Annotated in this window: 52 protein-coding genes (2 of these 52 running past the window's edge); 34 read left to right on the top strand and 18 right to left on the bottom strand. The window is 60.8% G+C overall.

Going from position 1 to position 57,671, the window contains the following annotated elements; all coding sequences use genetic code 11:
• The 3 genes from V8G57_RS05775 to V8G57_RS05765 all read left to right on the top strand — a co-directional run.
• Positions 1-927, top strand: the 3' portion of a protein-coding gene (locus V8G57_RS05775; RefSeq protein WP_342828539.1) for a phenylacetate--CoA ligase family protein. Its footprint begins 321 nt before the window's first position; 927 of the gene's 1,248 nt are visible here — the last part of the coding sequence; its start codon lies off the left edge, out of view; it ends in the stop codon at positions 925-927.
• A 7-nt stretch (positions 928-934) separates the two neighbouring features.
• The gene (locus V8G57_RS05770; protein ID WP_342828538.1) at positions 935-1,684 is read left to right on the top strand and encodes an SDR family oxidoreductase; all 750 of its coding nucleotides are present in this window, start codon (positions 935-937) and stop codon (positions 1,682-1,684) included.
• Between the two features lie 218 nt (positions 1,685-1,902).
• Entirely contained in the window at positions 1,903-2,355 is a 453-nt protein-coding gene (locus tag V8G57_RS05765; RefSeq protein WP_092394271.1) for an outer membrane lipoprotein, read from the top strand.
• 82 nt (positions 2,356-2,437) lie between these two features.
• Here V8G57_RS05765 and V8G57_RS05760 read toward each other — a convergent pair whose 3' ends face one another.
• A complete protein-coding gene (locus V8G57_RS05760; protein ID WP_342828537.1) occupies positions 2,438-3,055 on the bottom strand; it encodes a helix-turn-helix domain-containing protein in 618 nt (205 codons plus the stop codon).
• A gap of 65 nt (positions 3,056-3,120) precedes the next feature.
• On the opposite strand from V8G57_RS05760, the gene kbl reads away from it, so the two are divergent.
• The 4 genes from kbl to V8G57_RS05740 all read left to right on the top strand — a co-directional run bounded on the left by kbl (position 3,121) and on the right by V8G57_RS05740 (position 6,218).
• Positions 3,121-4,344, top strand: coding sequence for a glycine C-acetyltransferase (gene kbl, locus V8G57_RS05755; protein WP_342828536.1), 1,224 nt, complete (start codon positions 3,121-3,123; stop codon positions 4,342-4,344).
• A gap of 11 nt (positions 4,345-4,355) precedes the next feature.
• Positions 4,356-5,321 carry an NAD-dependent epimerase/dehydratase family protein gene (locus V8G57_RS05750; RefSeq protein WP_342828534.1) on the top strand — a complete coding sequence of 322 codons (966 nt, stop codon included), beginning with the start codon at positions 4,356-4,358 and terminating at the stop codon, positions 5,319-5,321.
• 252 nt (positions 5,322-5,573) lie between these two features.
• Entirely contained in the window at positions 5,574-5,792 is a 219-nt protein-coding gene (locus V8G57_RS05745; protein ID WP_144736926.1) for a FitA-like ribbon-helix-helix domain-containing protein, read from the top strand.
• 15 nt (positions 5,793-5,807) lie between these two features.
• Positions 5,808-6,218: a type II toxin-antitoxin system VapC family toxin gene (locus V8G57_RS05740; protein WP_342828533.1), complete on the top strand. Its 411-nt coding sequence runs from the start codon at positions 5,808-5,810 to the stop codon at positions 6,216-6,218.
• A 307-nt stretch (positions 6,219-6,525) separates the two neighbouring features.
• Here the strand turns inward: V8G57_RS05740 and htpG are convergent, their stop codons facing one another.
• Entirely contained in the window at positions 6,526-8,451 is a 1,926-nt protein-coding gene (htpG, locus tag V8G57_RS05735) for a molecular chaperone HtpG (protein ID WP_342828532.1), read from the bottom strand.
• A 192-nt stretch (positions 8,452-8,643) separates the two neighbouring features.
• Positions 8,644-10,122, bottom strand: coding sequence for an aminotransferase-like domain-containing protein (locus V8G57_RS05730; RefSeq protein WP_425458232.1), 1,479 nt, complete (start codon positions 10,120-10,122; stop codon positions 8,644-8,646).
• A 137-nt stretch (positions 10,123-10,259) separates the two neighbouring features.
• Between V8G57_RS05730 and V8G57_RS05725 the strand changes: the two genes are divergently transcribed.
• From V8G57_RS05725 to V8G57_RS05705, 5 genes are all read left to right on the top strand, one after another.
• A complete protein-coding gene (locus tag V8G57_RS05725) occupies positions 10,260-10,580 on the top strand; it encodes a DUF2917 domain-containing protein (RefSeq protein ID WP_342828531.1) in 321 nt (106 codons plus the stop codon).
• Positions 10,580-11,173, top strand: a complete 594-nt coding sequence (locus V8G57_RS05720) for a LysE family translocator (protein WP_092394356.1) — start codon at positions 10,580-10,582, stop codon at positions 11,171-11,173. Before V8G57_RS05725 ends, V8G57_RS05720 begins: the two co-directional genes overlap by 1 nt.
• A gap of 23 nt (positions 11,174-11,196) precedes the next feature.
• A complete protein-coding gene (locus V8G57_RS05715) occupies positions 11,197-12,075 on the top strand; it encodes a DMT family transporter (protein ID WP_342828530.1) in 879 nt (292 codons plus the stop codon).
• Positions 12,076-12,249: 174 nt separating this feature from the next.
• Entirely contained in the window at positions 12,250-12,708 is a 459-nt protein-coding gene (locus V8G57_RS05710; protein WP_092394353.1) for a RidA family protein, read from the top strand.
• A 145-nt stretch (positions 12,709-12,853) separates the two neighbouring features.
• A complete protein-coding gene (locus V8G57_RS05705; protein ID WP_342828529.1) occupies positions 12,854-14,047 on the top strand; it encodes an aminotransferase-like domain-containing protein in 1,194 nt (397 codons plus the stop codon).
• 84 nt (positions 14,048-14,131) lie between these two features.
• Here the strand turns inward: V8G57_RS05705 and parC are convergent, their stop codons facing one another.
• The 3 genes from parC to V8G57_RS05690 all read right to left on the bottom strand — a co-directional run bounded on the left by parC (position 14,132) and on the right by V8G57_RS05690 (position 19,599).
• Positions 14,132-16,450, bottom strand: a complete 2,319-nt coding sequence (gene parC, locus V8G57_RS05700) for a DNA topoisomerase IV subunit A (RefSeq protein ID WP_342828528.1) — start codon at positions 16,448-16,450, stop codon at positions 14,132-14,134.
• A gap of 14 nt (positions 16,451-16,464) precedes the next feature.
• The gene (locus V8G57_RS05695; RefSeq protein WP_092394235.1) at positions 16,465-17,331 is read right to left on the bottom strand and encodes a lytic transglycosylase domain-containing protein; all 867 of its coding nucleotides are present in this window, start codon (positions 17,329-17,331) and stop codon (positions 16,465-16,467) included.
• A 276-nt stretch (positions 17,332-17,607) separates the two neighbouring features.
• A complete protein-coding gene (locus V8G57_RS05690) occupies positions 17,608-19,599 on the bottom strand; it encodes a DNA topoisomerase IV subunit B (protein WP_092394231.1) in 1,992 nt (663 codons plus the stop codon).
• A 324-nt stretch (positions 19,600-19,923) separates the two neighbouring features.
• On the opposite strand from V8G57_RS05690, the gene V8G57_RS05685 reads away from it, so the two are divergent.
• Positions 19,924-20,763, top strand: coding sequence for a response regulator (locus tag V8G57_RS05685; protein WP_342828527.1), 840 nt, complete (start codon positions 19,924-19,926; stop codon positions 20,761-20,763).
• 8 nt (positions 20,764-20,771) lie between these two features.
• Here V8G57_RS05685 and V8G57_RS05680 read toward each other — a convergent pair whose 3' ends face one another.
• Positions 20,772-21,941, bottom strand: a complete 1,170-nt coding sequence (locus V8G57_RS05680) for a vWA domain-containing protein (protein WP_342828525.1) — start codon at positions 21,939-21,941, stop codon at positions 20,772-20,774.
• 5 nt (positions 21,942-21,946) lie between these two features.
• Entirely contained in the window at positions 21,947-22,801 is an 855-nt protein-coding gene (locus V8G57_RS05675) for an AAA family ATPase (protein ID WP_092394222.1), read from the bottom strand.
• 134 nt (positions 22,802-22,935) lie between these two features.
• Here V8G57_RS05675 and V8G57_RS05670 point away from each other — a divergent pair, with 134 nt between their 5' ends.
• From V8G57_RS05670 to V8G57_RS05660, 3 genes are all read left to right on the top strand, one after another.
• A complete protein-coding gene (locus V8G57_RS05670) occupies positions 22,936-25,134 on the top strand; it encodes a site-specific recombinase (RefSeq protein WP_342828524.1) in 2,199 nt (732 codons plus the stop codon).
• Between the two features lie 429 nt (positions 25,135-25,563).
• Positions 25,564-25,884, top strand: a complete 321-nt coding sequence (locus tag V8G57_RS05665; protein WP_092394216.1) for a c-type cytochrome — start codon at positions 25,564-25,566, stop codon at positions 25,882-25,884.
• Positions 25,885-25,896: 12 nt separating this feature from the next.
• Complete coding sequence (locus V8G57_RS05660; protein WP_342828523.1) at positions 25,897-26,247, top strand: c-type cytochrome; 351 nt, start codon at positions 25,897-25,899, stop codon at positions 26,245-26,247.
• Between the two features lie 55 nt (positions 26,248-26,302).
• Here V8G57_RS05660 and V8G57_RS05655 read toward each other — a convergent pair whose 3' ends face one another.
• Entirely contained in the window at positions 26,303-27,709 is a 1,407-nt protein-coding gene (locus V8G57_RS05655; protein ID WP_342828522.1) for a heavy metal sensor histidine kinase, read from the bottom strand.
• Positions 27,706-28,377 carry a heavy metal response regulator transcription factor gene (locus V8G57_RS05650; protein ID WP_092394207.1) on the bottom strand — a complete coding sequence of 224 codons (672 nt, stop codon included), beginning with the start codon at positions 28,375-28,377 and terminating at the stop codon, positions 27,706-27,708. The genes V8G57_RS05655 and V8G57_RS05650 overlap by 4 nt, the downstream gene beginning before the upstream one ends.
• 233 nt (positions 28,378-28,610) lie before the next feature.
• Here V8G57_RS05650 and V8G57_RS05645 point away from each other — a divergent pair, with 233 nt between their 5' ends.
• The 5 genes from V8G57_RS05645 (at position 28,611) to V8G57_RS05625 (ending at position 35,397) form a co-directional block, all read left to right on the top strand.
• Positions 28,611-28,820, top strand: coding sequence for a hypothetical protein (locus tag V8G57_RS05645; RefSeq protein WP_092394204.1), 210 nt, complete (start codon positions 28,611-28,613; stop codon positions 28,818-28,820).
• A 106-nt stretch (positions 28,821-28,926) separates the two neighbouring features.
• Positions 28,927-29,196 (top strand): DUF4148 domain-containing protein, encoded by a 270-nt coding sequence (locus V8G57_RS05640; RefSeq protein ID WP_342828521.1) that lies wholly within the window; start codon positions 28,927-28,929, stop codon positions 29,194-29,196.
• 81 nt (positions 29,197-29,277) lie between these two features.
• A complete protein-coding gene (locus V8G57_RS05635; protein ID WP_342828520.1) occupies positions 29,278-30,573 on the top strand; it encodes a TolC family protein in 1,296 nt (431 codons plus the stop codon).
• A gap of 45 nt (positions 30,574-30,618) precedes the next feature.
• Complete coding sequence (locus tag V8G57_RS05630; RefSeq protein WP_342828519.1) at positions 30,619-32,202, top strand: efflux RND transporter periplasmic adaptor subunit; 1,584 nt, start codon at positions 30,619-30,621, stop codon at positions 32,200-32,202.
• Between the two features lie 21 nt (positions 32,203-32,223).
• Positions 32,224-35,397 (top strand): CusA/CzcA family heavy metal efflux RND transporter, encoded by a 3,174-nt coding sequence (locus V8G57_RS05625; protein WP_342828518.1) that lies wholly within the window; start codon positions 32,224-32,226, stop codon positions 35,395-35,397.
• An 88-nt stretch (positions 35,398-35,485) separates the two neighbouring features.
• Here V8G57_RS05625 and V8G57_RS05620 read toward each other — a convergent pair whose 3' ends face one another.
• The 7 genes from V8G57_RS05620 to ppk1 form a co-directional block, all read right to left on the bottom strand.
• Positions 35,486-35,911 (bottom strand): DUF1841 family protein, encoded by a 426-nt coding sequence (locus V8G57_RS05620; protein ID WP_092394189.1) that lies wholly within the window; start codon positions 35,909-35,911, stop codon positions 35,486-35,488.
• A gap of 5 nt (positions 35,912-35,916) precedes the next feature.
• Positions 35,917-36,615, bottom strand: coding sequence for a VIT1/CCC1 transporter family protein (locus tag V8G57_RS05615; protein ID WP_342828516.1), 699 nt, complete (start codon positions 36,613-36,615; stop codon positions 35,917-35,919).
• Positions 36,616-36,619: 4 nt separating this feature from the next.
• Positions 36,620-37,270 (bottom strand): endonuclease III, encoded by a 651-nt coding sequence (nth, locus tag V8G57_RS05610; protein ID WP_342828514.1) that lies wholly within the window; start codon positions 37,268-37,270, stop codon positions 36,620-36,622.
• The gene (rsxB, locus tag V8G57_RS05605) at positions 37,267-37,992 is read right to left on the bottom strand and encodes an electron transport complex subunit RsxB (protein WP_342828513.1); all 726 of its coding nucleotides are present in this window, start codon (positions 37,990-37,992) and stop codon (positions 37,267-37,269) included. The genes nth and rsxB overlap by 4 nt, the downstream gene beginning before the upstream one ends.
• Positions 37,993-38,094: 102 nt before the next feature.
• Positions 38,095-39,330, bottom strand: a complete 1,236-nt coding sequence (locus V8G57_RS05600) for a polyhydroxyalkanoate depolymerase (RefSeq protein WP_342828511.1) — start codon at positions 39,328-39,330, stop codon at positions 38,095-38,097.
• A gap of 189 nt (positions 39,331-39,519) precedes the next feature.
• Positions 39,520-39,978, bottom strand: a complete 459-nt coding sequence (locus V8G57_RS05595) for a SixA phosphatase family protein (protein WP_092394174.1) — start codon at positions 39,976-39,978, stop codon at positions 39,520-39,522.
• Between the two features lie 13 nt (positions 39,979-39,991).
• The gene (gene ppk1 / locus V8G57_RS05590) at positions 39,992-42,136 is read right to left on the bottom strand and encodes a polyphosphate kinase 1 (protein ID WP_342828509.1); all 2,145 of its coding nucleotides are present in this window, start codon (positions 42,134-42,136) and stop codon (positions 39,992-39,994) included.
• Positions 42,137-42,504: 368 nt separating this feature from the next.
• On the opposite strand from ppk1, the gene pstS reads away from it, so the two are divergent.
• The 8 genes from pstS to V8G57_RS05550 all read left to right on the top strand — a co-directional run bounded on the left by pstS (position 42,505) and on the right by V8G57_RS05550 (position 50,479).
• On the top strand, positions 42,505-43,548 hold the full coding sequence (gene pstS, locus V8G57_RS05585; protein WP_342828507.1) for a phosphate ABC transporter substrate-binding protein PstS: 1,044 nt from the start codon (positions 42,505-42,507) through the stop codon (positions 43,546-43,548).
• A gap of 275 nt (positions 43,549-43,823) precedes the next feature.
• Positions 43,824-44,831: a phosphate ABC transporter permease subunit PstC gene (gene pstC, locus V8G57_RS05580; RefSeq protein WP_254784932.1), complete on the top strand. Its 1,008-nt coding sequence runs from the start codon at positions 43,824-43,826 to the stop codon at positions 44,829-44,831.
• Positions 44,828-45,721 (top strand): phosphate ABC transporter permease PstA, encoded by an 894-nt coding sequence (gene pstA, locus V8G57_RS05575; protein ID WP_092394162.1) that lies wholly within the window; start codon positions 44,828-44,830, stop codon positions 45,719-45,721. Before pstC ends, pstA begins: the two co-directional genes overlap by 4 nt.
• A gap of 38 nt (positions 45,722-45,759) precedes the next feature.
• The gene (pstB, locus tag V8G57_RS05570) at positions 45,760-46,548 is read left to right on the top strand and encodes a phosphate ABC transporter ATP-binding protein PstB (protein WP_092394159.1); all 789 of its coding nucleotides are present in this window, start codon (positions 45,760-45,762) and stop codon (positions 46,546-46,548) included.
• Positions 46,549-46,597: 49 nt separating this feature from the next.
• Positions 46,598-47,302, top strand: coding sequence for a phosphate signaling complex protein PhoU (gene phoU, locus V8G57_RS05565; RefSeq protein WP_092394156.1), 705 nt, complete (start codon positions 46,598-46,600; stop codon positions 47,300-47,302).
• 25 nt (positions 47,303-47,327) lie between these two features.
• Complete coding sequence (locus V8G57_RS05560) at positions 47,328-48,017, top strand: winged helix-turn-helix domain-containing protein (RefSeq protein WP_144736864.1); 690 nt, start codon at positions 47,328-47,330, stop codon at positions 48,015-48,017.
• Positions 48,018-48,105: 88 nt separating this feature from the next.
• Positions 48,106-49,416, top strand: a complete 1,311-nt coding sequence (gene phoR / locus V8G57_RS05555) for a phosphate regulon sensor histidine kinase PhoR (protein WP_092394150.1) — start codon at positions 48,106-48,108, stop codon at positions 49,414-49,416.
• Positions 49,417-49,642: 226 nt separating this feature from the next.
• Entirely contained in the window at positions 49,643-50,479 is an 837-nt protein-coding gene (locus V8G57_RS05550; protein WP_425458235.1) for a patatin-like phospholipase family protein, read from the top strand.
• A gap of 95 nt (positions 50,480-50,574) precedes the next feature.
• On the opposite strand, the gene V8G57_RS05545 is transcribed toward V8G57_RS05550, so the two are convergent.
• On the bottom strand, positions 50,575-51,027 hold the full coding sequence (locus V8G57_RS05545) for a C40 family peptidase (protein WP_425458234.1): 453 nt from the start codon (positions 51,025-51,027) through the stop codon (positions 50,575-50,577).
• A gap of 386 nt (positions 51,028-51,413) precedes the next feature.
• On the opposite strand from V8G57_RS05545, the gene V8G57_RS05540 reads away from it, so the two are divergent.
• From V8G57_RS05540 to V8G57_RS05520, 5 genes are all read left to right on the top strand, one after another.
• Positions 51,414-51,821: a GlcG/HbpS family heme-binding protein gene (locus V8G57_RS05540; protein ID WP_092394141.1), complete on the top strand. Its 408-nt coding sequence runs from the start codon at positions 51,414-51,416 to the stop codon at positions 51,819-51,821.
• A 373-nt stretch (positions 51,822-52,194) separates the two neighbouring features.
• The gene (gene carA / locus V8G57_RS05535) at positions 52,195-53,373 is read left to right on the top strand and encodes a glutamine-hydrolyzing carbamoyl-phosphate synthase small subunit (RefSeq protein WP_092394350.1); all 1,179 of its coding nucleotides are present in this window, start codon (positions 52,195-52,197) and stop codon (positions 53,371-53,373) included.
• Positions 53,366-56,587, top strand: coding sequence for a carbamoyl-phosphate synthase large subunit (gene carB, locus V8G57_RS05530; RefSeq protein WP_092394137.1), 3,222 nt, complete (start codon positions 53,366-53,368; stop codon positions 56,585-56,587). The genes carA and carB overlap by 8 nt, the downstream gene beginning before the upstream one ends.
• A gap of 217 nt (positions 56,588-56,804) precedes the next feature.
• Positions 56,805-57,281, top strand: coding sequence for a transcription elongation factor GreA (gene greA, locus V8G57_RS05525; RefSeq protein WP_092394134.1), 477 nt, complete (start codon positions 56,805-56,807; stop codon positions 57,279-57,281).
• A gap of 65 nt (positions 57,282-57,346) precedes the next feature.
• Positions 57,347-57,671, top strand: partial view of a DUF4149 domain-containing protein gene (locus V8G57_RS05520; protein WP_092394131.1) — the 5' portion only. 131 nt of this gene lie beyond the right edge of the window; the window shows 325 of its 456 coding nt (coding positions 1-325); it begins with the start codon at positions 57,347-57,349; its stop codon lies off the right edge, out of view.

Below are 57,671 nucleotides of genomic sequence, written 5' to 3'. Positions count from 1 at the left end.
TGGCGTTTTGCGCGGCCGATGCGCGCCCTCGGGCTGCGCGCCGGCGACCTGATACAGAATTGTTTCGCCTACCATTTCACGCCAGCCGCCTTCATGGTCGAAGGAGCGGCCAGCAAGCTGGGCTGCGCGGTGATCCCGGCCGGCATAGGCCAGACCGAACTGCAGGTGCAAGCGATGTCGGCCCTGCGGCCGGATGCCTACGTCGGTACGCCGTCCTTCCTCAAGATCATCATCGAAAAGGCGCGCGAGATGGGCGCCGACATCGGCACCGTGCAACGGGCGCTGCTCAGCGCCGAAGCCTTGCCGCCGTCGCTGCGCCAGTGGTTCCACGACAACGGCGTGCCGCATGTGCTGCAATTGTATGCATCGGCCGACGTCGGTAATATCGCCTACGAGTCGCTCAGCGACGGCCGCCTCAATCCGGGTATGATTCTGGATGAGGATTTGATCCTGGAAATCGTGCGGCCCGGCAGCGGCGACCCGGTTGCCGCCGGCGAGGTGGGCGAGGTAGTGCTGACGTCCTTCAATCCAGACTATCCTCTGATACGTTTCGCCACCGGAGACTTGTCTGCGGTGCTGGAGGGCGTCTCGCCATGCGGCCGCACCAATACCCGCATCAAGGGCTGGATGGGGCGCGCCGACCAGGTAACCAAGGTGCGCGGCATGTTCGTCCACCCGTCGCAGCTGGCTGAAGTGCTGAAGCGTCATCCGCAGGTCCTGAAAGCGCGGCTGGTGGTCAGCGGCGCCATGGCGAGCGATGTGATGACGCTGCATTGCGAAACGCAAGGCGCGCCGGCGTCCGTCGCCGAGCAGGTTGCGGACAGCCTGCGCGATGTGACCAAACTGCGCGGCGAGGTTTTGCTTGTCGCACCGGGCAGCTTGCCGAATGACGGTAAAGTCATCGAGGATGCCCGCAAATACGAATGAGGGCAGCATGTCGAAACAAGTGATCGTGATTACCGGCGGCAGCCGCGGCATCGGCGCCGCCACCGCGCGCCTGGCGGCCGCCCGCGGCTACGCCGTATGTGTCAATTATGTACATAACCGCAGCGCCGCCGAACAGGTGGTCGACGCTATCCGCCAGGCCGGCGGCGAAGCCTTGGCGGTCGCCGGGGATGTCGCGGTGGAGGCCGATGTGCTGAACCTGTTCCAGACCGTGGATGCGCAACTCGGCAGGCTGACCGCCCTGGTCAACAACGCCGGTATCCTGGAGCGGCAGATGCGGGTAGAAGAGATGGACGTAGCCCGTCTGCAGCGTGTGTTCGCCACCAACATCGTCGGCAGTTTCCTGTGCGCCCGCGAAGCCGTGCGGCGCATGTCGACCCGCGTCGGCGGCGAGGGCGGTGCCATCGTCAACCTGTCGTCGATGGCGGCCAAGCTCGGCGGTCCGGGTGAATATGTCGATTACGCCGCCTCCAAGGGGGCGATCGACGCCATGACGGTCGGCCTGGCGAAGGAAGTCGCCGACCAGGGCATCCGCGTCAATGCGGTCCGGCCCGGCGTCATCTATACCGATATCCATGCCAGCGGCGGCGAACCGGGGCGGGTCGACCGGGTCAAGGATACGGTGCCGATGCGGCGCGGCGGCAGCGCCGAGGAAGTGGCGCGCGCGATCATGTGGCTGGTGTCCGACGAGGCATCGTATTCAACCGGCACATTCATCGATGTCGCCGGCGGCCGCTGATGCCGGCGCGCGGGTGAAAAGCGATGCGTTTCTTGCAAAATGCCAGTTGCCTGTAAAAAATTGATAAAATGAGCAGAGTTGGCCAAAACCTGATCCATTGATTCACTGTCCAATGCTGCAAGCAACGGCGCCGTGCCCGGGCAACCCTTCTGTCGGTGCGCTTCGCGGGTTATGCGGCAATTTTTGTGTAAGAGCAATTTATGATGGAGTTATCAAGAATGAAGAACCTGATCGTAGTCGCAGCCATGGTGGCCTTGAGCGGTTGCGCCGTGACGCCGAATTCGGCAAACGTATATACCAGCCGCCAGGCCCAGGGTGAGCAATCGGTGCGCATGGCGGTGGTTGATTCGGTGCGTCCGGTCACTATCGACAAGAACACCGGCGGCGGCGCCGGCACCTTGGCTGGCGGCGCGCTTGGCGCGGTAGGCGCCGGTTCGCTGATCGGCAAAGGCAACGGCTCGATTGCAGCCGGCGTGGTCGGCGCGGTGCTCGGCGGGATTGCCGGCAACCAGGTCGAAAACAACCTGAACCAGCGCCCAGGCCTGGAAATCACCGTACGCCTGAGCAACGGCGAATTGCGCGCCATCACCCAGGATGCCGACGAGCGTTTCAATGTCGGCGACCGCGTGCGTCTGCTGTCGTCGGGCGGCGTTACCCGGGTAACCCACTAAGCGCCGGAGCAAGCGGCGGCAAAGTCAAAAAGGCTGGAAGACATGATTGTCTTCCAGCCTTTTTTATTGATGCCCGGCGTTGTTACTGGCCGTTATGAATCACCACCAGCAGGGCGGTAGCGGCATTCTTGCCGACATTCTTGATGTAGTGGGGGCGGTCTGCCGCATAGCGCGCCGTTTCCCCCACCTTGATCTTGGTGATGTTGCTGCCGCTCTGGACTTCCAGCATGCCGGACAAGACCGTCAGGTGTTCGCGCGAAGCCGGTTCGTGCGCCTCCGAGTCGAGGCAGCCGCCGGGCTCCACCGACAGTTCATACCATTCAAACTGGCCGGCAAGTTCGATCGGCCCCAGGATGCGCAGCACGCAATGGCCGTCGCGCGAGCGCAGCGATGGCGTGGCGTGGCTGGGCAAGGTTTCGATCGAAGCAGGTACAGGCTGGTTGCCGTCGACCAGCAGCGAGATCGGCACGCCGAGGGCGTTGGCCAGCCGCCACACCACGGCCACCGTGGGATTAGCCTGGTTGCGCTCGATTTGCGATAGCATGGACTTGGAGACGCCGGCGCGCTTCGACAAGGCATCCAGCGAAAGCCCGTCGGCCTGGCGCAGCTTGACCAATGTATCGCCGACCTTGGGCGGTGCATCCTCCAAATTTTTCCCCGGATTGCTGCTCATCTGGTTGACAACCTCGTTTTTGTGCATTATCGTGGAATTCTTGTTCGATATATCGAATTGAAGCAATATATTATATAAGATCGAGGCAGACAATGACACAAGACATCAGCACCCAAGCCGGCGCGACTGGCTTCTATGGCCACATGCGCGACGAGCTGGCCGGGATCGAAGCCGCCGGCCTGTTGAAACGCGAGCGCCTGATCCTCGGCCCGCAAGGCGGCAAGATCAATACCGCAAGCGGTGAATTGATCAATCTGTGCGCCAACAATTACCTCGGATTGTCGTCCCATCCGGCCTTGATCAAGGCTGCGCACGCCACCCTGGACAGCCATGGTTTCGGCCTCAGTTCGGTGCGTTTCATCTGCGGCACGCAAGATATCCATCGCGAACTGGAGCAGCGCCTGGCGGTGTTTCTGGGCACCGAGGATTGTATCCTGTACGCCGCCGCGTTCGACGCCAACGGCGGCCTGTTCGAGCCCTTGCTGGGCGAGCAGGACGCCATCATCAGCGATGCCCTCAACCACGCCTCGATCATCGACGGTGTCCGTCTGTGCAAGGCGAAGCGCTACCGCTACGCCCACAACGACATGGAAGACCTGGAGCGTTGCCTGAAGCAGGCCAAGGCCGACAACGCCCGTTTCTCCATGGTGTTTACCGACGGCGTATTTTCCATGGATGGCACCGTGGCGCAGCTCGATGTGATCCGCCGGCTGTGCGACCAATACGGCGCCTTGCTCGGCGTCGACGATTGCCACGCTACCGGCTTCATGGGCGCGCGCGGACGCGGCACGCATGAAGCGCGCGGCATCTTCGGCAAGGTCGACGTGATTACCGGCACCCTCGGCAAAGCCCTCGGCGGCGCCAGCGGCGGTTTCACCGCCGGGCGGCGCGAGGTGATCGACCTGCTGCGGCAACGTTCCAGGCCTTACCTGTTTTCGAACACGCTGATGCCGGCGATCGTCGGCGCTTCGATCGAGGCGCTCAACCTGCTGGAGGCCTCCACCGAACTGCGCGACCGGCTTGAACGCAACACCGTCTATTTCCGCAAAGCCATCACCGACGCCGGTTTCGAGATCAAGCCGGGGACCCATCCGATCGTGCCGCTGATGGTGTACGACGCGGTGGTGGCGCAGAACCTGTCGCGCCGCCTGTACGAGCTGGGCGTCTACGCCGTCGGTTTCTTCTATCCGGTGGTGCCGCAGGGACAGGCGCGGATCCGGGTGCAGATGTCGGCAGTCCATGACGAAGCGACATTGCAGCGCGCCGTGGGCATTTTCCGGCAAGCCGGCGAAGAGCTGGGCTTGGTAAAAAACTGAAGAGACGAACGATGAAAAAAATATTGGTAATCGGCGCCAACGGCCAGATCGGCACCGAACTGACGACGGCGCTGGTCAAGCTGCATGGCGCAAAACAGGTGGTCGCGAGCGATATACAAGCCCTGGGCCGGCACCAGGAACTGGCCTACGAAAAACTGGACGTGACCGACGCCCAGCGCCTGGCCGAAGTGGTGCAGCAGCACGGCATCGGTGAAATCTACCACCTGGCGGCCGCCTTGTCGGCCAAAGGCGAGGAGCATCCCGAGTGGGCCTGGAACCTGAACATGACCGGCCTGCTGAACGTGCTGGAAGTGGCGCGCCAGGCCAAGCTGTCGAAAGTGTTCTGGCCCAGTTCGATCGCCGCTTTCGGCCCTTCGACGCCGCGCGACAATGCGCCGCAGGTCGGCGCCATGGATCCCAAGACCGTCTACGGCATCTCCAAGCTGGCGGGCGAGCACTGGTGCAGCTGGTATGCGGAAAAATACGGCATGGATATCCGCAGCCTGCGTTATCCGGGCTTGATCAGCTATTCCGCCGAACCGGGCGGCGGCACCACCGACTACGCGATCCAGGCCCTGTTTGCAGCTGCCGCGGGCCAGAACTACACCAGTTTCCTGGATATCGACAGCACGCTGCCGATGATGTACATGCCGGACGCCGTGCGCGCTACCATCGAACTGATGAGCGCGCCGAAGGAGCAGCTGAAGGTGGCCGGTTCCTACAACCTGGCGGCGTGGAGTTTTTCGCCGCGCGAACTGGTGGACATCATCAGGCAGCGCTATCCGTCGTTCAGCGTCGCCTATAAGCCGGATTTCCGCCAGGCGATCGCCGATGCATGGCCGCGCTCGATCGACGATTCCAGTGCGCGTGAAGATTGGGCGTGGCGTCCTGCATACAGCCTGAGCGAGATGGTTGACGACATGTTGAAGCACTTGGCCGGACGCAAGCCTGCGAGGCCGGAAAAGCAGGTTGCCTGAATGACGATCGCGGTGGTTTTCCGACGGACATGACCGACAAGCAAGACTGCGCAAGTCGGCGAAAGGGCTGGGGACAATTTGTCTTCCAGCCCTTTTTTATAAGAATTCAATTAATTTCCCCTGTTGTTCACGCAGACGGTGCCTGAAAAAGATATTCTTTGTAAAAAATCAATCATTAGCCGTATCGGATGCTTGCATTGATAGCAGAATTAGCTAGAATGATAGCGTTGCAATCGATTATGAGGTCCGGCAATGGCTACAAACCTGGTGGTTAGAAACGTGGAAGAAGAACTCACCCTGGCACTCAAGCGGCAAGCTGCCTCACATGGCCGCAGCGCCGAAGCGGAACATAGGGAAATCCTGCGCGCAGCGCTGCAGCGGCCTCAACGGCGTTCCTTGGCGGACTTCTTGTCGAGCATGCCGAATGTCGGGGAAGACAACGACTTCGATGCGCGCAAAATGCAAGAATAAATTCAGGAGTAAAGCGTGTATCTGCTGGATACCAATGTGATCAGCGAATCCCGCAAAGGGAAAAAGGCCAATCCTGGCATGCAGAAATTCTGGCGCTCGGTCGATCCCGATGCGATTTATCTGCCGGTGCAAAGCATAGGCGAGATACGCCGCGGCGTTGAAATCGTCAAGCGTCGCGGCGATTCAGCACAGGCCAAGATGCTGGAGATATGGCTGCAGACGCTGGCGACAGTCTATGCGGATCGCATCCTGTCTTTTGACGGCGACTGCGCCCAAGTGTGGGGGGCGCTGATGTCGGCCGGCAATCAACATCCGATCGACAAACAAATTGCCGCGATCGCCTTGATCCATGACATGACAGTCGTTACACGTAACACCAGCGACTTCGTCGGCACTGGCGTGAGCCTTGTAAATCCGTTTTCGTAGGACCGGCAGGCTGGATCTGCATGGTAAAAGGCAGCTCGCTACGCACCAAGCCATGTCGGCGTCATGAACGCGTTTTCCTTCCTTGCGGAAGTTTATCGCGATCACCCGGGCACAGGAGATTGATTGAATTGTCGCTCAAACTGGCGGAGGTCCCATGTGGCCCGCTGTACAAGCGATTGGGTACACCCGAGCGCGAGTTGCAGTTTTTGTTTGCAATACAGCCAGGATAAGAAAGGGCCGGAAGACATGACTGTCTTCCGGCCCTTTGCAGTTACCGAGGCCGTCTTGTATGGCGGCCCGTTTAGCTTTACTTGCCAGCCATGCCCAACAGCATTTCGTTGAGGCGTTTGACGAAACCGGCCGGATCGGCCAGGGCGCCGCCTTCGGCCAGCAAAGCCTGGTCGAACAGGATGTGCGACCAGTCGCCGAACTTGGCTTCTTCATATTTCAGGCGCTGCACCAGCGGGTGGTCCGGGTTGATTTCCAGGATCGGCTTGGAGTCCGGCGCTTCCTGGCCGGCGGCCTTCAGCATGCGCAGCAGGTTGCCCGACAGTTCGTTCTCGTCAGCCACCAGGCAGGCCGGCGAATCGGTCAGCCGGAAAGTGACGCGCACATCCTTGGCCTTGTCGGCCAGCGCGCCCTTCATCTTTTCAACCAGGTCCTTGAATTGGGTTTCGGTTTCTTCGTGCTGCTTTTTCTCGGCCTCATCTTCCAGGGTGCCGAGATCGAGGCCGCCCTTGGCTACCGACGCCAGTTCCTTGCCTTCGAAATCCTGCAGGAAGGACAACATCCATTCGTCGACGCGGTCGGTCAGCAGCAGGACTTCAACGCCTTTCTTGCGGAAGATTTCCAGGTGCGGGCTATTCTTGGCGGCGGCGAAAGTTTCACCTGTCGCATAGTAGATCTTGTCCTGGCCTTCTTTCATGCGGCCGATATAGTCGGCGAAGGAGACAGTCTGCGCCTCGCTGCCGTTGCCATCTGCGTTGCTGGTGGAAGCAAAGCGCAGCAGCTTGGCGATTCTTTCCTTGTTGCCGGCGTCTTCGCCTATGCCTTCTTTCAGGACCTGGCCGAACTCTTTCCAGAAGCTGGCGTACTTGTCTTTTTGCGCCTGGTCGTCGCTGTTCGCCAGTTCTTCCAGCAAGCCCAGCACGCGTTTGGTGGAACCTTCGCGGATCACGCGCACATCGCGCGATTCCTGCAGGATTTCACGCGAGACGTTGAGCGGCAGGTCGCTGGAATCGATCACGCCCTTGACGAAGCGCAGGTAGACCGGCATCAGCTGCTCGGCGTCGTCCATGATGAAGACGCGCTTGACGTACAGCTTGATGCCGCCGCGCTTGTTGCGGTCCCACAGGTCGAACGGGGCGCGGCTTGGCACGTACAGCAGCTGGGTGTATTCGCTGCGGCCTTCGACCCGGTTGTGGGTGTAGGTCAGCGGCGCTTCGAAATCGTGCGAGACATGCTTGTAGAACTCGACATACTGTTCTTCCGTGATGTCGGATTTGTTGCGGGCCCACAGTGCGCTGGCCTGGTTGACGGTCTCGAATTCGTCCTTGACCACGGTTTCCTTCTTTTCTTCGTCCCATTCCTCTTTCTGCATCACGATCGGCAGCGAGATATGGTCGGAGTACTTGCGGATGATGGATTTCAGTTTCCAGGCCGACAGGTATTCGTCTTCGCCTTCGCGCAGGTGCAGGGTGATGTCGGTGCCGCGCGACGGCTTGTCGATGGCTTCGATGCTGAAATCGCCGGCGCCCGCCGATTCCCAGCGCACGCCTTCGGTGGCGCTGGCGCCGGCGCGGCGGGTGTCGACCGTGATCTTGTCGGCGATGATGAAGGCGGAATAGAAGCCGACGCCGAACTGGCCGATCAGGGCCGCATCTTTTTGCTGGTCGCCCGACAGTTTCGAGAAGAATTCCTTGGTGCCGGATTTGGCGATGGTGCCCAGGTGCGAGATGGCTTCGTCGCGGCTCATGCCGATGCCGTTGTCCGAGATGGTGATGGTGCGCGCGGCCTTGTCGAAAGCGACCTTGATCTTCAGTTCGGGATCGTTCTCGAACAGGGCGCCGTTGTTGATCGCTTCAAAGCGCAGCTTGTCGGCGGCATCGGACGCATTGGAAACCAGCTCGCGCAGGAAAATTTCCTTGTTCGAGTACAGCGAGTGGATCATCAATTGCAGCAGCTGCTTTACTTCTGCCTGAAAACCAAGGGTTTGCTTTTCGGATACGGCCATTGTTTCCTCTGTGTGTAAATTAAATAAGCGTAGAAAAAGTAATGTAAAAACGATAAGGTCGGCAAAGCGGCCTGCGGGGCTTCGCTTTTGCCTTGTACATTGCTCGAAAAATGGGGAGTAATCCGGATTTTACAAGAGTGGACCGGGTGGCAGCTGCTTAACTTGCTTGTCTGTCACATGCATTTCCCACATTCACTTGCCGCATTCCTGCTCCAGGAAGCGCCAGATGGCCGGGTCCGACATCGCCGCCACGTTGATCCGCATGCGCGAAGAAGGTAGCTGGCTGGGCGAAAACAGGGCGCCGGGGGCCAGCAAAAAACCTTCGGCCAGGGCTTTTTCCGCCATCACGTTGGTGTCGTGGCCGGTGTCGGCCCAGACAAAGATGCCGGCCGGGGTACTGATATCGACCGTCATGCCGATTCTTTCCATCTGTCGGATAGTGCGGTCGCGCACGCTGTCGAGCTTGCTGCGCAGGCGGTCGAGATGTTTGCGGTAGTGGCCTTCGGACAGGATCTTGTAGACCACGCGTTCGCCGACTTCGGCGCTGGTGAGGTTGGTCAGCATCTTGCGGTCGGCAAAATGCTGCGCCAGTTCGAGCGAAGTGGCGATGAAGCCGGAGCGCAGGTTTGGCGACAGCGTCTTCGAGAAGCCGCCCATGTAGATCACGCGGTTGAGCTGGTCGAGTGCGGCAATGCGGGTCGCCGGCTGGATCGCCGAGCCGGGATGCATGTCGCAGTAGATGTCGTCTTCGACAATCATGAAATCGTGCTCCTCGGCCAGCTTGAGGATCTGGAATGCCTTGGCTGCCGAGAGCGAGGTCGAGGTCGGGTTGTGCAGCACCGATACCAGCACATACAGCTTCGGCTTGTGCAGCGCCACCAGTTCCGCCAGCTTGGCCATGTCGGGGCCGTCGGCCAGGCGCGGCACGCCGACCACCTTGGCGCCCAGCGCGGCGAACGAGGCGAACATCAGGAACCAGGAGGGATCGTCCACCAGAATCACGTCGCCGGGCTGGGTAAAGTGGCGCGCCACCAAGTCCAGCGCCTGGGTGACGCCGGTGGTGGTGACGAATTGTTCCGGCGTGGCGGCAATTTCCAGTTCCGCCATCTTCAGCTGCAATTGCTGGCGCAGTGGCAGGAAGCCCTGTGGAGTGCCGTAGGACAGCAGCTGCGCCGGATTCTGCCGGCTGATGCTGCGCAGGGCGTTGGCGATCAGGTCGGCGTCCAGCCATTCGCTGGGAAACATGCCGGAGCCCGGCATTTTCTTGTGCGGCGCCTGCTGGTGCATATTGCGCACCAGCCAGACTACGTCGATCAGTTGCGGCTGCTGATGGTTTCCTATACTGCTGACGGCATTGCTGCCGCGTTCGGCCAGCAGCGGCGAGCGTTCGCGCACATAGAAGCCGGAACCGCGCCGCGATTCCAGGCAACCCTTGGCCACCAGCCGGTCATAGGCTTCCACCACAGTGAAACGCGACACGCTGTGGCTGTCTGCGAACTGGCGGATCGACGGCATGCGGGCGCCGCTGCGCAGCAAGCGGTCGCTGATGCGGGTTTCGATGCTGCGCACGATCTGCTCGACCAGCGAGGTATCGCTATCGCGCGACAGCGGCTGCGGGGCAGGCGGCAGCTGGCCGTTGCTCAGCTTGCGGGGAGGGACTGTGTTGGTCACTGTGCTGGTTGCTGTATTGGTGATTTGGCCGGGACAATGTCAGAAATTACTTGTTTAACTGTATTGGTACTGTATTGGTTTGTTGGCTTAGCATAGACCTAAATCCTCAACGCTGCAAATCCGGAAGCGAATTCGCCATGCAAACACTATTCAACCAGCAGTCTCATACCTTGTCGGGCGGCAGCGTGCTGTCCGGCGTCACTGAACAGCCATTGACCCTGAAGGTGGTCAGCGGCCGTGTCTGGGTGACGTTTGAAGGGCAGCCGGAAGATCACTGGCTGCACGCAGGCCGTTCGCTGGCCTTGCTGCCGGGGCGGGTGGTGGTGGTCGAGGCCGATCCCGGCAACAGCCGGATTACCTTGAGCGGCCAGCCGCAGCGCGGCACGGCCGGCTTGTTGCGCATCTTGCTGGCGCGCCTGCGCGGGCCCGGCTTCCATCCTGCGACGAGCGTGTCATGATGCTGGAGACCTTGCTGCCGCTGGCCGTATTTGCCTTCGTGTCGTCGATCACGCCGGGGCCGAACAACATCATGCTGACCTCGTCCGGCATCATGTTCGGCTTCAACCGCACCATTCCGCACATACTCGGCGTGACCTTCGGCTTCGGTTTGCTGCTGGTGCTGTGCGCTGCCGGCATCGGCGGCCTGGTGCTGGCGCTGCCATCGATCCATGTCATCCTGAAAACCCTGGGTTCGGCCTATTTGCTGTACCTGGCCTGGAAGCTGCGCAACATGTCGTTCAAGTCGGAATCCGGCGGCCACCGGAAGCCGATGACCTTCCTCGGCGCGGCGGCATTCCAGGCAGCCAACCCGAAAGCCTGGATCATGGGCATCACCAGCGCGTCGGCATTTTTACCGCCGCTGCAGCCGATCTGGCTGTCGATCGGCATCTATTGCCTGGTGTTCTGCGTCATCAACCTGCCGTGCGTCGGCGTCTGGGCCGGCGCCGGTTCGGTATTGCGGCGTTACCTGGCGCAACCCTTGTGGCAGCGCGTGTTCTGTACGGTGATGGTGCTGCTGACGATTTACTCAGCGGTTTCCATCTGGCTGTGACCGCAACGCGAAAGGCTGGCGCCATGACGGACGAATCCAAAGGCATGTGGCTGGGGCTGGCCGGCGTGGCGCTGTTCAGCCTGACCCTGCCGTTTACCCGCATGGCGGTGGCGGAACTGAACCCGGTGTTCGTGGCGTTCGGACGCGCGGTGGTCGCGGCGCTATGCAGCATGCTGCTGCTGTGGAAGCTGAAAGCCGCGCTGCCGACCGGCGCGCAATGGAAACCCTTGGCGCTGACGGCGCTGGGCGTGGTGGTCGGTTTTCCTGTGTTTTCATCGGTGGCGATGCGTTATGTGCCGGCTGCGCACGGCGCCATCGTGCTTGGCATCCTGCCGCTGGCGACAGCTTTGTTTGGCGCCTTGCGCTTTGGCGAACGGCCTTCGGCCGGATTCTGGATTGCCGCCGTGGCTGGCAGCGCCATTGTTATCGTTTTTGCACTGAGCCAGGGCGGCGGCGGTTTGCAGGCTGCCGACCTGGCCCTGCTGGCGGCGGTGCTGGCCGCTGCCATGGGCTACGCCGAAGGAGGGCGCCTGTCGCAAACCATGGGTGGGCAGCAGGTGATCGCCTGGGCGCTGCTGCTGTCCTTGCCGGTGCTGCTGCCGATCACCGTCTGGCTCGGATGGCGCTACGGCGTCAGCGCTTCGCCCAAGGCATGGCTGGGATTCGCCTACGTGTCGGTGTTCTCGATGTTCATCGGCTTCTTCTTTTGGTACAAGGGCCTGGCGCTGGGCGGCATAGCACGGGTTGGCCAGGTGCAACTATTGCAGCCGTTCCTGACCTTGCTGGGGGCTGCGCTGTTGCTGGGCGAGGCCCTGGAAGCCCGCAACATGCTGTTTGCGCTGGCCGTGCTGGCGGTCGTGGCGTTCGGCCGCAAGATGGCGGTGCGGCGGCAGGCCGCGTAGGCGGCAAACGCAGCTGCCGAAATACCAGGCGACATTTCGCAATTTGGGCGCTGGGGTGAGATAATCCGATATTGGCCGGAATTTGGCGGGGCGCCAGCCGGCTGTATCCCATTTATCCCGTCATTGCTGCTGGCGTCAAAAGCGCCGGCAAATGATTTTTTTTCGGAGTGTCAGATGTCTGTATATGAAAAGTTGCAAGCCCTGAATATCACGTTGCCTGCGGTAGCCGCGCCTGCCGCCGCCTATGTGATGTACGCCCAAAGCGGCAACACGGTTTACCTGTCCGGTCACTTGTCCAAGAAAGACGGCAAGATCTGGGTCGGCCAACTGGGCAAGGACATCACGACCGACGAAGCCAAGCTGGCCGCGCGCGGCATCGCCGTTGACCTGATCGCGACCTTGCAGGCAGCTTGCGGCGGCGACCTGAAGCGCGTCAAGCGCGTCGTCAAGCTGATGAGCCTGGTCAATTCGACGCCTGATTTCACGGAACAGCACCTGGTCACCAACGGCGCTTCCGAACTGATCGGCGAAGTATTCGGCGAGCAGGGCAAGCATGCCCGTTCCGCATTTGGCGTAGCACAGCTGCCGTTGGGCGCTTGCGTGGAAATTGAAATGATTGCTGAAATAGCGTAGTCCGCGGCGTAATCCTGGCAGCGTCATCCGCTGCCAGCCCAGGAGACGGCAGATCATAAGAACCGCAGGCTGCTGCAATCCGCGTCCGGCCCTGGCTGGGCGCTTGACGGCAGCCTCTTAAAATAGATCACTTGAAGAGAACAGTATGAAAATCGAAAATCCAACCCCGCTGCAATGGCGTTTTTCGCAGCGCGCGCAGAAACTGCAAAGTTCGGCCATCCGTGAAATCCTGAAGATCACCATGCGCCCGGAAATCATTTCCTTTGCCGGCGGCCTGCCTTCGCCTGCGACTTTCCCGGTCGAGCAGCTGAAAGTGGCGTTTGACAAGATATTGTCGGAGCAAGGCAAGGTTGCCTTGCAATACGGTCCGACCGACGGTTATGGCCCGCTGCGCGAATGGGTCGCCAATTCGCTATCGACCAACGGCGCCAAGATCATGGCGAACCAGGTCATGATGACTTCCGGTTCGCAGCAGGGGCTGGATTTGCTGGGCAAGGTGCTGATCGATGAAGACAGCAAGGTGCTGGTTGAAACGCCTAGCTACCTGGGCGCCTTGCAGGCGTTTTCCCTGTACGGCCCAGAGTTCGTTTCGGTGCCCAGCGACGAAGGCGGCCTGATCCCGGAAACCGTGGCGACCCTCGGGCAGGGCGCGCGCATGCTGTACGCACTGCCGAATTTCCAGAACCCTACCGGCCGCACCTTGTCGGTGGAGCGCCGCCACGCGCTGGTGGATATCTGTGCGCGGCTCGGCTTGCCGCTGATCGAGGACGATCCGTACGGCGCCCTCAGCTATCGCGCCGAACCGCTGCCGAAGATGCTGAGCATGAATCCGGGCGGCGTGATCTACATGGGTTCCTTCTCCAAGATCCTGACCCCGGGGATACGCCTGGGCTACGTGGTCGCGCCGCGGCCGCTGATCGAAAAGCTGGAGCAGGCCAAGCAGGCGACCGACCTGCACACCGCGCAGCTGACGCAGATGGTAGTGTACGAAACCATCAAGGACGGTTTCCTCGACCAGCACATCCCGACCATCCGCAAGCTGTATTCGGACCAGTGCGACGCCATGCTGGATGCGCTCAAGACCTATTTCCCAAGCGGCACCAGCTGGACCAAGCCGGAAGGCGGCATGTTCATCTGGGTCACCTTGCCCAAGCATATCGACAGCGTCAAGCTGCTGGCGGAAGCGGTGGAGCAGCACGTGGCGTTCGTGCCGGGCGGACCGTTCTACGGCAATACGCCGGAACAGCATACCTTGCGCCTGAGCTTCGTGACCGTGCCGCCGGCCAAGATACGCGAAGGCATCGAGCGCCTGGGCAAGCTGATCGCTTCCAAGATCTGATGGGTGCGCCAGCGCCGTAGGCTTGCCAACGGAGCCAGGCACGCAGGACAAGAAAAAGCCGGCTTGAAGCCGGCTTTTTCACTTTCAGGGCTGCGCTGTCAGCGTCGCCGGTTTCAGCTTCGATTCCAGCATCTTTCCCTTGCGCGCCCGCTTGCCGATATGCGGCGCCAGTCCCGACGCCGACAAGGCCACCTGCTGCGCCTTGCCGCCGCGGCCGATGCCGGACACCAGCACGCCGCGCTGGCTGATCGGCTGCGCCGCCAGCAGTTTCTCGTTGTTCTCCAGTTCCATCAGGATCACGCCGCGGCCGCCGTTGCTGAGCGACTTGCACTCGTCCAGGCCGAACACCAGCAAACGGCCCTTTTCCGACAGGCAGGCGATGGCGCCGACATTGGCGCTCAGCGCCTGCGGCGGCAACGGCAGGTCGCCTTCATCCAGCGTGACATAGGACTTGCCGGCCTTGACCCGGCTCAGCATGTCGCCGATCTTGGCGGTGAAGCCGTAGCCGCCGGAACTGGCCAGCAGCAGCACCATGTCGGACGGGCCGGCAAAATAATGCATGACGCTGCTGCCGTTAGCGAGGTCGATCAGGGTCGTGATAGGCACGCCGTCGCCGCGCGCGTTCGGCAAGGTGGCGACCGATACCGAGTAGATGCGGCCGTTGGAGCCGAAGGTCAGCAGGTTGTCGACGGTGCGGCACTCGAATGCGCCGTACAGGGCGTCGCCGGCCTTGAAGGCGAACTGGCCGGCGTCGTGGCCGTGGCCGGTGCGTGCGCGCACCCAGCCTTTTTGCGAAATGATGACGGTTACGGGCTCATCTACGATGCGGGTTTCCACCACCGCTTTTTCCGCCGCTTCGATCAGCGTGCGGCGGGCGTCGCCGAATTGCTTCTGGTCGGCTTCGATTTCCTTGATCACCAGGCGCTTCATCGAGGCCGGGTTGTCGAGCAGGTCTTGCAGCGTGGCTTTTTCATTGCGCAGCTCGGCCAGTTCCTGCTGGATCTTGATGGTTTCCAGGCGCGCCAGCTGGCGCAGGCGGATTTCAAGGATATCCTCGGCCTGGCGGTCGGACAGCTTGAACGCCTCGATCAGCGCCGGTTTCGGTTCATCCGATTCGCGGATGATCTTGATCACCTTGTCGATATTCAGCAGGATCGCTTCGCGGCCTTCCAGGATGTGGATGCGGTCTTCGATTTTCTGCAGCTTGAACTGTGAACGGCGGGTAATGGTGGCGAAGCGGAAAGTGATCCACTCGCGCAAGATCATGCCCAGGCCCTTCTGGCGCGGACGGCCGTCGCCGCCAATCATCACCAGGTTGATCGAGGCGCTGCTTTCCAGCGACGTATGGGCCAGCAGCATGTTGGTGAATTCGGTCTGGTCCAGGTTTTTCGATTTCGGTTCGAACACCAGGCGCACCGGCGCATCGCGTCCCGATTCGTCGCGCACCGTATCGAGCACCGACAGGATCGAGGCCTTGAGCGCCAGCTGTTCCGGCGTCAGGGTTTTCTTGCCGAGCTTGATTTTCGGATTGGTCAGTTCTTCGATTTCTTCCAGGATCTTTTGCGAAGAGGCGCCCGGCGGCAATTCAGTGACCACCGCCTGCCATTGGCCGCGCGCCAGGTCCTCGATTTTCCAGGTGGCGCGCACCTTCAGGCTGCCGCGGCCGCTTTCGTACATTTCCGAGATCGCGCTGGCCGAGGTGATGATCTGGCCGCCGCCCGGGAAATCCGGGCCGGGAATGATCTGCATCAGCTCGGCATGGCTCAGGCCGGGATTGCGGATCAGGGCTACCGCGGCCTTGGCCACTTCCTGCAGGTTGTGCGACGGGATTTCGGTGGCCAGGCCGACCGCAATGCCCGAGGCGCCGTTCAGCAAGACAAACGGCAGGCGCGCCGGCAGCAGTTTCGGTTCTTCGGTGGAGCCATCGTAGTTGGGCTGGAAATCGACCGTGCCCATGCCGATTTCTTCCAGCAGCAGGCGGGCGATCGGCGTCAGGCGCGCTTCGGTGTAACGCATTGCCGCGGCGCCGTCGCCGTCGCGCGAACCGAAGTTACCCTGGCCGTCGACCAGCGGATAGCGCAGCGAGAAATCCTGGGTCATGCGCACCAGGGCGTCGTACACCGACTGGTCGCCGTGCGGATGCAGCTTGCCCAGCACGTCGCCGACCACCAGCGCCGATTTGCGCGGTTTGGCGGCGGCGTTCAGGCCCAGCTCGCTCATCGCATACAGGATGCGGCGCTGCACCGGCTTCTGGCCGTCGGAAACGTCGGGCAGGGCGCGGCCCTTGACGACCGAAATGGCGTAGTCGAGGTAGGCGCGTTCAGCGAAAGTAGCGAGGGTTAAGGATTCAGCGTCCGGGGTAGGTGCATCTGGCGTAGCAAACAGATCGTTTTGGTCGGTCATGAGGAGTCGGTAAATTATTCGATAAGAGGCGTTGCCGTTGCGGGTATTGCCGCAGCCGGCGGAATTGGCGCAGCGTCCGGCGTCATGGCGGCCGGCATGTTGCTGCGGCCTGGAATCACCAGGCGGATACGGTTCAAGCCGGATTTGGGACCGCCGTCATTGCTGCCGGCGGATTGCGCGAAGGCAGGCTGGTACAGCTGGTAGAACTGCCGCACCAGCTGCACGTAATTGCGCGTTTCGGCATATGGCGGCACCTTGTTATTGTATTTCTGCACCGCGCCTTCACCGGCATTGTAGGACGCAATCACCAGCTCCTGCTGTGCCGGGTAGAGCTTCAGCAAGTCGCGCAGGTAGCGCGCGCCCAGGCGGATGTTGGTGCGCGGGTCGGTCAGTTTTTTCTCGACCGGTTTCTTGCTGTCGCCGGTCAGGCCGTAACGTTCGGCGGTGGCGGGCATGATCTGCATCAGGCCGATCGCGCCTTTGGGCGAAACCGCGCTCGGGTTGAAGCCGGACTCGGCTGCCATCACCGCCTTCAGCAGCGCCGGCTCCAGCGCGAATTCCTGCGCTGCCTGGTTCACCAGCGGTTCGTATTTTTTCAGGTTCGGATGTTGCGACAGGTAGCGGAACAGCGGGCTGTCGCGCAGCTTGGGATTGAGCGGCTTGGCGCCGCCTGCCGCCAGCTGCGATGAATCGAAAAAGCCGTCGCCGCGCATGAACAGCTGGTAACGGCTGTCCAGTTTTTCAGTCGAGAAATGCCCCATGCCATCGGCGTCGATATAGCCGAAAATATCCGCGCGTGCGCTGCCGGCAGTAGTCAGCAGTGCAAACGTCAGCAGAGTGGCGGCGAGGAGTTGGCCCAGGTGACGGCGAAGCTGGTTCATCTGCTGTCGGAGGCCAAGCTTGGTCTGTTACGGCATTTCATTAAAAACACTATCCTTTGCAAGCTCGGCGATGAGCTGCGGTAAAGCCCTGGGCAGCAGGGCGGCTGCGCTATTGTTGCGGCGGACAACGGGGAAGGTCGGCTGCCTGGCGGCCGTCCGGCAAGCCGGACCAAGGCGGCAGGAGCCTGGAAACTCTGCCCATGATAATACGTTTCGCCGCCATGCATGGCCGATGGTGAAAACGTTGTCATATCGCCATGCGCCATGGCGCCGGATTCAGATGTCGGCCTCTGCTTCATTGCCGTGTTCTTCGATCCAGGCCCGGCGCGCCGCAGCTTCGCCCTTGCCCATCAGCATGTTGAAGCGGTTTTCCGACGCTTCGATGTCGAAGTTGCCGAGCGAAACCGGCAGCAGCCTGCGGGTATCCGGGTTCATCGTGGTTTCCCACAGCTGTTCGGCATTCATTTCACCCAGGCCTTTGAAGCGCGAGATAGCCCAGGCGCTGTCTTTGACGCCATCCTTGCGCAGCTTGTCTTCGATGGCTTCCAGCTCGCCGTCGTCCAGCGCGTAGATTTTCTGCGCCGGCTTCTTGCCGCGCGCCGGAGCGTCGACCCGGTACAGCGGCGGCCGCGCGATGCAGATGTTGCCGCGATCGATCAGCTGCGGGAAGTGGCGGAAAAACAGCGTCAGCAGCAGGACCTGGATGTGCGAACCGTCGACGTCGGCATCGGACAGGATGCAGATCTTGCCGTAACGCAGGCCGCTGAAATCGATGGTGTCTGTCTTGCTGTGCGGATCGACGCCGATGGCCACCGCAATGTCGTGGATTTCATTGTTGGCGAACAGGCGGTCGCGCTCGGTTTCCCAGGAGTTCAGCACCTTGCCGCGCAGCGGCAGGATGGCCTGGAATTCCTTGTCGCGGCCCATCTTGGCGGAACCGCCGGCGGAATCGCCCTCGACCAGGAACAATTCATTGCGGCTGATATCGGTGGATTCGCAATCGGTCAGCTTGCCGGGCAGGACGGCTACCCCGGAAGATTTTTTCTTCTCGACTTTTTGCGCCGAACGCAAACGGTTCTGGGCTTGCTTGATCACCAGGTCGGCCAGTTTCTTGCCGTACTCGACGTGCTGGTTCAGCCACAGTTCCAGCGCCGGCCGGGTATAGGTCGAGACCAGCCGCACCGCATCGCGCGAATTCAGGCGTTCCTTGATCTGGCCCTGGAACTGCGGATCCAGCACCTTGGCCGACAAGACGAAGGAGACGCGCGCAAACACGTCTTCCGGCAACAGCTTGACGCCCTTGGGCAGCAGCGAATGCATTTCGACGAAACTCTTGACGGCGCCGAACAAGCCTTCGCGCAGGCCGGATTCATGGGTGCCGCCGGCCGAGGTCGGAATCAGGTTCACATACGATTCGCGCACGATGGCGCCGTCTTCGGTCCAGGCCACGACCCAGGCCGCGCCTTCGCCTTCGGCAAATCCTTCGGCGTCGGCATTGGCGTATTGCTCGCCTTCGAACAACGGGATCAGCGGCTCGGCGTTCGACGACTGCGCCAGCGATTCCATCAGGTAGCCGCGCAAGCCCTGGTCGTATTGCCAGGTCTGGCTATCGCCGGTCTTGGCGTTGAGCAGCGTGACCTTGACGCCGGGCAGCAGCACCGCCTTGGAACGCAGCAGGCGCTGCAGCTCCGGCTGCGAGATGGCCGGCGAGTCGAAGTATTTCGGATTCGGCCAGGCGGTGACGCGGGTGCCGGTCTTTTTATTGTCTTCGCGGCCGATCGGACGCGACTTGAGTTTTTCGATCACGTCGCCGTCGGCAAACACCATGTGGTGCACGCCGCCTTCGCGCCATACCGTGATTTCCAGCCGCGAGGAGAGGGCGTTGGTGACCGATACGCCGACGCCGTGCAAGCCGCCGGAGAAAGAATAGGCGCCGCCGCTGCCTTTGTCGAACTTGCCGCCGGCGTGCAGGCGGGTGAAGACGATTTCCACCGTCGGGACTTTTTCTTCCGGGTGCATGCCGACCGGGATGCCGCGGCCGTCGTCCTCGACACTGACGCTGCCGTCGGTGTTCAGGGTGACCAGGATATTCTTGCAGAAACCGCCGAGCGCTTCGTCCGAGGCGTTGTCAATCACTTCCTGAATGATGTGCAGCGGATTTTCGGTGCGGGTGTACATGCCAGGGCGTTGCTTGACCGGCTCCAGGCCTTTCAGTACACGGATCGATGATTCGCTATAGTCAGATTGCGGTGATTTTTTGGTTGCCATTCAGTGGTGTAGGGTAAATGTAAATTATTGTTAATTTGCAACTAATTTCCAATGGGAGCGGAGATTACTCGTTATTATCCCTGCGCATTCTAATGAAAAAGCCGTTCGCTTGCGCAAGCAACATACTGGAAACTGCGCGAAAACCGCGCGGAAACTGCGGGAAATCAAATATCCGCGGGAGGCGGCCGCGATGCAGGCGCGATTTTGTTGGCAGCCGGCAATCGAATGTTGTTGTTTTGCACAGTGTGTTAATCAGGGTGTAAGTTGAACAGGGCCGCTGTTATGATGGCCTCGCCAGCGTTCGCGCAGCAGGGATATATAAAAATGAAAAATCATGATGCATCATTCGCCATCCGTTTCATCGGGTTTTCCGCCCGGGAAATCAATATTTTCGACGCCACTTTTTCAGTCGAGCAAAACCGCCAGAAACAGTATTGCCGTTTGCCTGCCGACAGTCTGCAGGAGCCGGACCTGTACCTGGTGAACGCCGACGACCTGAAAGCCCTGGCTACCCTGGCCGACATGGAGCCGAACAACCTGCGGCCGGTATTGCTGGTCGGCGCTCCCCACGTGGAATTGCCGTTTGCCGCGGTCGAACGGCCGATTCGCTGGCTGAAGCTGTTCGAAGCCCTGGATACCTTGATGGAACGGCGCCAGATCATGCTGGCCAAGCAGAACCCGGCCGACCTGGCGCTGGCCGGCAATGTTGCCGAACGCCGCCGGCGCGAACGCCTGGACCTGGACCTGACCGATCCGCTCGAATACGAACGCATGCGCAGCAAGCCGCCGCAGAGCGACCGCATCCTGGTGATCGATGACCAGTCGACGTTTCGCGACGACCTGGCAATTACCATGGCGCACCATGTGGTGCCGGTGGAATGGGCCGGCACCCCGGAGGCTGCGGCCGAGGTTTACCAGCGCCAGAATATCTCGGTGGTGCTGATCAATCCGCAGCTGGGACGGTTCGATCCCTATGAAGTGTGCATCGCCATCAAGCAGCAGTATCGCGACACCAGGGTGGCGGTGATTTTCCTGATCGACCAGGGTTTTACCTACGACCACGTGCGGGCGCGGCAAGTGGAGTGCGACGGTTTCCTAGACCGGCACCTGGGCCAGCCGCAGATATTGCTGGCGCTCGGAAAATTCCTGTCGCTGCGGCGCTAGAGTCCGTGCTACTTGCTTAGCAGGCGCATGCCGCGTTCCAGGCCGTCCATGGTCACCGGAAACATGCGGTTGCTCATCAGCTGCCGTATCACTTCCACCGACTGCCGGTATTGCCACAGGCCCTCGGGTTCAGGATTGAGCCAGATGAACTTCGGGAAAGCCTTGGTGAAGCGCTGCAGCCATTCGGCGCCGGCCTCTTCATTGTTGTATTCCACCGAGCCGCCCGGCTGCAGGATTTCATAAGGGCTCATGGTGGCGTCGCCGACGAAGATCAGCTTGGTGTCCGGCGTGTATTTGCGCAGGATCTCCCAGGTCGGGAAGCGTTCCGCATGGCGCCGCTGGTTGTTTTTCCACACATAGTCGTAGACGCAGTTGTGGAAATAGAAGAACTCCATGTTCTTGAACTCGGTCTTGGCGGCGGAGAACAGTTCTTCGGTGCGGGCGATGTGGTCGTCCATGGTGCCGCCGACATCGAGCAGCATCAGCACCTTGATGTTGTTCTTGCGCTCCGGCCGCATCTTGATGTCGAGGTAGCCGGCATTGTTGGCGGTGGCGCGTATGGTGTCGTCCAGCGCCAGTTCTTCGGCAATCCCTTCGCGCGCGAACTTGCGCAGCCGGCGCAGGGCGACCTTGATATTGCGCGTGCCCAGTTCGCGTTCGTCGTCATAGTCGCGGTAAGCGCGCGCATCCCAAACCTTGACCGCGGTGCGGTTGCCGCCGCTGCCGCCGATGCGGATGCCTTCCGGATTGCTGCCGCCGTGGCCGAACGGCGAAGTGCCGCCGGTGCCTATCCACTTGTTACCGCCTTCGTGCCGTTCTTTCTGTTCCTCCAGCAATTCCTGCAGGCGGTCCATCAGCTTGTCGTAGCCGAATTTCTCCAGCTGCGCCTGCTGTTCCGGCGACAATTCGCGTTTCATGCGCTGGATCAGCCATTCCAGCGGGATTTCGGCATTTTTCTCGAAGACGGTCTGGATGCCCTTGAAATAGCGGCCGAAAGCCTGGTCGAACTTGTCGAAGTGGGCTTCGTCCTTGACCAGCGTGGTGCGCGCCAGGTAATAAAAATTATCCAGCGTAGGCGAAATGACCTTGCGCTGCAGCGCTTCCAGCAGGAGCAGGAATTCCTTGATCGACACCGGAATCCTGGCGTCTTTCAAGGTGAAGAAAAAATCGATCAGCACGGGATTTACCGGTTTTTCCTGGCCATGAACACCAGGCGTTCAAACAGATGCACATCTTGCTCGTTTTTCAGCAGGGCGCCGTGCAGCGGCGGCACTACCGCCTTGGCATCGCTGCTGTGCAGGGCTTCCGGCGGGATGTCTTCGGCCAGCAGCAGCTTGAGCCAGTCCAGCAGTTCCGAGGTCGAGGGTTTCTTTTTCAGGCCGGCGACGTCGCGCACCTGGTAGAAAGTCTCCAGCGCTTGCGCCAGCAGGTCTTTCTTCAGGTTGGGGAAGTGCACATTGACGATGTCCTGCATGGTCGCCTTGTCCGGAAACTTGATGTAATGGAAGAAACAGCGGCGCAGGAAGGCGTCCGGCAATTCCTTTTCATTGTTTGAGGTGATGATGACCAGCGGCCGATGCCTGGCGCGCACCATTTCACGTGTTTCATAAACGTAAAATTCCATGCGGTCCAGCTCGCGCAGCAAGTCGTTGGGGAACTCAATGTCGGCTTTGTCGATCTCATCGATCAGCAATACTACCTGTTCATCCGCGTTAAACGCTTGCCACAGGACACCTTTGACAATGTAGTTGTGGATGTCCTTGACCCTGGCGTCTCCCAGCTGCGAATCGCGCAGGCGCGATACGGCGTCGTATTCGTACAAACCTTGCTGGGCTTTTGTGGTCGACTTGATATGCCATTGCAGCAAGGGCATGTCGAGGGCGGCGGCCACTTCCTCCGCCAGCATGGTTTTGCCGGTGCCTGGCTCGCCCTTGATCAGCAGCGGCCTCTGCAGCGTCAGGGCTGCATTGACTGCCAGTTTCAAGTCGTCGGTGGCGACGTAGCTGGGGGAACTTTCAAAACGTGTCTCGGGTCGCATGTCGTTAGTGATGAGGAAGCATCAAGGAAGTAAACAAAGCCGAGTATAAACGAGATGGCCGATTGGCTGGCCCGCGCTCAAAAACGCATTGTCCTTGCGAGGCATGCATATCCTCACTGTTATAAGAATAGCCAATGAAAATTCTGTTTCTCCGCCTGCGGGTGATGTGGCGCCGGTTTCGACACGGCGAGCGGCACCTGGAGGCTGATAGCCGGCACTACGCCGCCCAAGCCGACGCCTTGATGCGCCGCGCCAATCCGTTTTATTCCTGGCAAGAACGCGCCAACTGGATCATCGATATCGTCCAGTGGCTGCGCCACGTCCCCAAAGTCTCCATGCTCGACGAAGACGCCAGGCTGCGGGCCAAGCAGCAGCGCCTGCATTTCCTGCTGGAATGGCTGGACAGCAACCGCGACGTGCGGCGGGTGGTGCAAGCCACGCTGCAGAAAACCTTGCGCGAGGCAGCCGGGCCCGAACTGTTTTGCGCCACAGGCTTGCCGCATGAACCGGCGTTCTTCAGCGAACTGACCGAACACGCGGTGAAGCTGGTGCTGCCGAAACCGCCGTTCGAGGCCGATCTGTCCGCTTTGTTTACCGCCTTGTTTCCAACTCCGGAAGATGCCGACTGGCTGCTGGCGCTGGACAGGCAAAGCGTGGCGCAAATCTGGAAACTGATCGCCGACGACGGCATCGCCCACAGTTACCAGCAGCAGATCGACGAGGCCCTGATCTACCTGGCGGCGACCGTGCTGGCCGACGGCATCAGCAAAGCCTTCCGCCAGAAGCTGGACCCGAAGATGCCTTTGCAGGCAACCCCGTTCATGGTGTTGCGGCGCGAGCTGGAAACCTACCTGTATGTCAGCCCGCGGGATGAGGCCGCCTTGCGCAGCGTGCGCATGCTGATTGCGGTCTGCCAGGCGCAGACCGACAGGATCTACGCCCACCTGGACGAGCACGGCGTGTCGGTCAGCCTGGTCTACCGGGTCGAACGCATGCGCGCCCAGCTGACGCGGATGGCGCTGCTGACAGACCTGCGCTCCGCGATTTTCGGCCAGGACATCGAGCCGGGAGCAGGGCAGGTGCAGGCCCTGCTGGGAGACCTGATCGCCGCCCATCACCAGCGCTCTTCGGTGCGCGGGCTGATACAGCGCAGCTTCTCCCTGCTGGCGCGCAAGATGGTCGAGCGCAACGCCGACCACGGTGAGCACTACATCGCCCGCGACAGCAAGGAATACCGGGCCATGCTGAAGGCGGCCGGGCGCGGCGGCGTCATCACGGCGTTTACCGTGCTGGGCAAATCCCTGGTGTCGGCGGTCGGCGCGGCGCGCTTCTTCGAGGGCCTGTTTGCGTCCCTGAATTATGCCGTCAGCTTCATGGCGATTTCCGCCGTCGGCGGTGTGCTGGCGACCAAGCAGCCGGCAGTCACGGCGCCGGTGCTGGCCTCCAAGATGGGGCAGCTGGATACGGTAGAGGGCTTGCGCGCGCTGCTGAGCGAAATCGCCTTGCTCTTGCGTTCGCAAGCTGCCGCGGTGTTCGGCAACCTGATGGGCGTGGTGCCGGTGATGCTGCTGATCTCCGGCGCCATCCTGCTGGCTACCGACGCGCCGATGATGACGGCCGAGCACGCCAGCGCCAGCTTGCACAGCCTGTCGGTGATCGGACCGACTCCCTTGTTTGCCGCTTTCACCGGGATCTTGCTGTGGCTGTCGAGCCTGGCCTCGGGTTTTGCCGACAACTGGTTTGCGCTGCGCCGCCTGCGCGAAGCGCTGACCCATCAGCGGCGCCTGGTATTCGTGCTGGGGGCGATGCGGGCCGAGCGCTGGGCCGCCTGGCTCGACCGCAACGTGGCGCAGATTGCCGGCAACGTTTCGCTTGGCCTGCTGCTGGGGATGACGCCGGTGCTGGCCCAGTTCTTCGGCTTGCCGCTGGACGTGCGCCATGTGACGCTGGCCACCGGCACGCTGACCGCAGCCGCCAGCAGCCTGGGCTGGGAAGTTTTAGCGGCGCCGCAATTCTGGCTGGCGGTTGCCGGCATCGCCAGCATCGGCGTGTTGAATGTGGGCGTCTCGTTTGCCTGCGCGCTGACATTGGCCTTGCGCGCGCGCGACGTGCCGGCGCGCATCCGGCGGCTGGTGTTCCGGGCGGTATTGCGCCGGTTCAGCGCCTCGCCGCGTTCCTTCCTGTTTCCCGAACGGCCGGCGGCTCCAGCCGGCGCAGGAGCGCTGGTTGATGCAGCCACGGCTGACATCGTCGACAGCAATCCCGGCGGGCCTGTGTCGCCGTCGGAGGCGTCGCCTCTGCGGCAACGCCAGCCCGGTAGCCGTCATGGATGAGGCGGCCGCCGTCCCCGGCTGGCAGCGATAGCGCCGGCAAAAGCCGGCCAAGGCGGTGAAAAATGATTGTCCCGGCCTCGCAAATGCCGCGATTTTGGCATTGGCGGGCGTGGACTGTGCTTGTTTCTTGGGGTAAAATTAGCCGGTTTTGGCGTAGGGTGGCGACGGCAGTCAGCGTCGGGCAGGGCTACCTTGGCAATAAATGCCGCAGTATATGCAGCAAGGCATAGAGACTATATCTATGGCCAGTGCTGTATTTCCTGCAGTATTTGAGGCAATATTCGCGGCAAGTTCGCAGTAAAAGGCACCAGGAAAACTGAAATGAGCTGTAATAAGCGGTGCAGGGGCGGCGGGAGACACGCAGCCTGGACCCGCGACAGGTTTTCCATGGTTCCTTAAACCGGTTTCGCTACAAATTACCCAGCTAATATGAAAAAACTAATTGCACTTCTCGCGCTCGCGAGTCTTGCCAACCTGGCCGCAGCCGCGGACGTGGTAGGCAACGCTAAGGCAGCTGAAAACAAGGTATCGATGTGTATCGGCTGCCATGGTATTCCCGGCTATAAAGCTACCTTCCCGGAAGTCTATCAAGTGCCCATGCTTGGCGGCCAGTCGGCAAAATATATCGAGAATGCGCTGGCAGCCTACAAAAAAGGCGAACGCAAGATGCCAACCATGCGCGGCATCGCGGCCAGCCTGTCCGAGCAGGACATGGCGGACATCGCAGCTTATTACTCGCAGCAAAAATAAGGGACCCACATAATGAAAAAGATTTTTGCTGGCGTGGCGTTCCTGCTTTCCATCGGATTCATGCAAGCCCATGCCGCCGGTAACATCGCGGCGGGTGAAGCCGCTACCAAAAAATATGCCTGTGCATCCTGCCACGGCGCCGATTTCCATACCCCGATCGATCCCAGCTATCCGAAGCTGGCAGGCCAGCCGCAGGATTACCTGCAGCATGCCCTGATCGCCTACCAGCGCGGCAGCGACGGCCCGAACGGCCGCAGCAATGCGATCATGGGCGGCCAGGCCAAGGCCCTGTCGCACCAGGAAGTGCAAGATATCGCTGCTTACCTGCACAGCTTGCCGACCACTTTGGTGCTGCGCAAATAAAGCTGATCCGCCTGCGGACAAAAAACCACGCAATCATCGTTGCGTGGTTTTTTTTTCATTTTCCGTCAGGGAAATGCAGCGTGAACACGGTGGTGTGGTCCGCCCCGCGGTTCAGTTCAACCCGGCCGCCATGCAGTTTCATGATCGACTGCACGATAGCCAGCCCGAGGCCGGCCGATGAGGCCGAGTCGCTGCGCGCCGGATCGGCCCGGTAGAAACGGTCAAACAGTCTCGGGATGGCCGAATCCGCGATCTGCGGGCCGGGATTGCTGACCGTGATCACGGTTGCCCGTTCCACTTGCCCGGCTTCCAGCAGGATCGTCTGGCCTGTTTCGGTATAGCGGATCGCATTCGCGACCAGGTTGCTGATCGCGCGCCGCAGCAGCATGGGGTCGGCCCGTACCTGGCCGGACGCGGTTATGCTCAGGCGTACGCCGCTGTCCTCCGCCACTCCTTCAAAATAGTCAGCGATGCGTTGCAGTTCCAGGCGGCAGTCGAGCTGCTCGAAGGCCAGCGCGACATGCGCATGGTCGGCGCGCGCCAGGAACAGCATGTTGTCGAGCATGCGCGCCAGCCGTTCATACTCTTCCACGTTGGACACCAGCAGCCCCTGGTATTCTTCCGGCAAACGCGCCTGCGCCAGCGCGACCTGGGTTTGCACCATCAGGTTATTGATCGGCGTGCGCAAGTCGTGCGCGAGGTCGGCGGAAAACTGCGACAGGCGCTGGAAGCTGTCGTGCAGGCGGTCCAGCATGCCGTTGAACGCCACCACCAGCTGCTGCAATTCATACGGCGCACTGGCTACGTCCAGGCCGCGGTCCAGGCGTTGCGCGGTGATGGAGTGCGCCTGCTGCGCGATCAGGCGGGCCGGGCGCAAGCCGCGCCGCACCAGCGCATAACCCAGCAGCGCCGCCAGGATTGCGCCCGACAGGGCCGCGCCGAGTATCTGCTTGCGATAGCTGGCCAGCATCTCGATGCTGTCGCTGGTGTTATGGGCGACGATGATCTGCATTTTTTCCCCGGTGCTGTCGATGCTGGCCCAGAGCGCCGTGGCCCGTACCGGCAAACCGGCCGAGGTGCGCAGGTTCTGCCTGGATTTTGCATCCGGCGCCTGGCCGACTGCCGTCATCGGCAGCGGCGGCAGGCTGCCGGCCTCGGGCCGCGTGTCCAGCAGCGGCGTGCCGTCGGCGCTGCGCAATATCAACAGCAGGTCATCGTGGCCGAGCGTGGCGTCCATGAAGGAATGCGGATCGTCGCGAATCGCCTGGACCGACCTGGCCTTGGCAGCCAGGTGCCGCATCAGCGTGATTTTTCCCATCAGCTCCTGGTCGTCGTGGTGTTCCAGCTGGCGCGCCAGCGAAAAATACAGGTAGCTGCCGACCAGGGTGAACGTGAGCAGGGTCGCCAGCGCAAACAACAGCGCCAGGCGTACCGTCAGCGAGCGCGGGGCCCACAGCTTCAAGTCCGGTCCTCCAGCACGTAGCCCATGCCGCGCACAGTGTGGATCAGCGGCGGCGCATAGGGCTCGTCGATCTTGATGCGCAGGCGCCGGATGGCGACATCGACGACGTTGGTGTCGCTGTCGAAATTCATGTCCCACACCTGCGACGCAATCAGCGAACGCGACAATACTTCGGACTGGCGCTTGGCCATCAGGTGCAGCAGGGAAAATTCCTTGGTGGTCAGGTCTATCCGTTCGCCGTTGCGCGTGACGCGCCGTTTCATCACGTCGATTTCCATGTCGGCGATGTGCAGCAGGTCCGATTCGCGAATCGGACCGCGCCGCAACAGGGTGCGGATCCTTGCCACCAGTTCGGCAAATGCGAAAGGCTTCACCAGGTAGTCGTCCGCGCCCAGTTCCAGGCCCTTGATGCGATCCTCGACTTCGTCGCGCGCGGTCAGGAACAGCACCGGCGTCGAATGGGTCTTGCGCAGCTCGCTGATCACCAGCCAGCCGTCCATGCCGGGCAGCATGACGTCGAGCACGATCAGGTCGTAGTCTTCCGTGGTGGCGCAGTGCAGGCCATCGGCACCGGTGCGCACCCAGTCGACCACATAGCCGGATTCGCTCAATCCTTTGCGCAGGTATTCGCCTGCCTTGGGTTCGTCTTCCACCAACAGGATGCGCATATATATCGCCCTTCCGCTTGCGTGTGTTGTTGCTGCCGGTTGCCGCCTACCGCCGATTATCTTACAGAACCCGGCAGCGGTGGATTACAAAAGCGTAATCCAGCCGTCACCTTCCGGTTTCCGTCTCCTTCCTACACTTGGCTTCAACGATGTGGTCACGGCAAACGGTTCCATGCATCTTTGCAAGCCGGGACTGTGTCGTTGAACTCTTTCTTAATTTTCTGGAGATTGAAATGAACGCTAAACAATTATTCGCCGTACTGACTTTGATGGCTGCTAGCGGCGCCGCATTGGCGCAAGCGCCTGCTGCAGACAAGCCGGCGGCCCCGGCCAACACCGAAACCGCAAAGGAAGCGGGCAAGGCGGCTGCCGGCAAGAACAAGTCCGGCGCGCATGACCACAAGCAAGACGGCCCGAAAAAGTCGATTTATTCCGGCGCCTGAACCTGGGCGTCAATCTAAACCGTAATTACCCATCGCTCCGACGCAGTGGCCGCGTCGATATCGCCGGCTGGCCGTTGGAGTGTTTCCAGATGAAATGGAGAAGCAGATGAATATCAAAAAAATGTCCGTTGCAGTTGTTTTGCTGGCTGCAGCCGGCGGTCTGATGGCCCAGCCTGCGGCGCCAGCCGCGGGCAAGACCCGCGCGGAAGTTGTGCGCGAACTGGAGCAGGCGCACGCCGCCGGCCAGATGTCGGTGGCGAATGCCCATTATCCGAAAGCGCCGGAGGGCGGCAGCAAAGACGGCATGGCGGCGCCGTCGGAACCGGTGGCAGATGAATCCCACCAGAAGGTCGATCCGGCCTACGCCGGCAATTGAGTCATGCCGCGGATTTCATGGCGCGGGCCTGGCGCCCCGTTTGCCTTGCAGTCCGGCACAGCTGTTTTTGGGGAGTAGGGTATGTATAAGCTTTTCTTGCCGCTCGGTCTGGCGGTATTGGCTTGCCAGCCGTCTTTGGCGCAGGAAGCAACACCGGCGGCCGCGCCGCCGGTCATCGATTACAGGCTGCCGCCGCTCAAGAGCAGCGATGCCGGCAGCCGGCTGACGCTGGAACAGGCGCTGGCGCAGGCATTCAAGAGCAATCCGGAACTGGCGGCGGCGGTGCTGGAAGTCGCCGCAGTAGATGCTTCCGTGCTGCAAGCCGGCGCCAGGCCCAATCCGGAACTGTCGACCTTGCTGGAAGACACGCGCAAGGCGACCCGGACCACCACCATACAGCTGAACCAGGCGCTGGAGCTGGGCGGCAAACGCGGTGCGCGGATCGCCGCCGCGGAGAAAGGCCGGGATGCCGCCAAGGCGGACCTGCTGGCCAAACGCGCCGACATACAGGCGGCGGTAGTCGCTGCCTACTTTGCCGTGCTGGAAGCGCAGGAGAACCTGCAGCTGCTGCAAAGCTCCCTGCAGCTGGCGCAACGAGCCACCGTCCTCACCGCGAAGCGGGTGAGCGCCGGCAAGGTAGCGCCGATCGAAGAGACCAAGGCGCGGGTTGCCGAAGCCGGCGTCCAGGTCGAACTGCAGCAGGCCGGCAGCGCCTTGAATATCGCGCGCCGGCGACTGGCCGCTACCTGGGGCGACAGCAGCCCCGCTTTTGCCGCGGTCGACGGCGACATCAACAATCTGCCGGCGCTTCCTGCCATCGAAACATTGCAGGCGCGCCTGCGCGATTCGCCCGCTTTTGCCAGGGCACGGCTGGAAGTGGAGCGCCGCCAGGCCATGGCCGAGCTGGAGCGCCGCCGCCGGATTCCCGACGTTACCGTCAGCATCGGCAGCAAGCGGGCCGAGGAGATCGGGCGCAATCAAATGATTGTCGGCTTGTCGATTCCGATTCCTGTGTTTGACCGCAACCAAGGCAACCTGCTGGAAGCCTTGCGCCGCACCGACAAGGCCCGCGACGAACAGAAAAGCGCTGAACTGCGCCTCAATGGCGAACTGGCGGACGCCTATGAACGGCTGAAGCTGGGGCGGCAGCAAGTGGCGGCGCTGCGGGATGAAATCCTGCCGGCCGCACAGAACACCTATGACATCACCACCAAGGGTTTTGAACTCGGAAAATTCAGTTTCCTGGAAGTGCTGGACGCGCAGCGCGTGCTGTTCCAGGCCAAGTCGCAGGCCCTGCGCGCACTTGCGGATATCCATCGCGCCGCCACCGAAATCGAGCGTGTGCTGGGAACCTTTCCGTCAACCGACCCTTTGTAGTCGGCAAATCAATCAGCCTATCAATCAGCTTATGAAGCAGCCAATATGAACATCAATCTGAGCAAAAGCAAAGTTATCGCGGCCGGCGTCACGGCGATTATTGTGCTGGCAGTCGCGGGCATATACCTGGGTGGAGGCAGCAACGGCGGCGATAAGCCGGGCGACGGCTCGCACAGGGAAGCCGCCGCGCACGCCGATACCGAACACCATGGAGAAAAGGCATCCGAGAAACACGGTCACGACAGCCAGCATGCGGACGGCGAACACCATCCGGCAGGCGCGGCTGCAAGCGCAGGCCCGCATGGCGGGAAATTGTATGCCGAGGACAAGCTGGCGCTGGAGGTAAACATGATCGAGGCAGCGGGCGAAGCGCGGCTCCAGGTCTGGCTGTTCAATGACGGCAAGCCGTTGGCGCCGGATACGGCCAAGCTGGAGCTGGTATTGACCAGGCCGGATGGCGAAGTCCAGGAAATCGGCTTCACGCCGGAAAAGGATTTCCTCAGGAGCATCGTGCCGATAGCCGAACCGCATGTGTTTGACGCCAGGCTGCAGCTGCAATACGGCAAGCAGGCGATGCAAGCCAGGTTTGCCCAGGAAGAAGGCAAGGTCGAGCTGGACCAGGCCCAGGTTGCAGCTTCCGGCGTCAAGCTGGAGAGCGCCGGCGCCGCCAAGGTCAAGACTTCGATCACCTTGCCGGGAGAGATCCGCTTCAATGAAGACAAGACGGCCCACGTGGTGCCGCGCCTGGCGGGGGTGGTAGAGCAGGTGGCGGTGAGCCTCGGGCAGCAGGTCAAGAAAGGGCAGCTGCTGGCGGTGGTGGCCAGCACCGGCCTGGCGGAACAGCGCAGCGAATTGCTGGCGGCGCAGAAACGCTTCACGTTTGCGCGCACTACCTATGAACGTGAAAAAAAGCTGTGGGAAGAAAAGATCTCCGCCGAGCAGGATTACCAGCAAGCGCGGCAAGTCATGAACGAGGCTGAAATCGCCTTGCAGAACGCGCGCCAGAAACTTGATGTGCTGGGCACGGGGGCCGGCAGTCCAGGCGCCTTGAACCGCTATGAGATCCGAGCGCCGTTCAATGGCCTGGTGACCGAGAAACACATCGCGCTGGGCGAGGCGGTGGCGGCAGACGCCAGCATTTTCACGATCTCCGACTTGTCCACCGTGTGGGCCGAGATCATCGTGCCGGCCAAGGACCTGAACCTGGTGCGGCTGGGCGAAAAGGCCAGGATCAGCGCCACCGCCTTTGAGTCGACGGCGAGCGGCAGCATTTCCTATGTCGGCGCGCTGCTGGGCGAACAGACCCGCACCGCCAAGGCGCGCGTCACCCTGGCCAATCCTGACATGGCCTGGCGGCCGGGACTGTTCGTCAATGTCGAAGTGGTTTCCAGCGATGTTGAAGTGGCGGTGGCGGTGCAGCCGCAGGCGATACAAAGCGTCGACGACAAGCAGGTGGTGTTTGTCCGCATCGCCGACGGTTTCATGGTGCAGCCGGTGACCGCCGGCCGCGCTGACAGCCGGCACGTGGAGATCGTCAAGGGACTGAAGGCGGGCGCGCGCTATGCGGCCGAAGGCAGTTTCGTCCTCAAATCGGAACTCGGCAAGAGCAGCGCCGAGCACGCACATTGATGAAGCAAAGGATCCGATCCCATGTTTGAACGCATCATACGTTTCTCGATCGAGCAGCGCTGGCTGATCATGCTGGCCGTGTTTGCGATGGCAGCGCTCGGCATCTACAACTACCAGAAGCTGCCGATCGACGCGGTGCCGGACATTACCAACGTCCAGGTGCAGATCAATACCGCTGCGCCCGGCTATTCGCCGCTGGAAACCGAACAGCGCGTGACCTTCCCGATAGAAACGGTGATGTCGGGCTTACCGCACCTGCAGCAGACGCGTTCGCTGTCGCGCTACGGCCTGTCGCAAGTGACCGTGATTTTCAAGGATGGCACCGATATCTATTTTGCGCGCCAGATGGTGAATGAGCGGATCCAGGAGGCGAAGGGCAAGCTGCCGGCCGGCGTGACGCCGGCGATGGGGCCGATTTCAAGCGGCCTCGGCGAAATTTACCTGTGGACAGTGGAAGCCAGGGACGGCGCAAAAAAAGCGGACGGCAGCGCCTACACCGCTACCGACCTGCGGGAAATCCAGGACTGGATCATCAAGCCGCAGCTGCGCAATGTCAGCGGCGTCACCGAGATCAATTCGATCGGCGGCTTCGCCAAGGAATACCAGGTGGCGCCGGTGCCGGAGAAGCTGGCGTCCTACGGCCTGACGCTGCAGGACATCGTCACCGCGCTGGAGCGCAACAACAGCAACGTCGGCGCCGGCTATATTGAAAAGCGCGGCGAACAGCTGTTGATCCGGGCGCCAGGCCAGGTGCAGTCGATGGAGGACATGCGTAACATCATCCTCGGCAATGTGCAGGGAGTGCCGATCCGTATCCGCGATGTCGGCGAGGTAGCCATCGGCCGCGAATTGCGCACCGGCGCCGCCACCGAAAACGGCCGCGAGGTGGTGCTGGGCACGGTATTCATGCTGATCGGGGAAAACAGCCGCGCCGTCTCGCAGGCGGTCGACCGCAAGATGGTGGAAATCAACCGCAGCCTGCCGGCCGGGGTCGAGGCGGTCACGGTCTACGACCGCACGGTGCTGGTCGACAAGGCGATCAATACGGTCAAGAAGAACCTGCTGGAAGGCGCGATCCTGGTGATCGCCATCCTGTTCATGTTCCTCGGGAACATGCGCGCCGCGATCATTACCGCGATGGTGATCCCGCTGTCTATGCTGTTTACCTTTACCGGCATGGTCCAGTACAAGGTGAGCGCCAACCTGCTCAGCCTGGGCGCGCTCGATTTCGGCATCATCATCGATGGCGCGGTGGTCATCGTCGAAAACTGCGTGCGGCGCCTGGCCCATGCGCAAGCTCACCATGGCCGGCCGCTGACCCGCAGCGAGCGCTTCCACGAGGTGTTCGCCGCTTCCAGGGAAGCGCGCCGGCCCCTGTTGTTCGGCCAGGTCATCATCATGGTGGTTTACCTGCCGATCTTTGCGCTGACCGGCGTCGAAGGGAAGATGTTCAATCCCATGGCCTTGACGGTGGTGATCGCCCTGGTCGGCGCGATGATCCTGTCGATTACCTTTATCCCGGCGGCGGTGGTGCTGTTCATCGGCAAGCGCGTGGCGGAAAGCGAAAATTTCCTGATGCGCGGCGCCAAGCGTATTTACGCACCGGTGCTGGAATGGGTGATGCAGCGCAAAGCCGTGATGCTGGGCGGCGCGCTGGCGGTGCTGCTGTTGTCCGGCCTGCTGGCGACCCGCCTTGGCAGCGAGTTCGTGCCTAGCCTGAATGAGGGCGACATGGCGATCCAGGCGCTGCGCATCCCTGGCACCAGCCTGACGCAATCGCTGGAAATGCAAAAGCAGATCGAGAGCACGTTGAAGCGGCAGTTTCCCGAGATAGAGCGCGTATTCGCCCGTACCGGAACCGCGGAAATCGCGTCCGATCCGATGCCGCCAAACATATCGGATGGCTACATCATGCTCAAGCCGGAAGTCGACTGGCCCAAGCCGAAGAAAACCCGGCCCGAACTGCTGGCGGCGATCCAGGAAGCCGCCGGCAAGATTCCCGGCAATAACTACGAGTTTTCGCAACCGATACAGCTGCGTTTCAACGAACTGATTTCCGGCGTGCGCAGCGATGTCGCCGTCAAGATATTCGGCGACGACATGGCGGTCCTGAACGACACCGCCGACAAGGTTTCTAGCGTGCTGGGCAAGATCACCGGCGCTGCGGAAGTGAAGATCGAACAGACGTCTGGGTTGCCCATGCTGACGGTGAATATCGACCGCGACAAGACCGCCCGCTATGGCTTGAACGTGGCTGATGTGCAGGATGTGGTGGCCACCGCCATCGGCGGCAAGGAAGCCGGCACCTTGTTCCAGGGCGACCGCCGTTTCGATATCGTGGTGCGTTTGCCGGAGGAGCTGCGCAGCGACCTGGAAGCCTTCAGGCGCCTGCCGATATCCCTGCCGCGCAGCGCCGGCGGAGAAGGCCGCACCAACTATATCCCGCTGGGCGAAGTGGCCAGCCTGGAGCTGGCTCCCGGGCCGAACCAGATCAGCCGGGAAAACGGCAAGCGGCGGATCGTGGTAAGCGCCAATGTGCGCGGCCGCGACATCGGCTCGTTCGTGGCCGAGGCCGAAGGCAAGCTGCAGCAGCAAATCAAGATCCCGTCCGGTTACTGGACCAGCTGGGGCGGCCAGTTCGAGCAGCTGCAGTCGGCCAGCCAGCGCCTGCAGATCGTGATTCCGGTCGCCTTGCTGCTGGTGTTCACGCTGCTGTTCGCCATGTTCGGCAATATCAAGGATGGCTTGCTGGTATTCAGCGGCATTCCGTTTGCCCTGACCGGCGGCATTGTCGCCTTGTGGCTGCGCGGGATTCCCCTGTCGATTTCGGCGGCGGTCGGTTTTATCGCGCTGTGCGGGGTGGCGGTGCTGAACGGTCTGGTGATGATTGCTTTCATCCGCGGCCTGCGGGAAGAAGGCCGCAGCCTGGAGACGGCGATCCGCGAAGGCGCGCTGACCCGTTTGCGGCCGGTGCTGATGACGGCGCTGGTGGCGTCCCTGGGTTTTGTGCCGATGGCGATTGCTACCGGCACCGGAGCGGAAGTGCAGCGGCCGCTGGCAACCGTGGTGATAGGAGGCATCCTGTCGTCGACCATCCTGACCTTGCTGGTGCTACCGATCCTGTACCAGCTGTTCCATCGCCGCGACGAAGGCGAAGACGGCAAAAGCGCCGAAGGGACCGCCGTCCCGCATTGAATTCGCCAAACCTCGGTTCCCTGCCCAAATCTCCTTGGGTTTGCGCCTGGATCACATCCAGGCGTTTTTTTTGCAGGATCGAACCGCGTTAAACGCGTTTCCTGACGCAGTCGATATAGGCAGCGCCATCCGGCGGCAAGCCGCTGCGCTGCGAATTCCAGATCATCTCGCCCAGGCATTCCATGATGTGATGATGGGCTTCGTGTTCCGATTGCAGGCGCTGCGTCAAAGCCGTGGCGGCGGCGCGTATGCCTGGCGGCTGGTCGATCGAGATCTGCTCGGCGATAGACAAGTGCATGGACAGGTGCAGGAAGGGATTGGTCTGGCCGTTCTCGACCGAGTAATCGGCGCCCAGCGCGGCGTCGACATCCTTCAGGTCGTCGTCATACTCGGGATGTTGTTTCAGCCAGTCGCTGGCGATGGCCTCCAGCGGCGTCAGGATTTCATTGGCGCGGTGCTTGCGGTAGGTTTCGCAAAAAAAGCGCCGCACGTCGTCTTGGGATGGATTGAACATGGTGGTTAACTGATCAGTCTGGCGATGCCGAAGGCGACGGCCGCGGCCAGGCCGCCGACCATCAGGGTTTGCAATGCCGATTTGACGGCGCCGGTGCCGGTGACGCTGCCTTTCAGGTAGCCGAAGACAAACAGCGCCAGCAGCGTCACCGCGGTAGAGGCGGCGAGCGCGCGCGGGATGGATGTCATCAGCATGTAGGGCGCGAGCGGGATCAGGCCGCCGACCAGGTAGGACACGGCGATGGTGAGGGCGCTCTTCCTGGCTGCGGCCGGCCGCGGTTCTTCCAGGCCGAGTTCAAAGCGCATCATGAAATCGCGCCAGGCGACCGGGTTGCGTTCCAGCCCGGCCAGCATCGGTTCGCATTCCTGTTTGGTCACGCCATACTGGGCCATGATGTCGATCACTTCCTTGCGCTCGCGATGCGGCACGTTCAGGATTTCCTGTTCTTCACGCTCGCGCTCGGCATAGTAATGCTGGCGCTGGGTACGCCCCGCCAGGTAACCGCCCAGGCCCATGGCGATCGAACCGGCGGCAATTTCGGCGACGCCCGCGGTGACCACGATATCGATGCCGACAGCGGCGCCGCTGATGCCGGCAGCCAGCGCAAACGGCACCGTCAGGCCGTCGGCCATGCCGATGACGATGTCGCGCACGGTGTCGCTGGCTTGGAAGTGGTGTTCGGTATGCGGATGAGAATGCTGCATGGCTTTATATCCCTTTTTCCGGCAATGGCGTTTTCGCCTTGAAATCGCACAGGTCGGCAATGCTGCAGTTCCAGCATAGCGGTTTGCGGGCAATGCAGGTGTAGCGTCCATGCAGGATCAGCCAGTGATGGGCGTCCAGCAGGAACTCGGCGGGCACCAGTTTCATCAGCTTGTGTTCGACCGCATCCACATCCTTGCCCGGCGCGATGCCGGTGCGGTTGGAGACCCGGAAGATATGGGTGTCGACGGCAATCGTCGGCACCCCGAAAGCGGTATTGAGCACCACGTTGGCGGTCTTGCGGCCGACCCCGGGCAACGCCTCCAGCTGTTCGCGGGTACGCGGCACCTGGCTGTCGTGCAGGGCCACCAGCATGCGGCAGGTTTCGATCACGTTCTTGGCCTTGGTGCGGTACAGGCCGATGGTCTGGATGTATGGAATCAGGCCGTCGACGCCGAGTGCGTAGATTTGCGCCGGCGTATTGGCGACCGGATACAGCTTGCGGGTCGCCTTGTTGACCGAGACATCGGTGGCCTGCGCCGACAGGACCACCGAGATCAGCAATTCAAACGGCGTGGTGTATTCCAGTTCAGTGGTCGGGTGCGGCAGGGCGGCGCGCAGGCGGGTGAATATTTCCCGGCGTTTTTCGGCATTCATTGCGAGTCCTTGGCAGCCTGTTCGGCTTGTTGTTCTTTCTTCTGCCGGGCACGTTCAATGGCGGCCTGGATGATGGCTTTCTTGCGTTGCTGTTCGGCTTGCTGCTCCGGCGTTGCGGCGGATTCGGCGGCGACCGCCCTGAGCTTTTCCGCGGCCTTGGCAGCCAGGCGCTCATCGTTTTCCCGCTTCTCGCGCGCTACCCTGAACAGATGGAAATCGTGGCGGGCGCGGGCGCCGTCGGCTTGCTGCCGGGTCCACGCATCCCAGCCGGTCGCCGGGCCGCTCGCTTCGACCATGGCGATGCAATCGACCGGGCATGGGGCCACGCATAGGTCGCAGCCGGTGCACAGGTCGTTGATGACCGTGTGCATCTGCTTGGCGGCGCCGGCGATGGCGTCGACTGGGCAGGCCTGGATACAGAGCGTGCAGCCGATGCAGGCGGCTTCATCAATGACCGCCAGCGGCCGCGGCCGCTCGGCGCCGTTGGCCGGGTTGAGCGGGATGACGGGCTTGTGCAGCAATTGCGCCAGCCGGGCCACGCCTTGCTGGCCGCCCGGCGGACACTGGTTATAGCCGGCGCTGCCGTCGGCGACGGCTTCGGCGTAGGGACGGCAGGCCGGATAGCCGCACTTGGTGCATTGCGTCTGCGGCAGCAGCGCTTCGATACGGTCGGCGAGGGAAGGCGAGGACACGGGCGGCAGGGAGCTGGGTGATGACAACATGGGGCATATTATACCGGCGCCGCGCCGAATAAAAAAAACCGCTCCCGGCGAAGGAGCGGTTTTTGCAGCGGATTTACCGGATCGGCAAAGGACAGGGCCGGCTTAAGCGTTGTCCTTGATAAATGCGGTGATTTTCGGGCAAATCAGTTCGCGCCAGCGGCGGCCCGAGAAAATTCCGTAGTGGCCGCATTTTTCGGCGGTGTAGTGCTGTTTCTTCGATTTCGGGATGGAGCTGCACAGGTCGTGCGCGGCCTGGGTTTGCCCGGGGCCGGAAATGTCGTCCAGCTCGCCTTCGATGGTAAACAGCGCCACGCTCTTGATATCCTGCGGCCGCACCAGCTTGCCTTCGACTTCCCAGGTGCCGTGCGGCAGGGCGAAATCCTGGAACACGGTCTTGATGGTTTCCAGGTAGTACTCGGCCGGCATGTCCAGCACCGCGTTGTACTCGTTATAGAACTTGCGGTGGCTGTCGGCCGATTCGTTGTCGCCTTCGCGCAGGTGCATGTAGAAATCCCAGTGGCTCTGGGCATGGCGGCTCGGATTCATCGCGACGAAACCGGCATGCTGCAGGAAGCCCGGGTAGACCTTGCGGCCGAAACCAGGGTAATTGGACGGCACGCTATAGATCACGGTGTTCTCGAACCAGCTGAACGGCTTCTCGGTGGCCAGGTTGTTGACGTCGGTCGGCGATTTGCGCGGATCGATAGGGCCGCCCATCATGGTCATGCTCTTTGGCAAGTGGCTGTCCTTGGCGCTTGCCATCAGCGAGATTGCGGCAAGTACCGGGACGGTCGGCTGGCAGACTGATACCACATGCAGGTCCGGCCCCAGCTGGCGGATGAAATCCTGTATGTAATATATATAGTCGTGCAAATGAAAAGGGCCGTCGCTGGCCAGCACCATGCGCGCATCGGTCCAGTCGGTGATATAGACATCGTGTTCCGGCAGCAGGCCGCGCACGGTGTCGCGCAGCAGGGTCGAATGATGGCCTGACAAGGGGGCGACCAGCAATATGGTCGGCTGCTTGAGGGCGGCCAGTTCCTTGTTGCCCAGGTCCTTCTTGAAATGCAGCAGGCGGCAGAACGGCCGGGTGGTGGTCACTTCCTCGATGATCCTGACAGGCTTGTCGTTGACCAGCGTGCTGTCGATTTCGAACTCAGGCTTTTCATACTGCTTGCCGAGGCGGTACATCAATTCGTAGCCGGCGGCGATGCGCTGCGCGAAGGGCGTGTGGGAAAGCGGCGAGATCGGGTCGGTGAAGAGCCTGCTGCCGGCATCGGCCCATTGCACAAGAGGATGGAGTAAAGAGCGGTTGAATTCGTGAAATTGGTAGAGCATGCATTACCTCTCGGGTGGTCCACTACAACATGGTTGCTTATAGCGCAACTTGTCTGTCATTTTATCTTATGCAAGGAAATGCCGCAGAAATCCTGTAGTTTAACAACAACGACAGAAAAACGGGATAAACGATTTGGTCGCAAATATACCACTTACGGCTTCCCGTCACTGAGGTTTTCAGCCTGTTTTTTACTTGGCGATCAGGTCCGGCGACATGACCGCTTTCAAGAAATTGGTGGTGATGTCGCCACGCTCGCGCTGGGCAATCCACCAGACATTGCCTTTCCTGATAGACCAATCCTGCATCTGGCCTGCCACCAGCAAGGCGGCGGCCTGGCCCAGCGTCGGCTGGTGGCCGATGATCAGCACCGGTTCGCGGCTGTTGGGCCAGTTGGCTGCCGCCAGCAGCTGCTCGGCGCTGCAGTCGGGGGCGAGATCGGGGTGGGTCTTGAATTTGCGGCCCAGCGCTTCCGCCGTTTGCACCGTGCGGGTGGCCGGGCTGCTGATGATCTTGCAACTGTGCGGCAGGTTGCGGTCCAGCCAGTCTGCCATCTTCCAGGCTTGCTTGTGTCCCTTGCCGGTGAGGGCGCGGCCCTCGTCCGGCTCGCCGATTTCTGCCTCCGCGTGCCGCCATAGGATCAGTTCCATGATGTGCCCTTGCTCACTTGTTTGTGTAATGCGTAGGGGAAAGCGCGCCTAAAGCCAGCATCAAATGTCGTTGCGCACTGTATTGTTTCTGTCTCCGGTGAGGCTTGTTCTTGTGCCAGTTGCCGTCGGACCCGAGGCTCCAGGCATTGGTATTGTCTTTAAGATAAGGGGTGAGGCCTTCGTTGATGACCCTTCTCTTGAGCGATTTGTCGAGCACAGGGAAGGCCACTTCGACGCGCCGGAACAGGTTGCGGTTCATCCAGTCGGCGCTGGCCAGGTAGACATCGTGCTGCAGGTTGTTGCGGAAATAATAAATGCGGCTATGTTCCAGGAAGCGGCCGATGATGGAGCGCACGTGGATATTCTCGGACAGCCCCGGCACGCCGGGCCTGAGCGCGCAGGCGCCGCGCACGATCAGTTCGATCTTGACGCCGTCGGCAGAAGCTTCGTAGAGGGCGCGGATCACGGATTCGTCCAGCAGCGCATTCATCTTGGCGACGATGCGCGCCGGCCGTCCCTTGCGGGCGATCTCGGCTTCGTTGTGGATGGCCCGGATGATTTCCTTTTGCAGCAGGAACGGCGCCAGCCACAGGTAATCCATTTTCTTGGGCTTGGTCAGGCTGGTCAGGTGCAGGAAGACTTCATTGACTTCGGTGGCCAGTTTCTGGTTCGACGTGAGCAAGCCGAAGTCAGTGTACAGCTTGGTGGTGGTCGGATGGTAGTTGCCGGTGCCGAGGTGGGCGTAATAGCGCAGTTCGCCGTTGCCGTCCTTGCCGGCTTCGCGCCGGATCACCAGCGACAGCTTGGCATGGGTCTTGAGGCCGACCACGCCGTAAACCACCTGGGCGCCGGCGCGTTCCAGCTTGTCGGCCCAGTTGATGTTGGCTTCCTCGTCAAAGCGCGCCATCAGCTCGACGATCACCATGACCTCTTTGCCGCGCTGGGCCGCGACAATCAGCGCTTCCATCAGGTCGGAGTTCATGCCGGTGCGGTAAATGGTTTGCTTGATTGCCACCACATTGCTGTCGAATGCCGCGGAGCGGACAAAATCGACCACCGGCTGGAACGACTGGAACGGATGGTGCAACAGCACGTCTTTCTGCTTCAGCTGCTCGAAAATGTCGTTGCCGTTGTCCAGGTGCAGCGGCAAACCTGGCGCAAACGGCGGGAAGCGCAGGCTGGCGTCGCTGATCTGGTCGATCATTTCCGACAAGCGCACCATGTTCACCGGGCCATCGACGGCGTACAGGCGGTTGGCGGCGATGCCGAACTGGTCGAGCAGGAACTGGGACAGGTGTTGCGGACAGCTGCGCGCCACCTCGAGCCGCACCGCAACCCCGAACTGGCGGCTCTGCAGCTCGCTCTGCAGCGCCTGGCGCAGGTTCTTGACTTCTTCTTCGTCGACCCACAGGTCGCTGTTGCGGGTTACCCGGAATTGCGAATAAGCCAATATCTGGCGGCCGACGAAAAGATCGCCTATGTGGGCATGGATGATGGACGACAGCAGGCAAAACGAGGCGCCGCCGGGCGACAGCACGTCCGGCAGCTTGATCACGCGCGGCAAAACGCGCGGCGCCTTGATGATGGCAATCGAGGTGCTGCGTCCGAACGCATCTTTGCCCGCCATTTCGACAATGAAATTGAGGCTCTTGTTTAATACCTGGGGAAAGGGGTGGGCCGGATCCAGCCCGATGGGAGTCAGCAGGGGGCGGATTTCCTGCTCGAAGAAGGATTTTACCCATGCCCGCTGCTCTTCGTTGCGGTCGCTGTGCCGCAGCAGGTGGATATGGCTGGCCGACAGCTGCGGCAAAATGGTCTGGTTCAGGAGGGCGTACTGGCGGTCGACGATCTGGTGGCACTCTACGCTGGTGCGCTCAAGCGCCGCGGCCAATGCCGGCGACTCGGCGCTGACGCCTTCAACCTGGCTGTTTGCCAGCAGGCTGGCGATCCGCACTTCAAAGAATTCGTCGAGATTGTTGCTTACTATGCATAAATATCGCAATCGCTCCAGCAGCGGCACGTGCCTGTCCTCGGCCTGGGCCATGACGCGCCGGTTGAAGGCCAGTTGCGACAGTTCGCGATTCAGATAGCTTGGGTTGGCGCCTAATCTGGCGCTGGGGTGCTTTGAGTCATCGTCCGGCTTGGTTTTCTTATTCATGAATCAGGCAACTTGTCTGATGGTTACGGCGCAGTGTATGCATTGAATATGACAGCTTCATGAAGAAAAAGGAAGCGTCGCGACAGGTTCGGCATTCCGGGTCAGCGTCGTCCCGCGCCCGGATCAAAAAGATACTACGGCGTAATTACTACGGCGTAATAGATTTTTCTGCCTGTTTTCCCTGATTTTTCTGACAATTTAATGACATTCACATTCATTTTTACCTCGTCATAAAGCTGTCATAAATCTTGGTTAGAGTTCGCCCTGTCTCAGGGGCTGTTGTGAAATTGGCTTCCTTGCAAGGAGATGGATTTCACAACAGTCTCGACTTGGGCACACCACATCTATAGTCAACAAGGGAGTAACAAATGCGATTGAATCACTTCGTTAAAGCCGCCATCCTGGCAATGGGTTCGACACTGGCGGTTTCTTCGGTCATGGCAGCGGAAATCACCGGCGCCGGCGCTTCTTTTCCTTATCCGATCTACTCCAAATGGGCTGAAGCCTACAAAACCGCGACCGGCAACAGCCTGAACTATCAATCGATCGGCTCCGGCGGCGGCATCAAGCAGATCAAGGCGAAAACCGTGGATTTCGGCGCTTCCGACATGCCCCTGAAGGTGGAAGACCTGAACACTGACAACCTGGCGCAGTTCCCGGCGATCATGGGCGGCGTGGTGCCGGTCGTTAACCTGGATGGCGTTACTCCTGGCCAAGTCAAGCTGACCGGCCCTGTGCTGGCTGACATCTACCTGGGCAAGATCACCAAATGGAATGCGCCTGAAATCACGGCTATCAATCCAGGCGTGAAACTGCCGGCGGACGACATCACCGTGGTGTATCGCGCTGACGGCTCCGGCACTTCGTTCGTGTTCACCAGCTACCTGTCGAAGACCAGCCCTGCGTTCAAGACCGGCGTTGGCGCCGGCACCGCGGTCAAATGGCCAGTCGGCGTAGGCGGCAAGGGTAACGAAGGCGTCGCTGCCAACGTGCAAAAGATCAAGGGTTCGATCGGTTATGTTGAATACGCCTATGCCAAGAAAAACAAGCTGCAGCATACCCAGCTGAAGAATCGTGACGGCGGCTTCGTGCAACCGGACGACGAGACTTTCAAGGCTGCCGCAGCCGGCGCCGATTGGGCCAAGACGCCAGGTTTCGCGGTGGATTTCACCGACGCAGCCGGCAAGACCAGCTGGCCTATCACCAGTGCGTCGTTCATCCTGATCCACAAAACCCAGGCCGACGCTGCCAAGGGCAAGGAAGTCCTGAAGTTCTTTGAATGGGCATACAAGAACGGCGGCGCTTCTGCTGCCGAACTGGACTATGTTGCGATTCCTGCATCGGTGGTGAAACTGGTGGAAGAGTCCTGGAAAGCCCAGATCAAGGATAACGCCGGTAAAGCCGTCTGGTAATTGTCCTGCCTTGGCGCATGCTTGAGCTGGCTCAAGCATGCGCTGCAAGCATTGTTCGTGTCGCATGTGTTGAAAATGCTGGTTGTTGAAAATACGCGTGGCGGACAGTTGTTCGGGGAATGTCGAAGAACTGTCCGCATCGTTGAATGTTTTTGGATCACCTAGTCTCTACGCGAAACATCTCCAGGTCGAGCGCGGTCTGGTAGTTGAAATTTCCGCCGCCGCTTCTTATTCTTCATTGGATATCGCTACTCATGAGTGCAAATATTCCTGTCATGGCACAATCGATCTCACCCCAGGCAATCAGCGCTGAAGAAGCGGGTTTATCGCATCAGAGCCTGCTTGCCGCGATGCGCAAGCAGCGCATCCAGGATTTTCTTTTCCACAAGGTCACGCTGCTGTTTTCGCTGATCGTGCTGCTGGTCTTGCTCGGCATCATCGTTTGCCTGGCGATCGGCGCCTGGCCGGTGTTCCGCGAGTTCGGGCCATCGTTCATCACCACCGTCGAGTGGGATCCGGTCAACGACCACTATGGCGCCATGATCGCCATCGTCGGCACCCTGGTGACCTCGTTCATCGCGCTGGCGATCGCGTTTCCGGTAAGTTTCGGGATCGCCTTGTTCCTCACCGAAATCTGCCCGGCGAAATTGCGCCGTCCGCTGGGCACCGCCGTCGAGCTGCTGGCCGGCGTGCCGAGCATCATCTACGGCATGTGGGGACTGTTTGTATTCGCCCCGCTGTTTGCCAAATACGGCCAGCCTTTCCTGTCCTCCACGCTGGGCCAGCTGCCGCTGATCGGCGCCTTGTTCAACGGCCCGAAAATGGGCATTGGCTTGCTGACCGCCGGCCTGATCCTGGCGGTGATGATCATCCCATTCATCTCTTCCGTCATGCGGGACGTATTTGAAGTGGTTCCTGCGGTGCTGAAAGAATCCGCCTACGGCCTTGGCTGCACGCGCTGGGAAGTGGTGCGCAAGGTGGTGCTGCCGTACGCCAAGACCGGCGTCGTCGGCGGCGTCATGCTCGGCCTCGGGCGCGCTTTGGGCGAGACCATGGCGGTGACGTTCGTGATCGGCAATGCACAGCGGCTGTCCTGGTCGCTGTTCGCCTCCGGCAACAGTATTGCCTCGACGCTGGCCAATGAAATCGCCGAGGCTTCCACCACGCTGCACGTATCGGCCTTGTTTGCGCTGGGCCTGATCCTGTTCGTGATTACCTTCATCGTCTTGTCGATCGCCAAAATCATGTTGATGGGCATGTCCCGTAAAGAAGGTGCCAAATGAAAAATTCCCTGCAAGCGGATGCCGATATCCAGGCTAACCCGCTGGTCAACCCGGTCTACCGCAAGCGCCTGCTGATGCATCGCTTCGGCATGGTGCTGTCATTCCTGGCGATGGCCTTGGGCATAGCCGTGCTGGCCTGGATCCTGGCGACGCTGGTGATCAAAGGTTTCGGCGCGCTGAACCTCGGCATCCTGACGCAAAACACGCCGGCCCCGGGTTCCGGCGCCGGCGGCTTGCTGAACCCGATCATCGGCAGCCTGATGCTGGTGGGGCTGGCGACCGTGATCAGCACCCCGGTCGGCATCCTGGCAGGCATCTACCTGGCCGAATACGGCGAAGAGAGCAGGCTGGCGCAGGTGACGCGTTTTGTGACCGACATCATGCTGTCGGCGCCGTCGATCGTGATCGGCTTGTTTGTCTACGCCATCTACGTTGCCAAGGTTGGCCATTTCTCGGGCTGGGCCGGTACGTTTGCCTTGTCCCTGATTGCGGTGCCGGTGGTGGTGCGCACTACCGACAACATGTTGAAACTGGTGCCGGGCAACCTGCGCGAAGCAGCATTCGCGCTGGGCGCGCCGCGCTGGAAAGTGGCCTTGCTGGTGCGCCTGCGTGCGGTCAAGGCCGGCGTGGTCACCGGCGTCCTGCTGGCGGTGGCGCGGATTGCCGGCGAAACGGCGCCGTTGCTGTTCACGGCCTTGAACAACCAGTTCTTCAGCACCAACATGAACAAGCCGATTGCCAACCTGCCGGTGGTGATCAGCCAGTTTGCGATGAGCCCGTTCGACAACTGGGTGCCGCTGGCGTGGGGCGGCGCATTGCTGATCACCTTCAGCGTGCTGGCCTTGAACATCGTGTCGCGTTCGCTTTTCAGCCAGAAAATTCCAGGTTAACGAATTCACTTAGATTGCCATCCTTACTGGTCAATATTATGCAAACCTCAATCAAACCGAATACTCTCGACAAGCAGCCGACCATAGAAATCTCGCAGCTGAATTTTTACTATGGCGCGTTCCAGGGCTTGAAGAATATCAACCTGCATGTCAATGAAAAGAAAGTGACTGCATTCATCGGCCCTTCGGGCTGCGGCAAATCGACCTTGCTGCGCACCCTGAACCGGATGTACGACCTGTACCCGGGCCAGCGCGCGGAAGGCAAGATCATGTACGCCGGCCGCAACATCCTGGAAGCGGGGCAGGACCTGAACATGCTGCGCGCCAAGGTTGGCATGGTGTTCCAGAAGCCGACGCCGTTTCCGATGTCGATCTACGACAACATCGCATTCGGCATCCGCCTGTATGAAAACCTGCCCAAGGGCGAGATGGACGAGCGCGTCGAGTGGGCCTTGTCGAAGGCTGCCCTGTGGGGCGAGGTCAAGGACAAGCTGAACAAGAGCGGCCTGAGCCTGTCCGGCGGCCAGCAGCAGCGCCTGTGCATTGCGCGCAGCGTGGCGGTGCGCCCCGATGTCTTGCTGCTGGACGAGCCGACCTCGGCGCTGGATCCGATCTCGACCGCCAAGGTGGAAGAACTGATCAGCGAGCTGAAGCAGGATTACACCATCGCCATCGTGACCCATAACATGCAACAGGCGGCGCGCTGTTCCGACTACACCGCCTACATGTATCTGGGCGAGCTGGTGGAATTCGGCGAAACCGACCAGATCTTCATGAACCCGGCACGGAAAGAGACGCAGGATTACATCACGGGCCGCTTCGGTTAATGCCAGCGACAGCCTCAACCTTGACGCGTAAAGAACAGAAGGAAACAAGATGACCGGCGAACACTCTTCAAAACAGTACGATACGGACCTGGAAACCATACGTTCCAAGGTATTGCTCATGGGCGGCCTGGTCGAGCGCCAGTTCCAAGAAGCGATCAACGTTTTCCGCAACGGCAACCTCGATGCGGCGGAACGGGTGATCAAGGACGACGACCAGGTCAACCGCCTGGAAATCGAGCTGGACGACGCCTGCAGCCACCTGATCGTGCGCCGCCAGCCGACCGCCAACGACCTGCGCACGGTGATGGCGACCATCAAGGTGATCACCGACCTGGAGCGGATCGGCGACGAAGCGGCAAAAATCGCGCGCACTGCGATCCATCTGCACAAGCGCGGCGCCGGCACCATCGACCATACCGAAACGGTGCGCGTCATCGCTGTCGGCGCGGCCGACCTGCTGCACGATGCGCTGGATGCGCTGGCGCGCCTGGATGAAAAACAGGCCATGAAGCTGATCGCGCAAGACGAAGTGATCGACCGCGATTTCCGTTCGATCATGCGCAACCTGATTACTTTCATGATGGAAGATCCGCGCACGATTTCGGCGTCGATGGATACCCTGTGGGTGGCCAAGGCGGTCGAACGCATCGGCGACCATGCCAAGAACATTGCCGAATACGTGATCTACATTGTCGAGGGCAAGGATATCCGCCATACCGATTACGCCACCAGCCAGTTCGATGACGAAGTGTAATGTCATGTCAACCGCGTGTTAAAAAATGGCCGCTGATAAAACATCCATCCTGATCATTGAAGACGAGCCGGCGATCGCCGAACTGATTGGTTTCACCATCAAGGAAGCCGGCTGGACTCCCTCCATCGTGCATACCGCCGCCGATGGCTGGGAATTCGTCCAGCGCCGCACGCCGCACCTGGTGCTGCTGGACTGGATGCTGCCGGACCAGAGCGGTTTGCGCCTGCTGTCGCAAATGCGCGCCGACCGCCAGCTGCAGTCCATGCTGATCATGATGCTGACCGCGAAAAGCATGGAAGAGGACAAGATCTCCGGCCTCGACAACGGCGCCGACGACTACATGACCAAGCCGTTTTCGCCGCGTGAGCTGACCTCACGGGTCAAGGCCCTGCTGCGGCGCAAGGGGACCGACGAAGTCCCCGGCATGATGTCGGCCGGCGCGGTGTCGCTCGATCCGGCCAGCTGTTCAGTCTGCCTGGAAAACCAGAAAATCGATATCGGCCACGCCGAATACCGCCTGCTGAAATTCTTCATGGCCAATCCAGACCGGGTGTTCTCGCGCAGCCAGCTGCTGGACAAGGTCTGGGGCGACCACGTGGTGATCGAAGAACGCACCGTCGATGTCCATGTGCTGCGCCTGCGCAAGGCGCTGCGCGAATCGGAACACCTGATCCGCACGGTGCGCAGCGTCGGCTACATGCTTTCGGCAAAATAGCGCAATAATATACAGCTGGGTTTCAAGCGCTGGCCGGTTGCCGTGATCCGGCGCTGTGAACGATGCTCCCCTCGCATAATAGTGATTTATGAATCCACAGATGTTGTTCTGGATCCCGGCATTGCTGCGGATCCTGCTGATCTTTGTCATCTCAGGCGTGGTCTGGGCCTTGTTTGGCGTACTGCCCGGCCTGCTGCTGGGTTTGGCCCTGATGTCGGTTGCGGTTGTGGTGCAGCTGCATTACCTGTTCCGGCTCAGCGGCTGGCTCGATAATCCGCGCAGCGAAAAGCTGCCGGACGGCTGGGGTGCGTGGACCGACATTTTTTCGCGCCTGTACCGCTTGCGGCGCGACGACGAGAAACACCAGACCGAACTGAGCGAATGGCTGGCGCGCTTCCGCCAGGCCATGCACTTGCTGCCTGACGGCGTTGTCATCATGGACGACGTCTTGTTCCTGGAGTGGTGCAATCCGGCCGCCGAACGCCATCTTGGACTGCAGCATGGGCGCGACAAGGGCATGCGGGTGACCAACCTGATCCGCACCCCGGACTTTATCGATTACATCATCCTGGGCCGTTACGACCAGCCGCTGACCCTGAGCCTGCGCGAGCGCAAGCTGATCGTGCAGATCATCCCGTTCGAGAACCGGCGCCAGATCCTGGTGACCCACGACGCCACCGAATCCGAAAGGATCGACATGATGCGGCGCGATTTCATCGCCAATGCGTCGCATGAACTGCGCACACCGCTGACCGTGATCAACGGCTTCCTGGAAATTGCGCAGGCGCAGCCGGATCTCGACCCGAAAACCCGCGCCGGCCACCTGCAGCTGATGACAGAGCAGGGACACCGCATGCAGAACCTGATCGGCGACATGCTGACCCTGACGCGGCTAGAGTCGATCGATTATCCCTTGCGTCCCGAACCGGTGGACATGCAGGCCATGCTGCGCAGCCTGCTGCTGGAAGCCGAGGTGCTGTCGGCTGGCAAGCACAGCTTTTCGCTGGCGGTCGACGGGCCCGACATCAACGGCAGCAACGACGAGCTGCGCAGCGCTTTCAGCAACCTGATTTCCAACGCTGTCCGCTACACGCCGGCCGGCGGCAAGATCCAGATTCTCTGGCAGAACGGCAAGGCCGGGCCGCAGCTGGTGGTCAGGGATTCGGGCATCGGCATCAGCGCCGAGCATATCTCGCGGTTGACCGAGCGTTTTTACCGTGTCGATAAAAGCCGTTCGCGCGAAACCCAGGGCACCGGCCTTGGCTTGGCGATCGTCAAGCATGTGCTGCTACGCCATCACGGCAGCCTGGTGGTCGAGTCGCGGCCTGGCGAGGGCAGCGTGTTTACCGTCAAATTGCCGGCAACGTCAATCGTTGCTGCGGCGAAAGATCAAGCGTAATTCCAGCGGCGCGGCGGTCTGAACTCTTCAACATCGGCTACAATTCTGCGGCGGCACTTGCCGCCGGCCGCGTTCGTTGTCGATGACTGACAGCGTTTGCGCTTCTTCTTCATCTTGCTCAATGTCCCGCCTCCCTCATATGTCCTTGCCACGCTTATTGCAGCCCCTGAGCCTCGTTTTATGCGTTTTGCTGGCCGCCTGCGGCAGCAACTCGATCGCGCCGCAAGTGCCGCCGGTGGCGGTCGCTCCGATTGTCCAGCCGAAAGTCCCCAAGCCGGTCAAGATCGGCCTGGCGCTGGGCGGGGGCGCTGCCCGCGGTTTTGCCCATATCGGCGTGATCAAGGCGCTGGAGGCGCAGGGGATCGTGCCGGACATCGTGGTCGGCACCAGCGCCGGCAGCGTGGTCGGCGCACTGTATGCGGCGGGCAATAACGGCTTTGCGCTGCAGAAGATCGCCTTGCAGATGGACGAAGCCGCCATTTCCGACTGGTCGGTGCCGTTCTTTGCCAAGGTCAGCGGCGTGCTGAAGGGCGAGGCGATCCAGAACTATGTCAACAAGACCATCCGCAATGTGCCTATCGAAAAGCTGAAAATCCCGTTCGGCGCCGTCGCCACCGATTTGAACAGCGGCGCGCCGATCCTGTTTCGCCGCGGCAATACCGGAGTCGCGGTGCGGGCTTCTTCGGCGGTGCCGGGCGTGTTCCAGTCGGTGAACATCGGCGGCCACCTGTATGTCGATGGCGGCCTGGTGTCGCCGGTGCCGGTGCGCTTTGCCCATGAAATGGGCGCGGATTTCGTGATTGCGGTGAATATTTCGGCTTCGCCTGAGGCGCAGGCCGCATCCAGTTCGGTCGATGTGCTGCTGCAGACTTTCGCCATCATGGGACAAAGCATCAATAGCTACGAATTGAAGGACGCCGACATTGTCATTCGTCCCGACCTGGGGGCGATGAAGGGCAACGACTTCGCCGCACGCAATACAGCGATCCTGGCCGGCGAGCAGGCAGCGATGGCGCAGATGGCGGCCATCAAGAAGAAATTGAAGGAAAAGCGCGAGGAATAACGGTGGGGGCGGGAGCGAAGCGAAGGCCAAGCGCGCACCAAGCAAAAAGCCCCTGGCAGTCTTCGACTGGCAGGGGCTTTTTGCAGGTAGAGCTGTTATTGATGGTTGTCGCTGCCAGGCTCTGGATCGTTGATGCGGCGCGCGCCGTTAAAGCGCGATTTCCAGTAAGCCAGGTCCATGCTTTCGATGCGGACTTTGCCGCCGGTGGACGGGGCGTGGATGAACTTGTTGTCGCCCAGGTAGATACCGACGTGGGAGAAGCTGCGGCGCAGCGTGTTATAGAACACCAGGTCGCCCGGCTTCAAGTCCTGCTTGTCGATTTTTTCACCGCTGCGGCTCAGTTCGGCTGCCGTGCGCGGAACATTGACGCCCCAGGCGTCCTTGAAAACATACCGTACCAGGCCGCTGCAATCCAGGCCGTTTTCCGGGTTATTGCCACCGTATTTGTAGTGAATGCCGATCATGCCCATTGCGCTGACAGCCAAGTCCGACGCCCGATCGGTAAATTGCTGGAGTTTGCTGCGGGTGCTGCTCGGTTGCGGCCGCATGTCGATATCGGTGATATCGGAAGCGCGGGCGGGACTGCACAGCCATAAGCCGGCGAGCAGCGCGCAAGCGAGCGCGAAGGTCTGGAATAGGGGGAAGGCTTCTTTGATCGTCATCGTTACGGGTGGGCGTTGGGACATTACGATCGCACGAATGTAAGTGAATAAGAGGTACCTGTCAAACTTGGCAGGCGACGGGGGCAAACTATATCATGTCAATACACTAATTAAAATCAGATAAATCCGAACGGCGGCAGGGAATTTCCTGCATTTGGGTTTTCTTCCAAGCAAATATCGCGCCAGAAATAATCTGCCGGGAATGACGGCGGCGCAGATGCCTATTGCAGAGCACTAAAGTACAATAATCAGTTATTTCACAAGGAGCAAAAATGAAATCCAAACAAGTGTTGACACTCGACGATGTCAAGAAAATCGCTGCGGCTGCAGAGGCTGAGGCGGTGAAGAACCGCTGGGCTGTGACAATTTCGATCGTTGACGATGGCGGCCACTTGCTGTGGCTGCAACGGCTCGACGGCTGCGCGCCGATTTCGGCCCATATCGCGCCGGCCAAGGCCAAGACAGCTGCGCTGGGCCAGCGTGAATCGAAGATTTACGAAGACATGATCAACAACGGCCGTTTCTCGTTCATTACCGCACCAAACCTGGAAGGTTTGCTGGAGGGCGGGGTGCCTATCGTGGTCGGCGGCGAATATCTTGGCGCAGTCGGCGTTTCCGGCGTGAAGTCGAGCGAAGACGTGCAGATCGCCAAGGCCGGCATTGCCGCTTTGAGCGCCTGATCCGAGACCGGGGACCACGGTCGGCTGCCGCGGTTTGCCGGTTCGGAATGCCGGACCGGCAAACTGACCAATATTGTCTGCGGCATCCTCTGTTGCGGCGCTGTTTGTCAGTTAAGTTGTCAATTGCATCATCGCCGCATGTCTTTGCAAATTATTTATACAAAAACCCTCAGCTTGGCGTCGGATCGGATTGCCGGGTAGGTCGTTGTCGGCTATAATTGCAGGGTTTAGCCCAATTTACTCCGCCGTAGCGCGTACCACCTTCCATCTCGTCCCAAAAAGACTAATAAAGCCGCCAAATCAACACTGTTTGGGGTTTCATAGCGGTCGTTTGGCGCAGCGCAGCGGCGGTAACAACATCAGGAGTTACCCCTTGCAGCCATTTTTTTCTGGCCTCACCGTACCGGCCATCCTCGCGCTAGCAGATGGGACGATTTTCCAAGGTATTTCCATTGGCGCTGCCGGTCATACGACTGGCGAAGTCGTATTCAATACCGCCATGACCGGCTACCAGGAAATCCTCACCGATCCAAGCTATAGCCGCCAGATCGTCACCCTTACTTATCCGCATATCGGCAATACCGGCGTCAATGAAGAAGATGTCGAATCTTCGCAAATCCATGCCGCCGGCCTCATCATCCGCGACCTGCCGCGCCTGGTCTCGAATTTCCGTTCCACCAAGACCCTCGACGCCTACCTGCAGGAATCGAACATCGTCGCCATCGCCGGCATCGATACCCGCAAGCTGACCCGCATCCTGCGCGAAAAGGGTGCGCAGGGCGGCGCCATCGTTGCCGGCGAGCAGGATATCGCAGCCGCAACCGCCAAGGCGCTGGAACTGGCGCGCGGTTTCCCCGGCCTGGCCGGCATGGACCTGGCCAAGGTGGTTTCGACCACCAAGGCTTACAGCTGGAGCCAGACGGAATGGCGCCTCGGCCGCGGCTACGATCAGCAGATCACGCCTAAATACCACGTGGTGGCGTTCGACTACGGCGTCAAGTTCAATATCCTGCGCATGCTGGCGCAGCGCGGCTGCAAGATTACCGTGCTGCCGGCCCAGGCTTCGGCTGCCGATGCGCTGGCGCTCAACCCGGACGGGATTTTCCTGTCCAACGGTCCTGGCGACCCGGAGCCTTGCGACTACGCGATTGCCGCCACCAAGGAACTGATCGAGCGCGGCGTGCCGACCTTCGGCATCTGCCTCGGCCACCAGATCATGGCGCTGGCCTCCGGCGCCAAGACGCTGAAGATGAAGTTCGGCCACCACGGCGCCAATCATCCGGTGCAGGACCTGGACAGCAAGCAAGTGCTGATCACTTCGCAAAACCACGGTTTTGCAGTGGATGGCGCGACCTTGCCGGCCAATTGCCGCGTCACCCACGTTTCCCTGTTCGACGGTTCGCTGCAGGGTTTCGCCCGCACCGACAAGCCGGCGTTCTGCTTCCAGGGCCACCCGGAAGCGTCGCCCGGCCCGCATGACATCGCCCCCTTGTTCGATCGTTTCATTCAATTGATGAATCAAACGATGTTGGAGAAAAATAAAAATGCCTAAGCGTAGTGATTTAAAAAGTATCCTGATCATCGGCGCCGGCCCGATCATCATCGGCCAGGCCTGCGAGTTCGACTACTCCGGCGCGCAGGCTTGCAAGGCGCTGCGCGAAGAGGGTTACAAGGTAATCCTGGTCAACAGCAACCCGGCTACCATCATGACCGACCCGGAAATGGCCGATGTCACCTACATCGAGCCGATTACCTGGCAAGCGGTGGAGCGCATCATCGCCAAGGAAAAGCCGGACGCGATCCTGCCGACCATGGGCGGCCAGACCGCGCTGAACTGCGCGCTGGACCTGCATCGCCACGGCATCCTGGAAAAATACAAGGTTGAACTGATCGGCGCTTCCCCGGAAGCGATCGACAAGGCTGAAGACCGTTCCAAGTTCAAGGCTGCAATGACCAAGATCGGCCTCGGTTCGGCCCGTTCCGGCGTGGCCCACACCATGGAAGAATCGTGGGGCGTGCAGAAGGAACTCGGCTTCCCGGTCATCATCCGGCCGTCGTTCACCATGGGCGGCACCGGCGGCGGCATTGCCTACAACGCCGAAGAATTCGAAACCATCTGCAAGCGCGGCCTGGAAGCATCGCCGACCAAGGAGCTGCTGATCGAAGAATCGCTGATCGGCTGGAAAGAGTACGAGATGGAAGTGGTGCGCGACAAGGCGGACAACTGCATCATCGTCTGCTCGATCGAAAACCTGGATCCGATGGGCGTGCATACCGGCGACTCGATCACGGTAGCGCCGGCGCAGACGCTGACCGACAAGGAATACCAGATCATGCGTAACGCCTCGCTGGCGGTGCTGCGTGAGATCGGCGTCGATACCGGCGGCTCCAACGTGCAGTTTTCGGTCAACCCGGCTGACGGCCGCATGATCGTGATCGAAATGAATCCGCGCGTATCGCGTTCTTCGGCGCTGGCTTCCAAGGCGACCGGCTTCCCGATCGCCAAGATCGCGGCCAAGCTGGCCGTGGGTTTCACGCTCGACGAGTTGCGCAATGAAATTACCGGCGGCGCCACGCCGGCGTCGTTCGAGCCATCGATCGACTACGTGGTCACCAAGATTCCGCGTTTTGCGTTTGAAAAATTCCCGACCGCCGACAACCACCTGACGACCCAGATGAAATCGGTGGGCGAAGTGATGGCGATCGGCCGCACCTTCCAGGAATCGTTCCAGAAAGCCTTGCGCGGCCTTGAAGTTGGCGTCGACGGCATGAACGAAAAGACCCAGGACCGCGAAGTCATCGAAGAAGAACTCGGCGAGCCGGGCCCGGACCGCATCTGGTATGTGGGCGACGCGTTCGCCCAGGGTTTCACGCTGGAAGAAGTGCATCAGCTGACCCATATCGATCCGTGGTTCCTGTCGCAGATCAAGGAAATCGTCGATATCGAACTGTGGCTGGAAAACAGCCAGACGCTGGAAGCGCTGGATCGCGACACCTTGTTCCGCCTCAAGCAAAAGGGTTTCGGCGACCGCCGCCTGGCCAAGCTGCTGAAGACGACCGATACCGAAGTGCGCAAGAAACGCCTGGCCCTGAATATCCGCCCGGTCTACAAGCGTGTCGACACCTGCGCCGGCGAGTTTTCGACCAACACCGCCTACATGTACTCGACCTACGAGGAAGAGTGCGAATCGAACCCGACCAGCAAAAAGAAAATCATGGTGCTGGGCGGCGGTCCTAACCGCATCGGCCAGGGCATCGAATTCGATTATTGCTGCGTCCACGCGGCGCTGGCGATGCGCGAAGACGGCTACGAGACCATCATGGTCAACTGCAATCCGGAAACCGTGTCGACCGACTACGATACCTCGGACCGCCTGTATTTCGAGCCGGTGACGCTGGAAGACGTGCTGGAAATCGTCGACAAGGAAAAACCATACGGCGTGATCGTGCAGTATGGCGGCCAGACGCCTTTGAAGCTGGCGCTGGACCTGGAAGCCAACGGCGTGCCTATCGTCGGCACTTCGCCGGACATGATCGACGCGGCCGAAGACCGCGAGCGTTTCCAGAAGCTGCTGCACGACCTGAACCTGCGCCAGCCGCCTAACCGCACCGCGCGCACAGAAGAAGACGCATTGCGCCTGGCGCAGGAAATCGGCTATCCGCTGGTGGTGCGTCCTTCCTATGTATTGGGCGGCCGGGCGATGGAAATCGTCCACGAGCAGCGCGACCTCGAGCGCTACATGCGCGAAGCGGTCAAGGTTTCGCACGATTCGCCGGTATTGCTGGACCGCTTCCTGAACGACGCCATCGAAGTCGACGTCGATTGCCTGTCGGACGGCGACCGTACCTTCATCGGCGGCGTCATGGAACATATCGAGCAAGCTGGCGTGCACTCCGGCGATTCGGCCTGTTCGCTGCCGCCTTATTCGCTGGCGCCGGCCACCATCGAAGAGATCAAGCGGCAGACTGCGCTGATGGCCAAGGGCCTGAACGTGGTCGGTTTGATGAACGTGCAGTTTGCGATCCAGCAGATCGACGGCAAGGATGTCGTGTTTGTGCTGGAAGTCAATCCGCGCGCTTCGCGCACCGTGCCGTTCGTATCCAAGGCGACCGGTTTGCAGCTGGCCAAGATTGCGGCTCGCTGCATGGTCGGCCAGTCGCTGGACAGCCAGGGGATCAAGGACGAAGTGGTGCCGAAGTACTTCAGCGTCAAGGAAGCGGTGTTCCCGTTCGTGAAGTTCCCGGGCGTCGATACCATCCTCGGACCGGAAATGAAATCGACCGGCGAAGTGATGGGTGTCGGCAAGACCTTCGGCGAAGCGTTCGTCAAGTCGCAGCTCGGCGCCGGCATCAAGCTGCCGAAGTCGGGCAAGGTATTCCTCAGCGTCAAGGGCAGTGACAAGCCGCGCGCGGTGCAGGTAGCCAAGGACCTGGTAGCGATCGGCTTCTCGGTAGTGGCAACCAAGGGCACGGCAGCGGCGATCAGCGCTGCGGGCATCCCGGTGGAAACCGTGAACAAGGTAGTCGAAGGGCGCCCGCACGTGGTCGACATGATCAAGAACAATGAAATTTCATTGGTGATCAACACCGTCGAAGAAAAGCGCAGCGCGATTGTCGATTCGCGGGCGATCCGTACCTCGGCGCTGGCGGCCCATGCCACGACCTACACCACGATTGCCGGTGCGGAAGCGGCGGTCGAGGGGATGCGTCATCTGGACGAGTTGCATGTCTATGATTTACAAGGGCTGCATAAAACCTTACACTAAGGCCAGATCAGGATGTGCCTAGGCGCATCCTGAATCGCTTCCGGGCTGCAATCGGCGCCGGGAAGCCGACGAAACGCACAATTTAGCTACAGAAGTTCCTGCGGAGGTCATCAGCGCATCTTTTCCCGGTGCGTTTTTGACCTCCGTGACCTTTTATCGTGTGCGTGGCGCACCCTGCGTCATAAACCTTATTTAATATTTGTTGAATACCATCCCTATGAGCTCAGTACCTCTTACCAAGCATGGCGCGCAATTGCTGAAAGATGAATTGCATCATTTGAAAACCAAAGAGCGTCAAGCGGTCATCAAGGCCATCGCGGAAGCGCGCGCGCATGGCGATCTTTCGGAAAACGCGGATTACGATGCGGCGAAAGAGCGGCAAGGTTTTGTCGAAGGCCGGATCGCCGACCTGGAAGGGAAGCTGGGCGCCGCGCAGGTTATTGATCCGGCAACGCTGGATGCGGACGGACGCGTAGTGTTCGCCTCTACGGTCGACCTGGAAGACCTGGAGTCGGGCGATAAGGTGACTTATCAGATCGTCGGCACCGATGAAGCCGATATCAAGCTGTCCAAGGTTTCCGTGACTTCGCCGATCGCACGCGCGCTGATCGGCAAGACCGCGGGCGACGTGGTGGGCGTGCAAGCGCCATCCGGCATTCGCGAGTATGAAATCCTGGAAGTCCGCTACGTCTAAAGCGTGGCCATGACGGCGCCCGGCGGCGCCGGCGCAGCATTCGATCAGAAAATCCGGGAGCAGCAATGTTTGTAGTGCGATGCAGGTTGTTAGTCGCGACCTTGTGGGTCGGTAGTTTGTGGACGGTAGGCTATCTGGTTGCGCCGACCTTGTTTGCCACCTTGCCCGACCGCGTGCTGGCCGGCACCATCGCAGGGAGCCTGTTCCGGATCGAGGCCTGGCTGTCGGTGGCCTGCGGCATAGTCCTGGTCATGCTGTTCAGCTATCGCACCCACGACGATGCGGCGCCGTTGCGCAAGACCCTGATGCGGCTGGCGCTGGCGATGCTGGTTTGCACATTGGTCGGTTATTTCTGCATCCAGCCGTTCATGGCGGATTTGCGGGAGGCGG

This window comes from Collimonas rhizosphaerae (assembly GCF_038896935.1).
GTDB classification, from domain to species: domain Bacteria; phylum Pseudomonadota; class Gammaproteobacteria; order Burkholderiales; family Burkholderiaceae_D; genus Collimonas; species Collimonas rhizosphaerae.
Note: the sequence above shows the minus strand (reverse complement) of the source record. Positions and strands in the feature narration are given on the sequence as shown.

Bases quoted from the DNA above. Each gene is read 5' to 3' on its own strand.
- V8G57_RS05770 (WP_342828538.1), top strand. From the start codon at position 935: ATGTCGAAACAAGTGATCGTGATTACCGGCGGCAGCCGCGGCATCGGC.
- V8G57_RS05765 (WP_092394271.1), top strand. From the start codon at position 1,903: ATGAAGAACCTGATCGTAGTCGCAGCCATGGTGGCCTTGAGCGGTTGC.
- V8G57_RS05760 (WP_342828537.1), bottom strand. From the start codon at position 3,055: ATGCACAAAAACGAGGTTGTCAACCAGATGAGCAGCAATCCGGGGAAA.
- kbl (WP_342828536.1), top strand. From the start codon at position 3,121: ATGACACAAGACATCAGCACCCAAGCCGGCGCGACTGGCTTCTATGGC.
- V8G57_RS05750 (WP_342828534.1), top strand. From the start codon at position 4,356: ATGAAAAAAATATTGGTAATCGGCGCCAACGGCCAGATCGGCACCGAA.
- V8G57_RS05745 (WP_144736926.1), top strand. From the start codon at position 5,574: ATGGCTACAAACCTGGTGGTTAGAAACGTGGAAGAAGAACTCACCCTG.
- htpG (WP_342828532.1), bottom strand. From the start codon at position 8,451: ATGGCCGTATCCGAAAAGCAAACCCTTGGTTTTCAGGCAGAAGTAAAG.
- V8G57_RS05725 (WP_342828531.1), top strand. From the start codon at position 10,260: ATGCAAACACTATTCAACCAGCAGTCTCATACCTTGTCGGGCGGCAGC.
- V8G57_RS05720 (WP_092394356.1), top strand. From the start codon at position 10,580: ATGCTGGAGACCTTGCTGCCGCTGGCCGTATTTGCCTTCGTGTCGTCG.
- V8G57_RS05715 (WP_342828530.1), top strand. From the start codon at position 11,197: ATGACGGACGAATCCAAAGGCATGTGGCTGGGGCTGGCCGGCGTGGCG.
- V8G57_RS05710 (WP_092394353.1), top strand. From the start codon at position 12,250: ATGTCTGTATATGAAAAGTTGCAAGCCCTGAATATCACGTTGCCTGCG.
- V8G57_RS05705 (WP_342828529.1), top strand. From the start codon at position 12,854: ATGAAAATCGAAAATCCAACCCCGCTGCAATGGCGTTTTTCGCAGCGC.
- parC (WP_342828528.1), bottom strand. From the start codon at position 16,450: ATGACCGACCAAAACGATCTGTTTGCTACGCCAGATGCACCTACCCCG.
- V8G57_RS05695 (WP_092394235.1), bottom strand. From the start codon at position 17,331: ATGAACCAGCTTCGCCGTCACCTGGGCCAACTCCTCGCCGCCACTCTG.
- V8G57_RS05690 (WP_092394231.1), bottom strand. From the start codon at position 19,599: ATGGCAACCAAAAAATCACCGCAATCTGACTATAGCGAATCATCGATC.
- V8G57_RS05685 (WP_342828527.1), top strand. From the start codon at position 19,924: ATGAAAAATCATGATGCATCATTCGCCATCCGTTTCATCGGGTTTTCC.
- V8G57_RS05675 (WP_092394222.1), bottom strand. From the start codon at position 22,801: ATGCGACCCGAGACACGTTTTGAAAGTTCCCCCAGCTACGTCGCCACC.
- V8G57_RS05670 (WP_342828524.1), top strand. From the start codon at position 22,936: ATGAAAATTCTGTTTCTCCGCCTGCGGGTGATGTGGCGCCGGTTTCGA.
- V8G57_RS05665 (WP_092394216.1), top strand. From the start codon at position 25,564: ATGAAAAAACTAATTGCACTTCTCGCGCTCGCGAGTCTTGCCAACCTG.
- V8G57_RS05660 (WP_342828523.1), top strand. From the start codon at position 25,897: ATGAAAAAGATTTTTGCTGGCGTGGCGTTCCTGCTTTCCATCGGATTC.
- V8G57_RS05650 (WP_092394207.1), bottom strand. From the start codon at position 28,377: ATGCGCATCCTGTTGGTGGAAGACGAACCCAAGGCAGGCGAATACCTG.
- V8G57_RS05645 (WP_092394204.1), top strand. From the start codon at position 28,611: ATGAACGCTAAACAATTATTCGCCGTACTGACTTTGATGGCTGCTAGC.
- V8G57_RS05640 (WP_342828521.1), top strand. From the start codon at position 28,927: ATGAATATCAAAAAAATGTCCGTTGCAGTTGTTTTGCTGGCTGCAGCC.
- V8G57_RS05635 (WP_342828520.1), top strand. From the start codon at position 29,278: ATGTATAAGCTTTTCTTGCCGCTCGGTCTGGCGGTATTGGCTTGCCAG.
- V8G57_RS05630 (WP_342828519.1), top strand. From the start codon at position 30,619: ATGAACATCAATCTGAGCAAAAGCAAAGTTATCGCGGCCGGCGTCACG.
- V8G57_RS05625 (WP_342828518.1), top strand. From the start codon at position 32,224: ATGTTTGAACGCATCATACGTTTCTCGATCGAGCAGCGCTGGCTGATC.
- V8G57_RS05620 (WP_092394189.1), bottom strand. From the start codon at position 35,911: ATGTTCAATCCATCCCAAGACGACGTGCGGCGCTTTTTTTGCGAAACC.
- V8G57_RS05615 (WP_342828516.1), bottom strand. From the start codon at position 36,615: ATGCAGCATTCTCATCCGCATACCGAACACCACTTCCAAGCCAGCGAC.
- nth (WP_342828514.1), bottom strand. From the start codon at position 37,270: ATGAATGCCGAAAAACGCCGGGAAATATTCACCCGCCTGCGCGCCGCC.
- rsxB (WP_342828513.1), bottom strand. From the start codon at position 37,992: ATGTTGTCATCACCCAGCTCCCTGCCGCCCGTGTCCTCGCCTTCCCTC.
- V8G57_RS05600 (WP_342828511.1), bottom strand. From the start codon at position 39,330: ATGCTCTACCAATTTCACGAATTCAACCGCTCTTTACTCCATCCTCTT.
- V8G57_RS05595 (WP_092394174.1), bottom strand. From the start codon at position 39,978: ATGGAACTGATCCTATGGCGGCACGCGGAGGCAGAAATCGGCGAGCCG.
- ppk1 (WP_342828509.1), bottom strand. From the start codon at position 42,136: ATGAATAAGAAAACCAAGCCGGACGATGACTCAAAGCACCCCAGCGCC.
- pstS (WP_342828507.1), top strand. From the start codon at position 42,505: ATGCGATTGAATCACTTCGTTAAAGCCGCCATCCTGGCAATGGGTTCG.
- pstC (WP_254784932.1), top strand. From the start codon at position 43,824: ATGGCACAATCGATCTCACCCCAGGCAATCAGCGCTGAAGAAGCGGGT.
- pstA (WP_092394162.1), top strand. From the start codon at position 44,828: ATGAAAAATTCCCTGCAAGCGGATGCCGATATCCAGGCTAACCCGCTG.
- pstB (WP_092394159.1), top strand. From the start codon at position 45,760: ATGCAAACCTCAATCAAACCGAATACTCTCGACAAGCAGCCGACCATA.
- phoU (WP_092394156.1), top strand. From the start codon at position 46,598: ATGACCGGCGAACACTCTTCAAAACAGTACGATACGGACCTGGAAACC.
- V8G57_RS05560 (WP_144736864.1), top strand. From the start codon at position 47,328: ATGGCCGCTGATAAAACATCCATCCTGATCATTGAAGACGAGCCGGCG.
- phoR (WP_092394150.1), top strand. From the start codon at position 48,106: ATGAATCCACAGATGTTGTTCTGGATCCCGGCATTGCTGCGGATCCTG.
- V8G57_RS05545 (WP_425458234.1), bottom strand. From the start codon at position 51,027: ATGCGGCCGCAACCGAGCAGCACCCGCAGCAAACTCCAGCAATTTACC.
- V8G57_RS05540 (WP_092394141.1), top strand. From the start codon at position 51,414: ATGAAATCCAAACAAGTGTTGACACTCGACGATGTCAAGAAAATCGCT.
- carB (WP_092394137.1), top strand. From the start codon at position 53,366: ATGCCTAAGCGTAGTGATTTAAAAAGTATCCTGATCATCGGCGCCGGC.
- greA (WP_092394134.1), top strand. From the start codon at position 56,805: ATGAGCTCAGTACCTCTTACCAAGCATGGCGCGCAATTGCTGAAAGAT.